Source organism: Bacillus sp. SYZHCR11 (assembly GCF_057196865.1).
Window position 1 is genome coordinate 229,131 of sequence record NZ_JBXUND010000003.1, and the last position, 57,671, is coordinate 286,801.

The 57,671-nt window shown below is 47.4% G+C and carries 59 protein-coding genes, 2 tRNA genes and 3 other annotated features (2 of these 64 cut by a window edge); of the genes, 56 read left to right on the plus strand and 5 right to left on the minus strand.

Annotation, left to right across the window (positions count from 1 at the left end):
- The 12 genes from sdhB to AC2CGA_RS12985 form a co-directional block, all read left to right on the plus strand.
- Window positions 1–88, plus strand: partial view of a succinate dehydrogenase iron-sulfur subunit gene (gene sdhB / locus AC2CGA_RS12930; protein ID WP_003152575.1) — the end only. It extends 671 nt beyond the left edge of the window; the window shows 88 of its 759 coding nt (coding positions 672–759); the start codon falls outside the window, past its left edge; its stop codon occupies window positions 86–88.
- Between the two features lie 59 nt (window positions 89–147).
- Entirely contained in the window at window positions 148–585 is a 438-nt protein-coding gene (locus AC2CGA_RS12935) for an acyl-CoA thioesterase (protein WP_003152577.1), read from the plus strand.
- Window positions 586–705: 120 nt separating this feature from the next.
- On the plus strand, window positions 706–930 hold the full coding sequence (gene gerE / locus AC2CGA_RS12940; RefSeq protein WP_003152579.1) for a spore germination transcription factor GerE: 225 nt from the start codon (window positions 706–708) through the stop codon (window positions 928–930).
- Between the two features lie 186 nt (window positions 931–1,116).
- On the plus strand, window positions 1,117–1,557 hold the full coding sequence (locus AC2CGA_RS12945; RefSeq protein WP_003152580.1) for a MarR family winged helix-turn-helix transcriptional regulator: 441 nt from the start codon (window positions 1,117–1,119) through the stop codon (window positions 1,555–1,557).
- 7 nt (window positions 1,558–1,564) lie between these two features.
- Window positions 1,565–2,383, plus strand: a complete 819-nt coding sequence (gene racE, locus AC2CGA_RS12950; RefSeq protein ID WP_012118125.1) for a glutamate racemase — start codon at window positions 1,565–1,567, stop codon at window positions 2,381–2,383.
- Window positions 2,384–2,490: 107 nt separating this feature from the next.
- Window positions 2,491–3,576, plus strand: a complete 1,086-nt coding sequence (locus AC2CGA_RS12955; protein ID WP_139885346.1) for a GerMN domain-containing protein — start codon at window positions 2,491–2,493, stop codon at window positions 3,574–3,576.
- A 109-nt stretch (window positions 3,577–3,685) separates the two neighbouring features.
- Window positions 3,686–4,423 carry a ribonuclease PH gene (gene rph, locus AC2CGA_RS12960; protein ID WP_003152583.1) on the plus strand — a complete coding sequence of 246 codons (738 nt, stop codon included), beginning with the start codon at window positions 3,686–3,688 and terminating at the stop codon, window positions 4,421–4,423.
- An 11-nt stretch (window positions 4,424–4,434) separates the two neighbouring features.
- The gene (locus AC2CGA_RS12965; RefSeq protein WP_095315571.1) at window positions 4,435–5,031 is read left to right on the plus strand and encodes an XTP/dITP diphosphatase; all 597 of its coding nucleotides are present in this window, start codon (window positions 4,435–4,437) and stop codon (window positions 5,029–5,031) included.
- A gap of 15 nt (window positions 5,032–5,046) precedes the next feature.
- Window positions 5,047–5,556, plus strand: coding sequence for a YfcE family phosphodiesterase (locus tag AC2CGA_RS12970; protein WP_003152586.1), 510 nt, complete (start codon window positions 5,047–5,049; stop codon window positions 5,554–5,556).
- A 113-nt stretch (window positions 5,557–5,669) separates the two neighbouring features.
- Window positions 5,670–5,743: transfer RNA gene (locus AC2CGA_RS12975), tRNA-Arg, on the plus strand.
- A gap of 122 nt (window positions 5,744–5,865) precedes the next feature.
- A tRNA-Arg gene (locus tag AC2CGA_RS12980) sits at window positions 5,866–5,939 on the plus strand.
- A gap of 250 nt (window positions 5,940–6,189) precedes the next feature.
- The gene (locus tag AC2CGA_RS12985; protein ID WP_003152588.1) at window positions 6,190–6,375 is read left to right on the plus strand and encodes a hypothetical protein; all 186 of its coding nucleotides are present in this window, start codon (window positions 6,190–6,192) and stop codon (window positions 6,373–6,375) included.
- Between the two features lie 39 nt (window positions 6,376–6,414).
- On the opposite strand, the gene AC2CGA_RS12990 is transcribed toward AC2CGA_RS12985, so the two are convergent.
- Window positions 6,415–6,765: a hypothetical protein gene (locus AC2CGA_RS12990; protein WP_014305527.1), complete on the minus strand. Its 351-nt coding sequence runs from the start codon at window positions 6,763–6,765 to the stop codon at window positions 6,415–6,417.
- A 422-nt stretch (window positions 6,766–7,187) separates the two neighbouring features.
- Window positions 7,188–7,439, plus strand: a binding site (T-box leader).
- 119 nt (window positions 7,440–7,558) lie between these two features.
- On the opposite strand from AC2CGA_RS12990, the gene ilvB reads away from it, so the two are divergent.
- The 13 genes from ilvB to yihA all read left to right on the plus strand — a co-directional run bounded on the left by ilvB (window position 7,559) and on the right by yihA (window position 24,657).
- Complete coding sequence (gene ilvB, locus AC2CGA_RS12995) at window positions 7,559–9,283, plus strand: acetolactate synthase large subunit (RefSeq protein ID WP_024085665.1); 1,725 nt, start codon at window positions 7,559–7,561, stop codon at window positions 9,281–9,283.
- Window positions 9,280–9,798 carry an acetolactate synthase small subunit gene (gene ilvN / locus AC2CGA_RS13000; RefSeq protein WP_003152598.1) on the plus strand — a complete coding sequence of 173 codons (519 nt, stop codon included), beginning with the start codon at window positions 9,280–9,282 and terminating at the stop codon, window positions 9,796–9,798. The genes ilvB and ilvN overlap by 4 nt, the downstream gene beginning before the upstream one ends.
- Before the next feature lie 22 nt (window positions 9,799–9,820).
- Entirely contained in the window at window positions 9,821–10,849 is a 1,029-nt protein-coding gene (gene ilvC / locus AC2CGA_RS13005; protein ID WP_003152600.1) for a ketol-acid reductoisomerase, read from the plus strand.
- Window positions 10,836–12,392, plus strand: a complete 1,557-nt coding sequence (locus AC2CGA_RS13010; protein ID WP_043867325.1) for a 2-isopropylmalate synthase — start codon at window positions 10,836–10,838, stop codon at window positions 12,390–12,392. Before ilvC ends, AC2CGA_RS13010 begins: the two co-directional genes overlap by 14 nt.
- 20 nt (window positions 12,393–12,412) lie before the next feature.
- A complete protein-coding gene (gene leuB / locus AC2CGA_RS13015; RefSeq protein ID WP_003152604.1) occupies window positions 12,413–13,510 on the plus strand; it encodes a 3-isopropylmalate dehydrogenase in 1,098 nt (365 codons plus the stop codon).
- Window positions 13,511–13,559: 49 nt separating this feature from the next.
- Entirely contained in the window at window positions 13,560–14,978 is a 1,419-nt protein-coding gene (gene leuC / locus AC2CGA_RS13020; RefSeq protein WP_003152606.1) for a 3-isopropylmalate dehydratase large subunit, read from the plus strand.
- A 15-nt stretch (window positions 14,979–14,993) separates the two neighbouring features.
- The gene (gene leuD, locus AC2CGA_RS13025; RefSeq protein WP_003152608.1) at window positions 14,994–15,593 is read left to right on the plus strand and encodes a 3-isopropylmalate dehydratase small subunit; all 600 of its coding nucleotides are present in this window, start codon (window positions 14,994–14,996) and stop codon (window positions 15,591–15,593) included.
- Window positions 15,594–15,711: 118 nt separating this feature from the next.
- Window positions 15,712–16,716: a DNA damage checkpoint antagonist DdcA gene (gene ddcA, locus AC2CGA_RS13030; protein ID WP_003152614.1), complete on the plus strand. Its 1,005-nt coding sequence runs from the start codon at window positions 15,712–15,714 to the stop codon at window positions 16,714–16,716.
- Between the two features lie 216 nt (window positions 16,717–16,932).
- On the plus strand, window positions 16,933–18,207 hold the full coding sequence (gene tig / locus AC2CGA_RS13035) for a trigger factor (RefSeq protein WP_003152618.1): 1,275 nt from the start codon (window positions 16,933–16,935) through the stop codon (window positions 18,205–18,207).
- A 271-nt stretch (window positions 18,208–18,478) separates the two neighbouring features.
- Complete coding sequence (clpX, locus tag AC2CGA_RS13040) at window positions 18,479–19,741, plus strand: ATP-dependent protease ATP-binding subunit ClpX (RefSeq protein ID WP_003152620.1); 1,263 nt, start codon at window positions 18,479–18,481, stop codon at window positions 19,739–19,741.
- A gap of 149 nt (window positions 19,742–19,890) precedes the next feature.
- On the plus strand, window positions 19,891–21,549 hold the full coding sequence (lonB, locus tag AC2CGA_RS13045; RefSeq protein WP_003152622.1) for an ATP-dependent protease LonB: 1,659 nt from the start codon (window positions 19,891–19,893) through the stop codon (window positions 21,547–21,549).
- Window positions 21,550–21,748: 199 nt separating this feature from the next.
- Window positions 21,749–24,073, plus strand: coding sequence for an endopeptidase La (gene lon / locus AC2CGA_RS13050; RefSeq protein ID WP_139885343.1), 2,325 nt, complete (start codon window positions 21,749–21,751; stop codon window positions 24,071–24,073).
- Complete coding sequence (gene yihA, locus AC2CGA_RS13055; RefSeq protein ID WP_003152626.1) at window positions 24,070–24,657, plus strand: ribosome biogenesis GTP-binding protein YihA/YsxC; 588 nt, start codon at window positions 24,070–24,072, stop codon at window positions 24,655–24,657. Before lon ends, yihA begins: the two co-directional genes overlap by 4 nt.
- A gap of 32 nt (window positions 24,658–24,689) precedes the next feature.
- On the opposite strand, the gene AC2CGA_RS13060 is transcribed toward yihA, so the two are convergent.
- Complete coding sequence (locus AC2CGA_RS13060; RefSeq protein ID WP_014305520.1) at window positions 24,690–25,181, minus strand: hypothetical protein; 492 nt, start codon at window positions 25,179–25,181, stop codon at window positions 24,690–24,692.
- A gap of 194 nt (window positions 25,182–25,375) precedes the next feature.
- Between AC2CGA_RS13060 and hemA the strand changes: the two genes are divergently transcribed.
- The 8 genes from hemA to ysxE all read left to right on the plus strand — a co-directional run bounded on the left by hemA (window position 25,376) and on the right by ysxE (window position 34,609).
- Window positions 25,376–26,743, plus strand: a complete 1,368-nt coding sequence (hemA, locus tag AC2CGA_RS13065; RefSeq protein ID WP_015387890.1) for a glutamyl-tRNA reductase — start codon at window positions 25,376–25,378, stop codon at window positions 26,741–26,743.
- Window positions 26,744–26,750: 7 nt separating this feature from the next.
- Window positions 26,751–27,581: a cytochrome c biogenesis protein gene (locus AC2CGA_RS13070; protein ID WP_003152629.1), complete on the plus strand. Its 831-nt coding sequence runs from the start codon at window positions 26,751–26,753 to the stop codon at window positions 27,579–27,581.
- 34 nt (window positions 27,582–27,615) lie between these two features.
- Window positions 27,616–28,557 carry a hydroxymethylbilane synthase gene (gene hemC / locus AC2CGA_RS13075; RefSeq protein WP_003152630.1) on the plus strand — a complete coding sequence of 314 codons (942 nt, stop codon included), beginning with the start codon at window positions 27,616–27,618 and terminating at the stop codon, window positions 28,555–28,557.
- A complete protein-coding gene (locus AC2CGA_RS13080; RefSeq protein WP_014305519.1) occupies window positions 28,547–29,329 on the plus strand; it encodes a uroporphyrinogen-III synthase in 783 nt (260 codons plus the stop codon). Before hemC ends, AC2CGA_RS13080 begins: the two co-directional genes overlap by 11 nt.
- Before the next feature lie 2 nt (window positions 29,330–29,331).
- The gene (gene hemB, locus AC2CGA_RS13085; RefSeq protein WP_003152632.1) at window positions 29,332–30,306 is read left to right on the plus strand and encodes a porphobilinogen synthase; all 975 of its coding nucleotides are present in this window, start codon (window positions 29,332–29,334) and stop codon (window positions 30,304–30,306) included.
- A gap of 28 nt (window positions 30,307–30,334) precedes the next feature.
- Complete coding sequence (gene hemL / locus AC2CGA_RS13090; protein ID WP_003152633.1) at window positions 30,335–31,624, plus strand: glutamate-1-semialdehyde 2,1-aminomutase; 1,290 nt, start codon at window positions 30,335–30,337, stop codon at window positions 31,622–31,624.
- 132 nt (window positions 31,625–31,756) lie between these two features.
- Window positions 31,757–33,553 (plus strand): LysM peptidoglycan-binding domain-containing protein, encoded by a 1,797-nt coding sequence (locus tag AC2CGA_RS13095; RefSeq protein ID WP_484480215.1) that lies wholly within the window; start codon window positions 31,757–31,759, stop codon window positions 33,551–33,553.
- 33 nt (window positions 33,554–33,586) lie between these two features.
- Entirely contained in the window at window positions 33,587–34,609 is a 1,023-nt protein-coding gene (ysxE, locus tag AC2CGA_RS13100) for a spore coat protein YsxE (protein WP_138093663.1), read from the plus strand.
- 14 nt (window positions 34,610–34,623) lie between these two features.
- On the opposite strand, the gene AC2CGA_RS13105 is transcribed toward ysxE, so the two are convergent.
- Complete coding sequence (locus AC2CGA_RS13105) at window positions 34,624–34,815, minus strand: hypothetical protein (RefSeq protein WP_003152639.1); 192 nt, start codon at window positions 34,813–34,815, stop codon at window positions 34,624–34,626.
- Window positions 34,816–34,987: 172 nt separating this feature from the next.
- Window positions 34,988–35,209: a binding site (T-box leader), on the plus strand.
- 58 nt (window positions 35,210–35,267) lie between these two features.
- On the opposite strand from AC2CGA_RS13105, the gene AC2CGA_RS13110 reads away from it, so the two are divergent.
- From AC2CGA_RS13110 to pheA, 20 genes are all read left to right on the plus strand, one after another.
- Window positions 35,268–37,910: a valine--tRNA ligase gene (locus tag AC2CGA_RS13110; protein ID WP_003152640.1), complete on the plus strand. Its 2,643-nt coding sequence runs from the start codon at window positions 35,268–35,270 to the stop codon at window positions 37,908–37,910.
- Window positions 37,911–37,968: 58 nt separating this feature from the next.
- A complete protein-coding gene (locus tag AC2CGA_RS13115) occupies window positions 37,969–39,261 on the plus strand; it encodes a bifunctional folylpolyglutamate synthase/dihydrofolate synthase (RefSeq protein ID WP_058906256.1) in 1,293 nt (430 codons plus the stop codon).
- A gap of 139 nt (window positions 39,262–39,400) precedes the next feature.
- Complete coding sequence (locus AC2CGA_RS13120) at window positions 39,401–40,153, plus strand: prepilin peptidase (RefSeq protein ID WP_003152643.1); 753 nt, start codon at window positions 39,401–39,403, stop codon at window positions 40,151–40,153.
- A 126-nt stretch (window positions 40,154–40,279) separates the two neighbouring features.
- On the plus strand, window positions 40,280–41,281 hold the full coding sequence (locus AC2CGA_RS13125; RefSeq protein ID WP_052586396.1) for an SPOR domain-containing protein: 1,002 nt from the start codon (window positions 40,280–40,282) through the stop codon (window positions 41,279–41,281).
- 141 nt (window positions 41,282–41,422) lie between these two features.
- Window positions 41,423–41,992, plus strand: a complete 570-nt coding sequence (locus AC2CGA_RS13130) for a Maf family protein (RefSeq protein ID WP_032856929.1) — start codon at window positions 41,423–41,425, stop codon at window positions 41,990–41,992.
- Between the two features lie 31 nt (window positions 41,993–42,023).
- Window positions 42,024–42,719 carry a RadC family protein gene (gene radC, locus AC2CGA_RS13135; protein WP_032856927.1) on the plus strand — a complete coding sequence of 232 codons (696 nt, stop codon included), beginning with the start codon at window positions 42,024–42,026 and terminating at the stop codon, window positions 42,717–42,719.
- Between the two features lie 91 nt (window positions 42,720–42,810).
- A complete protein-coding gene (gene mreB, locus AC2CGA_RS13140) occupies window positions 42,811–43,824 on the plus strand; it encodes a cell shape-determining protein MreB (RefSeq protein WP_003152647.1) in 1,014 nt (337 codons plus the stop codon).
- Between the two features lie 30 nt (window positions 43,825–43,854).
- On the plus strand, window positions 43,855–44,718 hold the full coding sequence (gene mreC / locus AC2CGA_RS13145; RefSeq protein WP_003152649.1) for a rod shape-determining protein MreC: 864 nt from the start codon (window positions 43,855–43,857) through the stop codon (window positions 44,716–44,718).
- Window positions 44,715–45,233, plus strand: coding sequence for a rod shape-determining protein MreD (gene mreD, locus AC2CGA_RS13150; RefSeq protein ID WP_003152650.1), 519 nt, complete (start codon window positions 44,715–44,717; stop codon window positions 45,231–45,233). The genes mreC and mreD overlap by 4 nt, the downstream gene beginning before the upstream one ends.
- A gap of 53 nt (window positions 45,234–45,286) precedes the next feature.
- Complete coding sequence (gene minC, locus AC2CGA_RS13155; RefSeq protein WP_003152653.1) at window positions 45,287–45,967, plus strand: septum site-determining protein MinC; 681 nt, start codon at window positions 45,287–45,289, stop codon at window positions 45,965–45,967.
- A gap of 2 nt (window positions 45,968–45,969) precedes the next feature.
- The gene (gene minD / locus AC2CGA_RS13160; RefSeq protein ID WP_003152655.1) at window positions 45,970–46,773 is read left to right on the plus strand and encodes a septum site-determining protein MinD; all 804 of its coding nucleotides are present in this window, start codon (window positions 45,970–45,972) and stop codon (window positions 46,771–46,773) included.
- Between the two features lie 127 nt (window positions 46,774–46,900).
- On the plus strand, window positions 46,901–47,704 hold the full coding sequence (locus AC2CGA_RS13165; protein ID WP_007408168.1) for a M23 family metallopeptidase: 804 nt from the start codon (window positions 46,901–46,903) through the stop codon (window positions 47,702–47,704).
- The gene (locus tag AC2CGA_RS13170) at window positions 47,697–48,563 is read left to right on the plus strand and encodes a M50 family metallopeptidase (protein WP_032856920.1); all 867 of its coding nucleotides are present in this window, start codon (window positions 47,697–47,699) and stop codon (window positions 48,561–48,563) included. Before AC2CGA_RS13165 ends, AC2CGA_RS13170 begins: the two co-directional genes overlap by 8 nt.
- 58 nt (window positions 48,564–48,621) lie before the next feature.
- Window positions 48,622–48,695, plus strand: a sequence feature (ribosomal protein L21 leader region).
- Window positions 48,696–48,708: 13 nt separating this feature from the next.
- Window positions 48,709–49,017, plus strand: a complete 309-nt coding sequence (gene rplU, locus AC2CGA_RS13175) for a 50S ribosomal protein L21 (protein ID WP_003152660.1) — start codon at window positions 48,709–48,711, stop codon at window positions 49,015–49,017.
- 2 nt (window positions 49,018–49,019) lie between these two features.
- A complete protein-coding gene (locus tag AC2CGA_RS13180) occupies window positions 49,020–49,361 on the plus strand; it encodes a ribosomal-processing cysteine protease Prp (protein WP_012118103.1) in 342 nt (113 codons plus the stop codon).
- A 12-nt stretch (window positions 49,362–49,373) separates the two neighbouring features.
- Window positions 49,374–49,658: a 50S ribosomal protein L27 gene (gene rpmA / locus AC2CGA_RS13185; RefSeq protein ID WP_003152662.1), complete on the plus strand. Its 285-nt coding sequence runs from the start codon at window positions 49,374–49,376 to the stop codon at window positions 49,656–49,658.
- Window positions 49,659–49,975: 317 nt separating this feature from the next.
- Entirely contained in the window at window positions 49,976–50,554 is a 579-nt protein-coding gene (locus AC2CGA_RS13190) for a sporulation initiation phosphotransferase B (RefSeq protein WP_003152664.1), read from the plus strand.
- Between the two features lie 31 nt (window positions 50,555–50,585).
- Window positions 50,586–51,872, plus strand: coding sequence for a GTPase ObgE (gene obgE, locus AC2CGA_RS13195; RefSeq protein ID WP_003152665.1), 1,287 nt, complete (start codon window positions 50,586–50,588; stop codon window positions 51,870–51,872).
- 53 nt (window positions 51,873–51,925) lie between these two features.
- On the plus strand, window positions 51,926–52,369 hold the full coding sequence (thrR, locus tag AC2CGA_RS13200) for a transcriptional regulator ThrR (RefSeq protein WP_007408173.1): 444 nt from the start codon (window positions 51,926–51,928) through the stop codon (window positions 52,367–52,369).
- A 13-nt stretch (window positions 52,370–52,382) separates the two neighbouring features.
- Window positions 52,383–53,240, plus strand: coding sequence for a prephenate dehydratase (pheA, locus tag AC2CGA_RS13205; protein WP_003152668.1), 858 nt, complete (start codon window positions 52,383–52,385; stop codon window positions 53,238–53,240).
- 29 nt (window positions 53,241–53,269) lie between these two features.
- Here the strand turns inward: pheA and AC2CGA_RS13210 are convergent, their stop codons facing one another.
- Window positions 53,270–53,812 (minus strand): transcription repressor NadR, encoded by a 543-nt coding sequence (locus AC2CGA_RS13210; protein WP_032856916.1) that lies wholly within the window; start codon window positions 53,810–53,812, stop codon window positions 53,270–53,272.
- Entirely contained in the window at window positions 53,809–54,960 is a 1,152-nt protein-coding gene (locus tag AC2CGA_RS13215) for an IscS subfamily cysteine desulfurase (RefSeq protein WP_072588432.1), read from the minus strand. Before AC2CGA_RS13215 ends, AC2CGA_RS13210 begins: the two co-directional genes overlap by 4 nt.
- Before the next feature lie 105 nt (window positions 54,961–55,065).
- Between AC2CGA_RS13215 and nadB the strand changes: the two genes are divergently transcribed.
- The 3 genes in view from nadB to nadA are tightly spaced (at most 1 nt apart) and all read left to right on the plus strand, a layout consistent with a single transcriptional unit that may run on beyond the window.
- Entirely contained in the window at window positions 55,066–56,631 is a 1,566-nt protein-coding gene (gene nadB / locus AC2CGA_RS13220) for an L-aspartate oxidase (protein ID WP_300949291.1), read from the plus strand.
- Window positions 56,613–57,461 carry a carboxylating nicotinate-nucleotide diphosphorylase gene (gene nadC, locus AC2CGA_RS13225; protein WP_060657406.1) on the plus strand — a complete coding sequence of 283 codons (849 nt, stop codon included), beginning with the start codon at window positions 56,613–56,615 and terminating at the stop codon, window positions 57,459–57,461. The genes nadB and nadC overlap by 19 nt, the downstream gene beginning before the upstream one ends.
- A gap of 1 nt (window position 57,462) precedes the next feature.
- Window positions 57,463–57,671: the 5' end (the start) of a quinolinate synthase NadA gene (gene nadA, locus AC2CGA_RS13230; RefSeq protein ID WP_024085652.1), read on the plus strand. Its footprint extends 895 nt past the window's final position; only the first 209 of its 1,104 coding nucleotides appear in the window; it begins with the start codon at window positions 57,463–57,465; its stop codon lies beyond the right edge, outside the window.

The following is a 57,671-nucleotide window of genomic DNA, read 5'->3' on the forward strand; positions in this document are numbered from 1 at the left end:
CATTCCGCTTACGACTTCAATCGCTGCTTTGAACAGAGATACCAATTTACAAGCATTCCGTAATTTCTTCGGAAGCGACAGAGTATAAGAAAGAGAAAAAGAGCCTCTTCCGCACGGGAGAGGTTTTTTTATAAGGAGCTGAAGGTGATGAAACAACCGCAATATATTGATATCCCGTTTGAAGAATGGAGACAGTCGTTTTCTTTCTTTACTGAAGTATCGGTTCGTTTTTCAGAAACGGATATGTTCGGCCATATGAATAATGTAACCCCTTTCATCTATTTTGAAGAAGCACGGATCGCTTATTTTAAACAGCGGGGCATGACGGCGCAAAACTCGGAAACGATGACGGTCGTCGCAAGCCAGCAGTGCGACTATATGCGTCAGGTGATGCCGTATGAAAATCTGCGGATTTATGTGAAAGCAAGCGCTGCCGGAAATGCGTCCGTCACCCTTCATTACCTTGGAGAAAATGAGTCGGGCCTGCCGTGCTTTACAGGTTCCGTCGTTATGGTTCAAGTGTCGAAAAAAAGCGGCAAAGCGGTCAGCTGGACGGAGCGGGAGAAAGGCATTCTGCTCGCCTGAACGGATAACTATTTCTCTAAGAGACGTCACCTCCGAAGCGCCCTTTACATATGATATCTTGACTATATAAACCCATTCGTTTCAGATTCGCTCTCACCTTAGCAAGGAGGGTTACAATACTTGAAGGAGAAAGATTTTCAATCAAAGCCGCTGCTGACCAAAAGAGAAAGAGAAGTATTCGAATTGCTCGTTCAAGACAAGACAACAAAGGAAATTGCAAGCGAGCTATTTATCAGTGAAAAAACTGTACGGAATCACATTTCAAATGCCATGCAGAAGTTAGGTGTGAAAGGGCGTTCGCAAGCTGTTGTCGAGCTTCTTAGAATGGGTGAGCTAGAGCTCTGATTCTTGCCGGTTTTCCTTCTTTACGAGAAGGAGCCGGTTATTTGCGTTGGCGCCCGGGCTGATGGGCATGCGGTGAAAATCCCGGTTTTTCCTTTTTCTCCGTCAGTCTTGCATTTTCTTAAAAAAAGAAGGAAAATAGACACGGAGCGCATAGCCCAGAAAGATCCTTGAGTGAGGGATGGACAAATGACATCAAAATCTGTAGAGCATGTTGCGGATATCGAAAAATCACTCCGCCATATCGCTGCGATCATTAAACAAAAAGGAAGAGAAATCCTTAACCAATATGCAATTACACCGCCGCAATTCGTGGGGCTTCAATGGCTTTATGAATTGGGGGATATGACAATAGGCGAATTATCAGGCAAAATGTATTTGGCTTGCAGCACGACGACGGATCTGATAGACCGCATGGAAAAAAATAAGCTTGTCGAGCGGGTCAAAGACCCGGCTGACAGACGGGTCGTCAGAATTCATCTTCTCGCTGAAGGAGAGCGCATTATCCAAGAAGTGATTTTGAAAAGACAGGCTTATTTGCGGGATATGTTTGCGACATTTTCCGAAGAAGAAACAGCCGCTTTCGAAAAATCATTATTGAAACTGCAGCATGAAATGAAAAGAAAATGAGGCGATTTTGTTGGAACAGCCGATAGGAGTCATTGATTCCGGGGTTGGCGGGTTAACCGTTGCTAAGGAAATCATGAGACAGCTACCGAAGGAAAATATCATCTATGTGGGAGATACAAAACGCTGCCCGTACGGCCCGCGTCCTGAAGAAGAAGTTCTTCAATACACGTGGGAAATGACCGATTACCTGCTGGAAAACCACCATATCAAAATGCTCGTGATCGCCTGTAATACGGCCACGGCCATTGCCTTGGAGGATATTCAGCGCAAAACGGATATTCCGGTTGTCGGCGTCATTCAGCCGGGTGCGAGAACGGCGATAAAGGTCACGAAAAACCAGCATATCGGCGTCATCGGCACGGTCAATACCATTAAAAGCAGAGCGTATGAGCAGGCGCTGCTCGGGTTAAACGCAGAACTTCAAGTTGAGAACACGGCTTGTCCGCTGCTCGTGCCGTTTGTGGAAAGCGGACGGTTTCTTCAGGAATCAGCGGAGGAAGCGGTTGAAGCATCGCTTGAACCTTTAAAAGGTACATCAATTGACACCTTGATTTTAGGATGTACGCATTATCCGATTTTAAAAGACCCGATTCAGAATTATATGGGAGAGCATGTGAAAATCATTTCCTCCGGAGACGAGACGGCGAGAGAAGTGAGCACCATCTTGTCTTATAAAGGTTTGTTAAACCAATCGAAACATGCACCGGAGCATCAATTTCTTACAACGGGAGAGCGGAACGGCTTCGCAAAAATTGCCGAAGACTGGTTCGGTCACGAAATCGGCCATGTCGAGTGCATCTCCCTTCAAGAGCCGGTCAGAAAATAAATCAAAAAAACCCCGCTGTTTACAGCGGGTTTTTTTGCGCTTCCCGGTCTATTTCCCGGACAGGGCTCGTATACATCATAGTACAAACAGCCTTAGGAGGGAAAAGTATGCTGAAAAAAGGACCTGCAGTCATTGCTGCAACATGTCTTACTTCGGCTTTTGTATTATCTGGATGCGGTTTATTTCAATCCGATAAAACAGCCGGGGAAATTGACCCGCCTCAAGACATTTCATATGTAAAGGATGAAGCGGGAATTCAGGCAAAACCAAAGCAGTCAGAGAAAAACGGCACTTCTCAAGCCGACCAGCCGGCCAATACAGTCATGCGAGAACTGTATCTGATTGATAAAAACGGCTATGTCGCAGCACAGACACTGCCTCTTCCGAACAGTGAGGGAACCGCAAAGCAGGCCCTTGAGTACTTGGTTCAGGGAGGGCCTGTATCAGAAATCCTGCCGAACGGCTTCAGAGCGGTGCTCCCTGCGGATACGACGGTAAATGTCGATATTAAAAAAGACGGCACTGCCGTCGCTGATTTTTCGAAGGAATTTAAAAACTATAAAAAAGAAGACGAACAAAAAATCCTGCAATCGATTACATGGACGCTTACCCAATTCAGCTCAATAGATAAAGTCAAAATCAGAATCAACGGGCACGAACTGAAAGAAATGCCTGTGGGCGGCACGCCGATTACGGGCGACTTAAGCAGAAAAGACGGGATTAATATTGAAACGGCCGGAGTGAATGATCTGACAGACACCCATCCGCTGACTGTATATTATCTGGCGGAAACAGAGACAAGCGAATACTACGTGCCTGTTACAAAGCGGATTGACAATTCGGAAACAAATGACATCACCGCTGCCGTTGAACAGCTCACCGACGGACCGGGCAAAGCAAGCGGGCTTTTGACGGACTTTAATAACGATGTTAAGCTTCTCAGCAAGCCGAAAGTGAAAGACGGCCAGGTTACACTGGACTTTAACAGCTCTATTTACGGAAGCGCCGACGAAAAAACAAAAATGGTGTCATCGGGCGTACTGGACAGCATCGTTCTCACGTTAACCGAACAGCCGTCGATTAAAAGTGTTTCTATAAAAGTAAACGGAAAATCAGAACTGGTGAATGAAAAAGGAGAATCCCTTTCAAAACCAGTTTCGAGGCCGGCACAAGTGAATACGGGTAGTTTTTAATTTGCGATTTTTGATATACTAGTAAAAAAGAGGTTAGCGTTCCGGCTGCCTCTTTCTTTATTCACAATCCGGAACAAAAGGTTTATGTACATATAATCGGAGGTAAAATATGAGACACGACGGAAGACAGCACGATGAGCTGCGCCCTATCACATTTGATTTGGATTTTATCACTCACCCGGAAGGCTCTGTTTTAATTACAGCGGGAAATACAAAGGTCATTTGTAATGCATCTGTGGAAGACCGGGTGCCGCCATTTTTACGCGGCGGAGGAAAAGGCTGGATCACAGCGGAATACAGCATGCTTCCCCGCGCGACGAATCAAAGAACGATAAGAGAATCTTCAAAAGGAAAGGTCTCCGGCAGAACGATGGAAATTCAGCGGCTGATCGGGCGCGCGCTCCGGGCCGTCGTTGATTTGGAGAAGCTCGGCGAACGGACGATTTGGATCGACTGTGACGTCATTCAAGCTGACGGCGGAACAAGAACGGCTTCCATTACCGGCGCATTCTTGGCAATGGCCATTGCGACCGGCAAACTCGTAAAAAGCGGCGTTATCAAAACCTCTCCCGTGACAGATTATCTCGCGGCCATTTCTGTCGGGATGGATAAAGAAGAAGGCCTTCTTTTAGATCTGAATTATGAAGAGGATTCGGCGGCTGAAGTCGACATGAATATCATCATGACGGGAAGCGGACGTTTTGTAGAGCTTCAAGGGACGGGCGAAGAAGCCACATTCTCCCGTGAAGATTTAAACGGACTGTTAAGCCTTGCCGAAAAAGGAATCCAGACGCTTATTCAAAAGCAAAAAGAAGTGCTGGGAGAAACATTGCCTGAACTGAAATAAGAAAGAGAGGCCTGATCAGCGTGAAAGAAGTCATTATTGCGACACACAATCAGGGAAAAGTGAAAGAATTCAAGGAAATACTCGAACCGAAAGGCTACAGCGTCTCTTCTTTGGCGGAAATCGGATTTACGGAAGAAATTGAGGAAACCGGACATACCTTTGAAGAAAACGCCATCTTAAAAGCGGAAGCCGTGGCAAAAGCCGTCAACAAAATGGTCATTGCAGACGACTCCGGTTTATCAGTGGACAACCTTGGAGGCAGACCGGGCGTTTATTCAGCCCGTTATGCCGGAGAAGCAAAAGATGATAAGGCGAATATGGACAAGGTGCTGTCAGAATTAAAAGGCATCGAAAAAGAGCAGCGCACGGCCCGTTTCCGCTGCGCCCTTGCCGTCAGCATGCCGGGGCAGGAAACAAAAACGGTCGAAGGTCATGTTGAAGGGTATATTGCAGAAGGACCCGAAGGAGATAACGGGTTCGGCTATGATCCCATTTTTATTGTAAAAGATAAAGATAAAACCATGGCCCAGCTGACAAGCGCTGAGAAAAACAAAATCAGCCACAGGGCTGAGGCGCTCAAGAAACTGTCAAAGCTGCTTGATTCATAAGGGGGAGCGTATGCAATGAAAGTGCTGATAATAAGTGACAGTCACGGCCTTGAAGACGAGCTGGAGACGATTGCAAAGCGGCACGAAGACGAAGCGGATCTGATGATTCATTGCGGTGATTCAGAGCTTGACGCCGCACATCCGGCACTCACGCCGTATCACAAGGTGAAAGGCAATTGCGACTTTGGCGGCGGGTTTCAGGATGAACTCCTTCTGGATGCCGGTTCAAAGAAAATTCTGGCCGTTCACGGGCATCTTCACGGCATTAAACAGTCACTTTTAACTGTTTTTTACCGGGCGGAAGAGCTTGGGGCGGATATCGTCTGCTTCGGCCATTCACATATTGCGGGGAGTGAAGTGCTTCGGGGCAAGCTTTTGATTAATCCGGGCAGCATCCGTCTTCCGAGAGTCCGCAATGTGAAAAGCTATGCCATTCTTACTCTTACAGAAAGAGAAGGCGCCGTGACATTTTACGACGAAACGGGTCGGGAATTGAAGGACTTGGGGAATACAATCAGTTTTTAACAAGTGATGGGGGAGATTTCATTCTTCCCCATCAAAAGTTTTTAAAAAAATATTGACTTATGATTTGAACCTGTATATAATAAATCTTGTCGCTGATACATAAAGCAAAAGCTGTCCCAGTAGCTCAGCTGGATAGAGCAACGGCCTTCTAAGCCGTCGGTCGGGAGTTCGAATCTCTCCTGGGACGTACAAAAAAAGAGCTGGTGACATCAGAGTGAAAACTGATGCCGCTGGCCTTTTTTATCGGATGACTATATTGTCAATTCACTGATATCATGGTAAAATAATCAGCAGATATTTGTTTTTCATGTCCCAGTAGCTCAGCCGGATAGAGCAACGGCCTTCTAAGCCGTCGGTCGGGAGTTCGAATCTCTCCTGGGACGTATAAAAAACCTCAAGCCCTGACAATGGGTTTGAGGTTTTTTTGTATTTTATTTTTAGTTTTACGAAACAAAAGTTCCGTATTTGATGAAAATTGTAAAGTAATTTTAATGTAAATGAAACTTAATGTAATATTTACCGTAATAAATATATGTATAAAGATACTTAAGGCGCCCTTGAGTGATAAATTATCTGATTTCTATCATACGTTTTGTTGATGATTGATAGAAAGACAGCAGGAGGAATTAGCTTTTGAAGTACGCATTTGCATATAAAAATCACAATATAGAAACGATCTTTTGCGGAAAAGACGAGCTGTTTGAGGAACTGAAACAATTTTTAATCACTCAATGCGGTTTAATCATTGTTGAGGTTTCAAGGGCTGATTACTATACGGAGCAGGAAATGAATCAGTGGAATGAACGTTATACTCTGTGAATAAGAAAAGAAACCGGCCGTGTGAGACCGGTTTTTGTATCATCTGAATCCGCTCGGAGCGCTGAAGCCCCCGGCATGGCCGCTGAAACCGCCACCGAGCGCGCCGGGATGTGCCCCGGCGCCGAGGCTTCCGCCGACGTCACTGAAGGTTTGGCCGTAGTACCCGGATGTATAAGGGTACGGAACGAATTGCTGTCCGGCGAATGACAGTGTGCTTTGCGGGGTCTGCTGTCCGTATCCGGATGGCGGAAATCCCTGCTGAAAAGAAGGGCCGCCTTGATATGGTGCTGTATGCATCGGGGCCGGAGGATAGTAAGACTGCGGCGGTAAGACCGGTAAAGGCGGAAATCCAGGAGGCAGGCCCTGCATGCCTGATAACATCTTATTCATGACATCACTCATTTCTTACGAGATAAGAACAGTGTATGCGTATGTCTGTATAAAGAGCCTGTTCAATCGAACGGAATATCTGACAAGCATGCCGGAAGGACAGAGAAAAATCGCGTAATAAAATGTGACATATTCGTATATGAACGGAAAAATTTCATGTAATCTTGAGAGATTAATAAAAAAAATATAAAAACTTTTAACATTTGCCGATCCTTTTATATCAGTAATGAAAGCGTATACAAAATAGATTGATTAATCTAAATTGTCTAATAATTATAAAAATGCTGTTGACACTGTCTGCAAACGGGCGTAATATGAGTTCAAACAAAAATAAATAAATGATTCACGCTAAAAAGAAAAATCATAAAACACTGAAAAAACAAACAAATGAAGGTTCTTTTTTAATAAAAGAGCTGCCATAATAAAAAGCGCAGAAGAGGATAAGTAGCTTTGCTGAAGTTTTTCACAGAGAGCCGGTAACGCTGAGAGCCGGTAAAACAAATCAAAGTGAACTCCCCTCAGAGTGCCGGTCTGAAATGTAAAGAGTAGGACTCGGCCGAGTGAACGCAATGTTTACTCGTTATCAAAACGGATAATCATTATCCATGAGACGGTCTGCATATGACCGTAAACAAGGGTGGTACCGCGGAGAGCAAAGCCTTTTCGCCCCTTTTGGCTATCGCATGAAATGCTTGGCTGAATGTGGGTGGGAAGGCTTTTTTATTTGCGTCAGCCGGCGCTGCGTTTTATGAATTGGATTTTAGAAGGGAACATTGAAAAGGAGGAACTGAAAATGGGCACAAATGTACAGGCGGATTCTTTGTCTGCCGATTGTACAAAAACAATGAACGGGGCTCTGATGCTGATTGAATCATTAAAGAAAGAAAATGTCGAGATGATCTTCGGCTATCCGGGGGGAGCCGTCCTTCCGATTTACGATAAACTGTATCAATCAGGATTGGTTCACATCCTGCCCCGCCACGAGCAAGGCGCGATTCATGCGGCAGAAGGGTATGCGAGAGTCTCCGGAAAGCCGGGGGTTGTGATTGCTACCTCCGGACCCGGAGCGACAAATTTAGTTACCGGTCTTGCGGATGCGATGATTGATTCACTGCCGCTCGTAGTGTTTACCGGTCAGGTCGCCACTTCGGTCATCGGCAGCGACGCTTTCCAGGAAGCCGACATTTTAGGAATTACGATGCCGATTACGAAACACAGCTACCAAGTCCGCCGTCCGGAAGATCTCCCCCGTGTGATTAAAGAGGCGTTCCATATTGCCACGACGGGAAGACCGGGCCCGGTATTAATTGATATACCGAAGGATGTCGCAGCATTTGAAGGAGAATTCAGATATGATCACGAGATCAATCTTCCGGGTTATCAGCCGGTAAAAGAGCCTAACTATCTGCAGATCCGAAAGCTCGTGGAAGCTGTCAGCAGTGCGAAAAAGCCGATTATTTTAGCCGGAGCGGGTGTTTTGCACGGTAAAGCTTCAGAAGATTTAAAAAATTATGCTGAACAGCAGCAAATTCCGGTAGCGCACACGCTTCTCGGTCTGGGCGGTTTCCCGGCAGACCATCCTCTTTTTCTGGGAATGGCGGGGATGCACGGCACATACACAGCGAATATGGCGCTTTACCACTGTGACTTGCTGATCAGCATCGGAGCGCGGTTCGATGATCGCGTGACCGGAAATCTGAAGCATTTTGCAAAATCGGCCAAAGTAGCGCATATCGATATTGATCCTGCTGAAATCGGAAAAATTATCGAAACGCAGATTCCGGTGGTCGGCGACAGTAAAATCGTCCTTCAGGAATTATTGAAGCAAAACGGAAAACAGGGACAGACAGAGGAATGGAAACAGCAGCTTTCAGAATGGAAAGAAGAATATCCGCTTTGGTATACAGACGACAGAGAAGAGGGCTTGAAACCCCAAAAGCTGATTGAGTATATTCACCAATTCACAAACGGTGAGGCGATTGTGGCGACGGATGTCGGCCAGCACCAGATGTGGGCGGCTCAGTTTTATCCTTTCCGAAAGGCTGATAAGTGGGTGACCTCGGGGGGGCTCGGCACAATGGGCTTCGGCCTTCCGGCGGCCATCGGAGCGCAGCTGGCCGATCGTAACGCCACGGTCGTTGCCATCCTCGGAGACGGCGGTTTTCAGATGACCCTTCAGGAATTAGATGTCATCCGGCAGCTGAATCTTCCTGTCAAAGTGGTTATCTTGAACAACGAATGTCTGGGCATGGTCAGACAGTGGCAGGAAATCTTCTATGAAGAACGCTATTCTGAATCCAAATTCTCGGCGCAGCCTGACTTTGTCAAATTGTCAGAAGCCTACGGCATTAAAGGCGTTCGGATTTCATCGGAAGAAGAGGCGGAAGAAGAGCTTAAAAAGGCGCTTTCATCAAAAGAACCGGCCGTTATTGACGTCCGGGTCGCCAAAAGCGAGAAAGTATTCCCGATGATCGCGCCGGGTAAAGGACTTCATGAAATGGTGGGGGTGAAACCTTGAAACGCATTATCACATTAACGGTGGTCAACCGCTCGGGGGTATTAAACCGGATCACCGGCCTGTTTACAAAAAGACACTATAATATCGAAAGCATCACTGTAGGCCACACGGAAACAAGCGGTGTTTCAAGGATTACATTTGTCGTCCATGTGGAAGGCGAAAATGACGTAGAGCAGCTGACAAAGCAGCTTAACAAACAAATTGACGTCCTGAAAGTGACGGATATTACAAACCAATCGATTGTACAGCGTGAGCTGGCATTAATCAAAGTTGTTTCCGCACCGTCGGCCAGAACGGAAATCAATGGAATCATTGAGCCGTTCAGAGCTTCCGTCGTTGATGTCTCAAGAGACAGCATCGTCGTTCAGGTTACCGGTGAATCTAATAAAATCGAAGCGCTCATAGAGCTTCTCAAACCTTACGGAATTAAAGAAATCGCGAGAACGGGCACAACGGCTTTTGCGAGGGGAACCCAGCAGAAGGCGTCATCCAATAAAACAATTTCAATTGTATAACACAAAAAAGGGAGAGATTAAAATGGTAAAAGTATATTATAACGGTGATATCAAAGAGAACGTATTGGCAGGTAAAAAAGTAGCGATTATCGGTTACGGTTCACAAGGTCATGCACACGCGCTGAACTTAAAAGAAAGCGGAATTGATGTCATTGTCGGCGTCAGACAAGGCAAATCATTTACACAGGCCCAAGAAGACGGTCATAAAGTCTTTTCGGTAAGAGAAGCGGCTGCCCAGGCTGATATCATTATGGTTCTTCTTCCGGATGAGCAGCAGCAAAAAGTATATGAAGCTGAAATCAAAGATGAATTGACGGCGGGCAAGTCATTGGTATTCGCACACGGATTTAACGTCCATTTCCATCAGATCGTGCCTCCTGCTGATGTGGATGTATTCCTTGTCGCCCCTAAAGGACCTGGACACCTTGTCAGAAGAACATATGAACAAGGCGCGGGCGTACCGGCATTGTTTGCCATCTACCAGGATGTATCAGGCGAAGCGAAAGATACGGCTCTTGCTTATGCAAAAGGAATCGGCGGAGCGCGTGCGGGGGTTCTTGAAACAACATTTAAGGAAGAAACGGAAACGGATTTGTTCGGTGAGCAGGCTGTTCTGTGCGGAGGTTTAACGGCGCTTGTCAAAGCGGGTTTTGAAACGCTGACAGAAGCCGGCTACCAGCCTGAACTCGCATACTTCGAGTGTCTGCACGAACTGAAGCTGATCGTAGACTTGATGTATGAAGAAGGATTGGCGGGCATGAGATACTCTATCTCCGATACGGCTCAATGGGGAGACTTTGTATCAGGACCGCGCGTAGTCGATGCGAAGGTAAAAGAATCGATGAAACAAGTATTAACGGATATTCAAAACGGTACATTCGCAAAAGAATGGATCGTGGAAAACCAAGTGAACCGTCCTCGTTTCAATGCGATCAATGCAAGCGAAAACGAGCATCAGATTGAAAAGGTCGGCAGACAGCTTCGTGAAATGATGCCGTTTGTCAAACAAGGCAAAAAGAAGGAAGCGGTGGTCTCCGTTGCGCAAAATTAATGTTTTCGACACGACCCTTCGTGACGGTGAACAATCTCCCGGGGTCAACCTCAATTCCCGGGAGAAACTGGCGATAGCCAAGCAGCTTGAAAGACTCGGGGTTGACATTATTGAAGCGGGATTTCCCGCTTCATCCCGAGGTGATTTTTTAGCCGTGCAGGAAATCGCAAGAACGATTAAAAATTGTTCGGTAACAGGGCTTGCCCGATCTGTCAAAGGTGACATTGACGCAGCCTGGGAAGCGCTGAAAGACGGGGTCAGCCCGCGCATTCACATCTTTATCGCCACCTCTGACATTCATCTGAAGCATAAGCTGAAAATGACGCGGGACGAGGTTAAGGAAAAAGCGGTTGAAATGGTGAAGTATGCAAAAGAACGCTTTCCGATCGTTCAGTGGTCGGCAGAAGACGCATGCCGCACCGAACTTCCGTTTCTGGCTGAAATCGTAGAAAAAGTGATTGATGCCGGCGCGAGCGTCATCAACCTGCCGGACACTGTAGGTTACCTGACGCCTGCTGAATACGGAAACATCTTTAAATATATGAAGGAACACGTTCCGAATATCAGCCGGGTAAAGCTCTCTGCCCATTGCCACGATGATCTCGGAATGGCGGTTGCCAACTCACTTTCGGCAATTGAGAACGGCGCTGATCAAATTGAATGCGCCATTAACGGCATAGGAGAAAGAGCCGGGAACGCCGCGCTAGAGGAAATCGCCGTTGCGCTTCATGTCAGAAATGACGCGCATCAAGCCGATTCATCTCTCAATCTTCATGAATTGAAGCGGACGAGTGATCTTGTCAGCAAACTGACGGGCATGGCCGTTCCCCGCAATAAAGCAATCGTCGGAGATAACGCTTTCGCACATGAATCCGGCATTCACCAAGACGGTTTCCTGAAAGAAAAATCAACATATGAAATCATTTCACCGGAACTTGTCGGCGTGACTGCTGATGCGCTCGTACTCGGAAAGCATTCCGGACGCCATGCGTTCAAAGACCGCCTGAATGCGCTTGGATTCCAGTTTGATAGTGAGGAAATCAATAAATTTTTTACGATGTTTAAAGAACTGACCGAAAAGAAAAAAGAAATCACCGATGATGACTTGATTTCTCTTATTTTAGAAGAAAAAGTGACGGACAAAAAAATCGGCTATGAATTTCTGTCTCTGCAAGTGCATTACGGAACGTCTCAGGTGCCGACTGCAACAGTCTCTTTGAAAAACCAGGAAAACGAACAGCTGATTCAAGAGGCGGCAACGGGGGCGGGCAGCGTAGAAGCCGTTTATAATACGCTCGGGCGCTGCATCGATAAAAATATTGAACTGACAGACTACCGCATCCAATCCAACCGGAAAGGCGAAGACGCGCTGGCTCAAGTTTATGTCAGAGTGACCGTGAACGGAAAAGAAACATCAGGGCGGGGAATCGCGCAGGATGTTCTGGAAGCTTCTGCTAAAGCTTATCTGAACGCCGTGAACCGGCAGTTGGTGCTGGATTGCAATTTAGACGGATTAAAGAGACGGACTGCGGTCGGCTCGTAATAGAAAGGAGAACGTTTGATTTGAAAAAACGCATTGCTTTGCTTCCAGGTGACGGAATCGGACCGGAAGTGGCGGAATCAGCGGCAGATGTATTGAAAAGCGTTGCCGAACAATTCGGACATGAATTTGAATTTGAAAACGGGCTGATCGGGGGAGCGGCGATTGACGCCCATCAAAACCCCCTTCCTGAGGAGACGGTGGCTCTTTGTGAAAGATCCGACGCCATTCTGCTCGGGGCAGTCGGCGGGCCGAAATGGGACCAAAATCCTCCGGAGCTCAGACCGGAAAAAGGCCTGCTCGGCATCAGAAAAAAGCTCGGCCTGTTTGCCAATCTGCGTCCCGTGACCGTATTTGAAAGCTTGTCTGAGGCGTCTCCGCTGAAAAAAGAATATATCAGCGGCGTCGACTTTGTAATCGTCAGGGAACTGACGGGCGGCCTCTACTTCGGAGAACCGAGCAGACAGTATGTCAATGAAGCGGGAGAAAAGGAAGCGGTCGATACCCTTTTTTATAAGAAAGAAGAAATCGCACGCGTTGTCAGAGAAGCCTTTAAGATGGCTGCCGGCAGAAAAGGAAAAGTGACGTCCGTTGATAAGGCGAATGTGCTTTCTTCAAGCAGACTGTGGCGTGAAACGGCGGATGAAATCGCAAAAGAATTTCCTGATGTGACGCTTGAACATATGCTTGTCGATAATGCCGCGATGCAGCTCATCTACGCTCCGAGCCAGTTTGACGTCATCGTAACTGAGAATATGTTCGGCGATATTTTAAGCGATGAAGCCTCCATGCTGACAGGCTCGCTCGGCATGCTGCCGTCAGCCAGTTTATCAAGTTCAGGTCTTCACTTGTTTGAACCCGTGCATGGATCTGCGCCTGATATCGCCGGTAAAGGGATGGCCAATCCGTTTGCGGCGATTTTATCAGCGGCGATGCTTTTGAGAACATCTTTCGGACTTGAAAACGAAGCGCAGGCGGTGGAAAAAGCGGTCGCAAAGGTGCTTGCAGACGGCAGCCGTACACGTGATATCGCCCGGGACGGCCAATATGCCGGAACGCATGACATTACTGAAAAAGTAAAAGCCGCATTAGCCGGCTCGAATACAAAATCTATAGTGTGACGCTTTAAAGAAAGCGGTCTTAGTTCATAGGTAGAGGGAGGAAACAAAGATGATGCCTCGAACAATCATCGAAAAGATTTGGGATCGGCATGTTGTAAAAAGCGGTGAAGGAAAACCCGACCTTCTCTATATTGATCTGCACCTCATTCATGAGGTGACGTCTCCTCAGGCGTTTGAAGGGTTAAGGCAGAAGGGAAGAAAGGTCAGACGGCCGCAGAACACGTTCGCGACGATGGACCACAATATTCCGACCGTCAACCGTTTTGACATTAAAGATGAAGTCGCAAAGCGCCAAGTAACCGCGCTTGAACGGAATTGCGAGGAGTTCGGCGTCCGTCTTGCGGATCTTCACAGCGCAGACCAGGGAATCGTTCATGTGGTCGGGCCTGAGCTTGGTCTGACACTTCCGGGAAAAACGATCGTTTGCGGAGACAGCCATACATCGACTCACGGCGCGTTCGGAGCGCTTGCCTTCGGTATCGGCACAAGTGAGGTGGAACATGTTCTTTCCACACAGACATTATGGCAGCAGCGGCCGAAAACGCTTGAAATCCGCGTTGACGGAACGCTCCAAAAAGGAGTGACAGCGAAGGATGTCATCTTGTCGGTCATCGGAAAATACGGGGTGAAATTCGGTACCGGATATGTCATTGAATACACCGGGGAAGTATTCAGAAACATGTCTATGGACGAACGCATGACTGTCTGCAATATGTCAATAGAAGCGGGAGCCCGTGCGGGACTGATCGCTCCTGATGACACGACGATTGAATACTGTAAAAACCGTAAATACGCGCCAAAAGGCGAGGAATTTGAAAAAGCCGCCGCAGAATGGAAAGCGTTAAAAACCGATCCGGGCGCCGTATACGATCATTCCATCGTGTTAGACGGCAGCGAAATTTCTCCAATGGTAACATGGGGTGTCAATCCCGGCATGGTTCTTCCGGTCGATGCCCAAATACCTGCGCCGGAAACGATTGATTCTGAAGACGGTAAAAAAGAAGCCATCCGCGCTTACGAATACATGGGGATCGCGCCGAATCAAAAAATTGAAGATATTAAAGTCGAGCATGTGTTTATCGGCTCCTGTACAAATTCACGGATGACCGATCTTCGCCAGGCTGCGGATATGATCAAAGGCCGAAAAGTCGCCGACAGCGTCAGAGCCATTGTGGTGCCGGGTTCTCAAAGCGTGAAACAGCAGGCCGAGGAAGAAGGGCTGCACCGCGTGTTTCTCGAGGCCGGCTTTGAATGGAGGGAATCAGGCTGCAGCATGTGCCTCAGTATGAACAATGATGTCGTGCCTGAAGGGGAACGATGCGCTTCCACCTCCAACCGCAATTTCGAAGGCAGACAGGGAAAAGGCGCGAGAACACACCTTGTCAGTCCGGCGATGGCGGCAATGGCGGCCATTCACGGGCATTTCGTCGATGTAAGAAAGTTTTATCAAGAAAAAACAGTTGTGTAAGGAGTGCGCGAAAAGATGGAACCTTTAAAAATGCATACGGGAAAAGCGGCCGTCTTAAACCGGATCAACGTCGATACGGACCAGATTATTCCGAAACAGTTTTTGAAAAGAATTGAAAGAACCGGATACGGCAGATTCGCGTTTTTTGATTGGAGATACCTTGAGAACGGTGAGCCTGATCCTGAATTTGAATTAAACCGCAAAGTCTATGAAGGCGCGTCCATATTAATTGCCGGAGAGAATTTCGGCTGCGGATCATCCCGTGAGCACGCTCCTTGGGCGCTGGATGATTACGGCTTCAAAATCATCATTGCTCCGTCATTTGCCGATATTTTTCATCAGAACTGTTTTAAAAACGGTATGCTTCCCATCCGTATGCCGTATGATCAGTGGAAAAAACTCGCCGGTCAATATGAAAATCAGTCTCTAAATATGACGGTTGATTTGGAAAACCAGCTCATTCACGACAGTGAAGGAAAAGAGATTTCATTTGAAGTCGATCCGCACTGGAAGGAAATGCTGATTAACGGTTATGATGAAATTTCATTAACGCTTCTGCTGGAGGACGACATTCAGCAGTTTGAATCGAAAAGAAGTTCATGGCTTCAAGCCTGAAAAAAGCCGCCCGGCATCTGTCCGGCGGCTTTTTTTACCGTGTGCATCATCCTTTCTTGTGTTTCATGACGCGTGTTGATACACTTGAACAAAATAAGCGCCTGAAAGGAAATAAAGTATGACGCATGACAAGAAAAAAGCTGATATCATTCCTTTCCCCCGTCTGAAAGAACGCTTGGTTGATAAAGGGATGGCCGCCATGAAGGATAAACAGTATGAGGAGGCCCTCGAACTGTTTTCAGAGGCGGTAAGCCACGGCGATACCGAGTCCGACGTACATTTAGGCATGGCGATTTGTTTTCTGGAACTCGGGGAATTGGAAGAAGCAAAACAAGTTTGCGAGAAAATGCTGAATGAAGGGTACGGCCATTATTTCACCGTATTGCAGGTGTACATGACCATTTTAATTCAGCTGAAACAATATGAAGAAGTCAAAAGCACAATTGAAGCTGTGCTGGAAGAAAACCAGCTGCCCGCAGAAAGTGCGGAGCAATTCTACCGGCTGCTCGAATTCAGCCGCAAAATGACCGATCCCGATCAGCAGGAGGAGGCGTGGGAGGAGGAATACGAGGACATTCTTGATACGGAAAAAGTGCTGAACAGCCCCGCTGAACAAATGAATCTGATTCATTCTCTTAAAGACCGCAATATTGCAAAATACACGGGTCTCTTAAAAACGATTCTTCAAGATCCGGGCGCGCATCCTCTTATTAAGACAATGATTTTGACGCTGATGGCCGAGCACGACTACAGTAAACCGGTCCATATTACAAAATTCGGCGATTCAATGACCGCGATACCGAGTGAAACGGTCCAGCCTGATGCGGCTCCGATTTTGCACCGCGTTCTCCGGGTGCTTGATGAAACGCTGGGCAATGAAAACCCTACATTATATGCTGCCGTCGAGGAGCTGTGGAGAAGACATCTGTACGTCCTGCACCCTTTTATGCCGAAGTTTTTGAACGCGGATTTATGGGCGGCGGCGCTTCATAAGGTCGGTTACGAGATGCACGGCATTGACATTGAGCCGGAGGAACTTCATCTGATGTACGAGTTTGACAGCCGCGAACTCGAAGAAGCCTGCACGATGATTAAGGATATTGAAGAAATTTCTTATTTGTAAATCACACCATATAGTTGAAAGCAGTAGGCGTTATGTTATAATATAGTGGTTGTATTTATGTATAGCGGTTTAACTGAAATGAGAATTACGGTTGGACAGGCTGCCAGTTCATTACATAATGATTCTGATTCAAAGCGGTTTTTTCTTTGACAAAGCCGCGGATTGCTTTAGAATGGAAGACCGACACAACCTGAATAGATTTTTGGAGGGAAACACATGTCTGTAAAATGGGAAAAACAAGAAGGCAACGAAGGCGTATTAACGGTTGAAGTTGATGCGGATACGTTCAAAACAGCTCTTGATGATGCATTTAAAAAAGTAGTAAAACAGGTTTCTATTCCTGGATTCCGCAAAGGGAAAGTTCCCCGCGGTTTATTCGAACAGCGTTTCGGCGTTGAAGCTCTTTACCAGGATGCTTTAGATATTTTACTTCCTGTAGAATACCCTAAAGCGGTTGAAGAAGCCGGCATTGAGCCTGTAGACCGCCCTGAAATCGATGTTGAAAAAATCGAAAAAGGCGAAAGCTTAATTTTCACTGCAAAAGTGACTGTAAAACCGGAAGTGAAACTTGGCGATTACAAAGGCTTAGGAATCGAAAAAGATGACACTGCCGTTACTGACGAAGATGTACAAAACGAACTTAAAGCGCTTCAAGAGCGTCAGGCTGAGCTTGTCGTGAAAGAAGAAGGCGCTGTTGAAAACGGCGATACAGTCGTTCTTGACTTCGAAGGTTTCGTTGACGGCGAAGCGTTTGAAGGCGGAAAAGCTGAGAACTACTCACTTGAAGTAGGATCAGGTTCATTCATCCCGGGCTTCGAAGAGCAGTTAACAGGCCTTGAAGCAGGCGCTGAAAAGGATGTTGAAGTAACATTCCCTGAAGAGTACCACGCTGAAGAGCTTGCCGGAAAACCAGCTGTTTTCAAAGTGAAAATTCATGAAATCAAAGCGAAAGAGCTTCCTGAGCTTAACGACGAATTCGCAAAAGACATTGACGAAGAAGTTGAAACGCTTGCTGAATTAACCGAGAAAACAAAAAAACGCCTTGAAGAAGCAAAAGAAAACGAAGCTGACGCTAAATTGCGTGAAGAGCTTGTTCTGAAAGCATCTGAAAACGCTGAAGCTGATGTTCCTCAAGCGATGATCGACACTGAGCTTGACCGCATGCTGAAAGAATTCGAACAGCGTCTGCAAATGCAAGGCATGAACCTTGAGCTTTACACTCAATTCTCAGGCCAAGACGAAAACGCGTTAAAAGAGCAAATGAAAGAAGATGCCGCAAAACGCGTAAAATCAAACCTGACTCTTGAAGCGATCGCTCAAGCAGAAAACCTTGAAGTAACGGACGAAGAAGTTGAAGCTGAGCTGACTAAAATGGCTGAAGCTTACAACATGCCGGTTGAAAACATCAAGCAGGCAATCGGTTCAACTGACGCGATGAAAGAAGACTTAAAAGTTCGAAAAGCAATTGATTTTCTTGTAGAAAACCGTTAATATGGTTCATAATAATAGACATAATAAAACAGGGCGCGATTAATTCGTGCCTTGTTTTGTACAATTATGATATAACTCTTTTTCTTGGGGCAAGATAGTCATTGCCGGGCTGTTTTTCGTCATACATATAGAATGTGCAAGTGCGAAACACATTGTTACCGTCTTACTGGAAAGTATGGTAAAATGCAATACATACTCGATCGTAGCAAGAACCGTTTTCTTTTGCCCTTCAGGTAAAAGAAAAAGTGAGACAAGATTAAGGGGTGAAAGAATGTTTAAATTCAACGAGGAAAAAGGACAATTGAAATGCTCGTTCTGCGGAAAAACGCAAGATCAGGTTCGTAAGCTGGTTGCAGGACCGGGTGTATATATATGCGACGAATGTATTGAGCTCTGTACAGAAATCGTAGAGGAAGAGCTTGGTACGGAAGAAGAAGTCGAATTTAAAGACGTTCCGAAGCCGCAGGAAATCCGTGAGATTCTGAATGAATATGTCATCGGACAGGATCAGGCGAAGAAATCACTTGCGGTTGCGGTATACAACCATTACAAACGCATCAATTCCAACAGTAAAGTGGATGATGTTGAGCTTTCTAAAAGTAATATTTCTTTAATCGGACCGACTGGAAGCGGGAAAACACTTCTTGCCCAGACGCTTGCGCGTATTCTGAACGTTCCGTTTGCGATCGCGGACGCTACATCTCTGACTGAAGCCGGATATGTCGGTGAGGACGTAGAAAACATCCTCCTCAAGCTGATTCAGGCAGCAGACTATGATGTGGAAAAAGCAGAAAAAGGCATTATCTATATCGATGAAATCGATAAAGTAGCGCGAAAATCTGAAAACCCGTCCATTACACGCGATGTATCAGGCGAAGGCGTTCAGCAGGCGCTGCTGAAAATTCTTGAAGGAACGGTTGCAAGCGTGCCGCCTCAAGGAGGACGCAAACATCCTCATCAGGAATTCATCCAGATCGATACGACGAACATTCTGTTCATTTGCGGCGGTGCATTTGACGGCATCGAACAAATCATCAAACGCCGTCTCGGACAAAAAGTCATCGGCTTCGGCTCTGATAATAAAGCGGCAGACCTGGAAAAAGAAGAACTGCTTTCTAAAGTTCTTCCGGAAGACCTGCTCCGTTTCGGTCTGATTCCTGAATTCATCGGCCGTCTTCCTGTCATTGCAAGCCTTGAGCAGCTTGACGAAACGGCACTGGTTGAAATTCTGACTAAACCGAAAAACGCACTCGTCAAACAATACAAGAAAATGTTAGAACTTGATGATGTCGAGCTTGAATTTGAAGGCGAGGCATTATCTGAAATTGCGAAAAAAGCGATCGAGCGTAAAACAGGCGCACGCGGCCTGCGTTCTATCATTGAAGGCATCATGCTTGACGTCATGTTTGATCTGCCGTCCCGCGATGATATTGAAAAATGTGTCATTACCGGAGCGACAGTCGCAGACGGTGAAGCGCCGCGTCTTGTATTAAAAGACGGCACTGTTGTCGGCCAAGATAAAACATCAGCATAACACGACAAAACCTCCTGACCCGAATTAATCAGGAGGTTTTTTTCTTGTCCTGACCCTTCTGAAAATGTTTATTCCGGGCTTTGCTGGGAGATACTAGCGGACAGAGGAATGAATTGGATACATAAATCGTTTTTTCAGGAGGGACCAGCATGAGTTGGACAGGGATCGCATTATTTGTACAGCTGTTTTTCGGGATAGTCATCGGACTATATTTTTGGAATCTGCTCAAAAACCAGCGAACACAAAAAGTGACGATAGATAAAGAATCAAAAAAGGAAATGGAACAGCTGCGCAAAATGCGCGCCATCAGTTTATCAGAACCTTTATCAGAAAAGGTGCGGCCGAAAAGCTTTCAGGACATTGTCGGCCAGGAAGACGGAATTAAAGCGTTAAAAGCAGCGCTTTGCGGACCGAACCCGCAGCACGTCATTATTTACGGTCCTCCGGGAGTCGGTAAAACGGCTGCGGCGCGGTTGGTATTGGAAGAAGCGAAAAAGCATAAACAGTCACCGTTTCAAAAGCAGGCTGTTTTTGTTGAACTTGATGCGACGACCGCGCGATTTGATGAACGGGGGATTGCCGATCCGCTTATCGGTTCAGTGCATGATCCGATTTATCAGGGAGCGGGTGCGATGGGCCAAGCAGGCATTCCGCAGCCGAAACAGGGGGCTGTGACCCATGCTCACGGCGGGGTATTGTTTATTGATGAAATCGGCGAGCTTCACCCGATTCAGATGAATAAAATGCTGAAGGTGCTTGAAGACCGAAAAGTATTTTTAGACAGTGCGTATTACAGTGAAGAAAATACGCAAATACCGAATCATATCCATGATATTTTTCAAAATGGGCTTCCGGCGGATTTCCGTTTGATCGGTGCGACAACGAGAATGCCGACTGAAATTCCTCCGGCCATCCGTTCGCGCTGTCTTGAAGTATTTTTCCGCGAGCTGGAAAAGGATGAACTTAAAATCGTTGCGAAAAAAGCAGCCGACAAAATTCAGAAAGAGATTTCTGACGAAGCTCTCAGCGTGCTGACCGCATATACGAGAAACGGACGTGAAGCCGTCAATATGATCCAGATCGCCGCCGGCATGGCGGTGACTGAGGACAGAAAAGAAATCACGACAGAAGATATAGAATGGGTTGTTCATTCCAGTCAGCTCACACCTAAAAATGAGCAGAAAATCGCCGATGAACCGCAAGTCGGCATCGTGAACGGACTTGCCGTCTACGGGCCGAACAGCGGCGCATTGCTGGAAATCGAAGTGAATGTCACACCTGCGCAGGACAAAGGAAGCCTGAATATCACGGGAATTGCAGAGGAAGAAAGCATCGGCAGCCAATCGAAGTCGATCCGCCGCAAAAGCATGGCGAAGGGATCTGTGGAAAATGTGCTGACGGTTCTCCGCACAATGGGCATCAAACCTTCAGACTATGACATTCACGTCAATTTTCCGGGCGGAGGCCCGATTGACGGACCTTCAGCAGGTATCGCGATGGCCGCGGGGATTTTTTCCGCGATTCACCGCATCCCGATCGACCATACGGTGGCGATGACGGGAGAAATCAGCCTGACGGGGCTTGTCAAACCGATCGGCGGCGTCATTCCGAAAATTAAAGCCGCAAAACAGGCTGGAGCAAAAACGGTCATTATCCCTTATGAAAATCAGCAGTCCATTCTGAAACGAATAGACGGAATCACCATTAAAGCGGTAAAAACGTTCCAGGAAGTGCTTGACGTCATATTGGTTGACCCTCCTTCAGAACAAAAACCGTTTGATATCCAAATGAATAAAGAATCCGTATAAACCCCATTTTTATAATGGGGTTTTTTTATGGAGGACATCTTTTCCTTTTTCAGAACAGAAAGAAAGGGTATACTACGAAGAGACTGTTTTATATACAGGGCAGGCGGATAAGCCGATTTAAGCCCGATCCCGGAATTGTACAACGATGAAAAAGTTGTATTATAATGGTTCATACTAAAGTCACGGAGGTGTCAGTCACATGGCAGAAGATACAAAACGCAGCATCCCGCTCCTCCCTTTAAGAGGCTTATTGGTATACCCGACAATGGTTTTACATTTAGATGTAGGCCGTGACAAGTCGGTTCAGGCTCTTGAACAGGCAATGATGCATGATCATATGATTTTTTTAGCCACTCAGCAGGATATTTCGATAGACGAACCGGGTGAAGAGGATATTTTCGCCGTCGGCACTTATACAAAAATTAAACAGATGCTGAAGCTGCCCAACGGTACGATCAGAGTGCTTGTAGAAGGAATTCAGCGGGCGCAGATCCTTGAATACACCGAACTCGAAGATTATACTTCGGTCGATATACAGCTGATGCATGAGGATGATTCAAAAGACGTGGAAGACGAAGCGCTTATGCGGACGCTGCTGGACCATTTTGACCAGTACATAAAAATTTCTAAAAAAATTTCCGCAGAAACGTATGCGGCTGTGACTGATATTGAAGAGCCCGGCAGAATGGCGGATATCGTCGCTTCTCATCTCCCGCTGAAATTAAAGGACAAGCAGGACATTCTAGAAACGGCGGATATTAAAGAACGTCTGAATAAGGTCATTCGTTCCATTCATAATGAAAAAGAAGTGCTGGAGATTGAGAAAAAAATCGGTCAGCGCGTCAAACGTTCGATGGAACGCACTCAAAAGGAATATTATTTGCGCGAACAGATGAAAGCCATTCAGAAGGAGCTTGGCGACAAAGAAGGAAAAACCGGCGAAGTTCAGTCGCTCACGGGAAAGATAGAAGAAGCAGGCATGCCTGAGCGTGTCAAAGAAACGGCGCTTAAGGAATTAAGCCGTTACGAAAAAGTGCCGTCAAGCTCAGCGGAAAGCTCTGTTATCCGCAATTATATTGACTGGCTCATTGCCCTTCCGTGGTCGGATGAAACAGAAGATAAACTTGATATAAAAAAAGCCGGGGAAATCTTAGATAAAGAGCATCACGGCTTAGAGAAAGTGAAAGAGCGGATTTTGGAGTATTTGGCCGTGAAACAGCTGACGAAAACGCTGAAAGGGCCGATTCTTTGTCTGGCCGGACCTCCGGGAGTCGGTAAAACATCTCTTGCAAAATCAATCAGTACGAGCATGGGACGCACTTTTGTGAGAATTTCACTGGGCGGAGTGCGCGATGAGTCTGAAATCCGCGGGCACCGGCGCACATACGTCGGGGCGATGCCCGGCCGTATTATACAGGGGATGAAAAAAGCCGGCAAACAAAATCCGGTCTTTCTCCTCGACGAGATCGACAAAATGTCGTCTGATTTCAGAGGCGATCCGTCTTCGGCGATGCTTGAGGTGCTGGATCCGGAACAAAACAGCACATTCAGCGACCACTATATTGAAGAGACGTTCGATTTATCGAAAGTACTGTTTATCGCGACTGCGAATAACCTTGCTTCCATCCCTGGCCCTCTCAGAGACAGAATGGAGATTATCAGCCTGTCAGGCTACACTGAAAACGAAAAGCTGGAGATCGTGAAAGATCACCTGCTGCCGAAACAAATCAAAGAGCACGGGCTCACAAAGAGCAACCTGCAGATTCGGGATCAGGCGATTACGGACATCATCCGCTACTATACGAGGGAAGCCGGCGTGAGAACGCTTGAACGCCAGATTGCCGCCATTTGCCGAAAGGCTGCGAAAGCCATTGTGTCTGAGGAGAGAAAACGCATTACCGTTACAGAGAAAAATCTGGCCGACTATCTCGGAAAACGGATATTCAGATACGGACAGGCGGAAACCGAAGATCAAATCGGGGTTGTCACGGGGCTCGCGTATACGACGGTCGGCGGAGATACGCTGTCAATCGAAGTGTCATTGTCACCGGGAAAAGGAAAGCTGGTTCTGACAGGGAAGCTTGGAGATGTCATGCGGGAATCAGCGCAGGCCGCTTTCAGTTATGTCCGTTCGAAAGCGGAACAGTTCGGAATCGACCCGAAATTCCATGAGAAGTATGACATTCATATCCATGTCCCTGAAGGAGCGGTGCCGAAAGACGGCCCTTCTGCCGGAATTACGATGGCCACGGCGCTCGTTTCAGCATTAACGGACCGTGCGGTAAAACGCGAAGTCGGTATGACGGGAGAAATCACGCTGCGGGGGCGCGTGCTTCCGATCGGCGGACTGAAAGAAAAGGCGCTCGGCGCGCACAGAGCGGGCCTGACCACTATTATTGCGCCTAAAGATAACGAAAAAGATATAGAGGATATTCCAGAAAGCGTCAGAGAAGGACTGAAGTTTATATTCGTTTCTCACCTGGATGACGTTTTGGAACATGCCTTAGTAGGAGAGAAGAAATGAAAGTCACAAAGTCAGAAATCGTGATCAGCGCGGTCAAACCCGAACAGTACCCTGATGGGGGGCTTCCGGAAATCGCGCTGGCGGGCAGATCAAATGTAGGAAAGTCATCTTTTATCAATTCATTAATCAATCGGAAAAACTTGGCCAGAACGTCATCAAAACCGGGGAAAACACAGACTTTAAACTTTTACATCATCAATGATGAATTGCATTTTGTCGACGTTCCCGGGTACGGATTTGCGAAAGTTTCCAAAAGCGAGCGGGAAGCATGGGGGAGAATGATTGAAACCTATATGACGACCCGCGAAGAGCTGAAAGCCTGCGTGCAGATTGTCGACCTCAGACACGCGCCGTCTGCTGAAGACGTGAACATGTATGAATTCCTGAAGTATTACGGCATTCCCGTCATCGTCATTGCGACAAAAGCGGATAAGATTCCAAAAGGAAAATGGGACAAGCACTTAAAGGTTGTCAAACAGACGCTTGATATGGATCCTGAAGATGAGCTGATTTTATTTTCCTCTGAAACGAAAAAAGGCAAAGATGAAGCATGGGGAGCCATTAAAAAAATGATCAGCCGGTAATGAAAAACCCAAAACGCAGTGCGTTTTGGGTTTTATCGTATAGTTTTGTTCCGCTTGATAAACAATAATAAAAGGCTGATTCCGATGAAAACATACGGCCAGTATGTTTTGAAGTGTTCCGTCGGAATATGGACGGATTCCAGCCACGCCGTAATTTGTTTAAAGAAGTATAAAAAGAGGGAAAAACCAATCATGGCAGCCGCTTCGTATACATATTCTTTTCTGGCAGCCGCAAATAAGGAGAATCCGAAGACGAAGAGAATCATTTCAAAATCTCCCGGCCACCATGAGAGCTCAGGTTTGGCGAAAAAGTGTAAACCTATGCCGAAAAGAAGCATGCCGATCAGGACGTGAGGCCCGGCCGCTTCCTTTTTGCCCTGATACAAGAGCACGGCCCCCAAGAGCATAAGGAGCACCGGCCATTCCCCCTGATTCGCAAACAGGTGAACCTGTCCGCTCTGAAGCCATGCGAATAATGAAGCGGCAAGCAGAAGTCCCGGTAATAAAATTGATGTTTTTTTCATCCTGTCACCTACCCGCAGTAAAGGATTTTTAGTATGATGATTACAGTGGGAACGAGCTTTTTATACTATAGCATAACATTTTTGAAATCTGTTCACATTTTCCCGAAGAAACTATGTTATAATTATTATAAATAATAAATTCTATGTTAGAATGATTATAAATAAATTGCGATGTACGGGGGTGCATGAAAGCGATGCATATTCTTGTTGTGGGAGTAGATTATAAATCCGCCCCTATTGAAATACGCGAAAAAATAAGTTTTCAGCCGGATGAGCTTGCAGAAGCGATGCTCCGCTTAAAAGAAGAAAAAAGCGTTCTAGAAAACATTATCGTGTCAACCTGCAACCGCACCGAAATATATGCGGTGGTCGACCAGCTTCATACCGGCCGTTATTATATAAAGACATTTTTATCCGAATGGTTCTCGCTGCCGAAAGAAGAGCTGTCTCCGTTTCTGAAATTTTATGAGAGCGACGCGGCGATCGAGCATTTATTCCGTGTGGCGTGCGGTTTGGATTCCATGGTCATCGGAGAGACGCAAATACTCGGCCAGGTACGCTCGAGCTTTAAAACGGCGCAGGCAGAAAAGACGATCGGCACCATTTTCAATGAGCTGTTTAAACAGGCGGTGACCGTCGGCAAACGCACGCATGCCGAAACCGATATCGGCTCCAATGCCGTTTCCGTCAGTTACGCCGCTGTTGAACTCGCGAAAAAAATCTTCGGCTCATTGTCAAATAAGCACATTTTGATTCTCGGTGCGGGAAAAATGGGCGAGCTCGCCGCAGAAAACCTGCACGGTCAGGGTATCGGCAAAGTAACGGTCATCAACAGAACGTTTTTGAAGGCAAAAGCGCTTGCTGACCGTTTCTCCGGAGAAGCGCGCAGCTTAAACCAGCTTGAACATGCACTTGCTGAAGCTGATATTTTAATCAGTTCGACAGGCGCAAGTGATTTCGTCGTGTCTAAAGAAATGATGGAGAGAGCGGGCAGACAGCGGAAAGGCCGTCCGTTATTTATGGTGGATATCGCTGTGCCGAGAGACCTCGATCCGGCGCTTAACGATCTTGAAGGTGTTTTTCTGTACGATATTGATGACCTTGAAGGAATCGTTGAAGCCAACTTACAAGAACGCCGCGAAACCGCTGAAAAAGTCGAGCTGTTTATTGAAGCGGCAATTGTTGAGTTTAAGCAGTGGCTTAATACGCTCGGCGTCGTGCCGGTCATTTCGGCGCTGCGTGAAAAGGCGCTGTCCATCCAGTCCGATACGATGCAGAGCATTGAGCGCAAGCTGCCTCATCTGACGGTAAGAGAGAAAAAACTTCTCAGCAAACATACGAAAAGCATCATTAACCAAATGCTGCGCGACCCGATTCTGAAAGCGAAAGAGCTTGCGGCTGAAGCGGATTCAGATGAAAAGCTGAAGCTGTTTATGCAGATTTTCGATATTGAGGAAGAGGCCGGCCGCCAGCTGGACAAAAGCCTGGATAACCGCCAGACGGTTCATTCGTTTCAAAAGGCAGAAGCAAAAACGGGCTTACGTCCGCTTGTAAGTGAGTGAGGGCTGTATGATTGATACAGCAATGGCAAGACTTAATGAAGCGACAATTGTTATTTATGCAGTAAGCGTCCTTTTTTACTTTATAGATTTTCTTCAACACAACCGGAAGGCTGGAAAAATAGCCTTCTGGTTGCTTTCTATTGTCTGGACTCTGCAAACCGTCTATCTTTCTTATTTCATGTGGCAGACGGGCAGATTTCCGGTCTTGAATATTACAGAGGCCCTTTACTTTTATGCGTGGGTGCTTGTCACGCTTTCACTTGTGGTCACGCAGATTCTGCGGGTTGATTTTATCGTGTTTTTCACGAATGTCATCGGTTTCTCGATGATTGCGATCCATACGTTTTCACCGACGGATCAGCATTCGGCCGCCTTTTCCGGCCAGCTGGTCTCAGAGCTTTTGGTCATTCATATTACAATGGCGATTCTGTCTTACGGCGCTTTTTCCCTTTCTTTTGTCTTTTCGCTTCTTTATCAGTTTCAATATTCTTTATTAAAGAAGAAAAAATGGGGAAAATGGCTGTTGAGAATTGAAGATTTGTCAAAACTTGATTATATGGCTTACGTTTTAAATGTCATCGGGGTTCCGATGCTGCTGTTGAGCCTGATATTAGGCGTGATCTGGGCATATGTGTCGCTGGAAACGCTGTACTGGTTTGATTCAAAAGTGCTCGGCTCGTTTATTGTGCTGCTTTTATACAGCTACTATTTATATATCAGAATGATTAAGGAACTGCAGGGGAAAGTGGCGGCGTTATGGAATTCAGCATGTTTTCTCGTGCTGATGATTAATTACTTCCTGCTCGGAAGCCTGTCACAATTCCATTGGTTCAGTTAACGCACGCGCCCAAACAGATTCGGGAGGAAAGAAAATGAGAACGATTAAGGTAGGTTCCAGACGGAGCAAACTGGCTATGACCCAGACAAAATGGGTGATTAACAAACTGAAGGAATTGAATCCTTCCTATGACTTTGAAATCCGGGAGATTGTCACAAAAGGCGACCGCATCCTCGATGTTACACTGTCAAAAGTGGGCGGTAAAGGTTTGTTTGTCAAAGAGATTGAACAGGCGCTGCTGCATCAGGAGATTGATATGGCGGTTCACAGCATGAAAGACATGCCCGCCGTTTTGCCTGAGGGTCTTGTCATAGGCTGCATACCGAAACGTGAGGATCCGCGTGATGCGCTCATTTCAAAAGGGCATCAAAAGCTGGACGGCATAAAAGAAGGGGGCATCATCGGCACCAGCAGTTTAAGAAGAAGCGCCCAGATTCTTGCTGAACGCCCTGATCTTACAATTAAGTGGATCAGAGGCAATATCGATACGAGACTTCAAAAGCTTGAAACGGAAGATTACGATGCTATTATTTTAGCGGCTGCGGGGCTTTCGAGAATGGGCTGGAAAGATGATGTCGTATCGGAATTCCTCGAACCGGACCGCTGTCTGCCTGCGGTCGGCCAAGGCGCTCTTGCCATTGAATGCAGAGAGTCGGATGAAGAGCTTTTGAAGCTGTTTGCGCAATTTACCGATGAGTATACGCAGCGCACGGTGGCAGCCGAACGGGCTTTCTTACACGCGATGGAAGGCGGCTGCCAAGTGCCGATAGCCGGGTATGCGTCCGTCAATGACCGGGATGAGGTTGAATTGGTCGGTCTTGTCGCGTCTCCGGACGGAAAGACGATTTATAAAGAAACAGCGGCGGGACATGATCCGGAAGAAATCGGGAAACGCTGTGCGGCGATGATGTCTGAAAAAGGAGCCAAAGCACTAATCGACAGCGTGAAACAGGAGCTCGAACAGGATGGCAAATGACCTTCCTTTACAAGGAAAGACCGTGCTCGTCACCCGGAACAAAAGACAGGCAGCACCGTTCCGAAAAAAAGTGGAGGCGCTCGGCGGAACGGCTGTTTCCGCCTCTCTGATCGCTTTTCAGGAAGCGCTCCCGGATGAATGTGCGGACAGTCTGCGGGAAGACCTTTCTGAACCGGGCTGGCTTGTGTTTACAAGCGTAAACGGTGTCCGGTTCTTTTTTTCCTACCTTGATCAGCATGGCCTTGCGCTTCCGGAACGGAAAAAAATCGCAGCCGTCGGTGAAAAGACAGCGCGCGCCCTGAAAGAGCGGGGAGCCCGGACGGATGCGATGCCTGACGAGTATGTGGCGGAATGTCTGGCTGATACTTTAAAACGGCACGCATCAGCTGCCGAACCCGTTTCATTGATAAAGGGCAATTTATCACGCGATGTCATAAAAGCGGAGCTTGAGCCGCTTGGCTATCAAATAAGGGAATGGGTGTTATACAATACCATTCAGGATGAAAAAGGCATGGACGAGCTGAGACGGGCTGCATCCCGCTCTCATTTTGATTTTATTACGTTTACCAGTTCATCGGCGGTGCATACGTTTATGCACGCGGTCGGAGACGGAGAAAAAGCGTGGGAAAACAGCGGTGCGAGCTATATCAGCATCGGCCCTTTGACAGAGAAAGCGCTCTTGGAATACGGGATCTCATCCCATGTGCCTGACACCTATACGATTGAAGGCATGCTGGACGTCATGTGCAGCATGTCGGGAAAGGATAGATAATGATGAATCAAACATTTAACAGACACCGCCGTTTGCGCGCGAACGCTGCGATGAGAGATCTAGTAAAAGAAACACGTCTTCACCCTTCAGATTTTATTTACCCGTTATTTGTCGTTGAAGGACTCGAAGGAAAAAAAGAAGTTCCTTCCATGCCGGGGGTTTATCATGTATCACTCGATTTGTTAAAGGATGAAATGGCTGAGCTGATATCGCTCGGCATTAAGTCGGTCATCGTTTTCGGCGTGCCGGAAGAAAAAGACGCCTGCGGAACCCAGGCTTTTCACGATCATGGCATTGTGCAGAAAGGGATTGCTGAAATTAAAAAGCATTATCCTGAAATGATCGTCATCGCTGATACATGTCTCTGTGAATACACGGATCACGGCCATTGCGGGGTCGTGAAAGACGGAGTAATCCTCAATGACGAGTCGCTTGAGCTGCTGGCGCAGACAGCCGTCAGCCAGGCTAAAGCCGGCGCTGACATCATCGCTCCTTCAAATATGATGGACGGTTTTGTCACAGTGATCAGGGAAGCGCTCGACAAAGAAGGATTCACGAATATTCCGATTATGTCTTATGCCGTGAAATATTCAAGTGAATTCTACGGCCCGTTCCGCGACGCGGCTGACAGCACGCCGCAGTTCGGTGACCGAAAAACATACCAGATGGATCCGGCCAACCGCCTGGAAGCGCTACGTGAGGCTGAATCAGACGCGGCAGAAGGCGCTGACTTTTTAATCGTCAAACCGTCTATGTCATACTTAGATATTATGCGTGATGTGAAAAACCGCCATCACCTGCCGCTGGTCGCATATAATGTGAGCGGGGAGTATTCCATGGTGAAAGCGGCAGCCCAAAACGGCTGGATTAAAGAAAAAGAAATGGTGCTGGAAATTTTAACGGGCATGAAACGTGCAGGAGCCGATCTGATTATGACGTATCATGCAAAAGACGCAGCGAAATGGCTTGCTGAGTAACGATTTCATTTGACGGGAGCTGAGGCAGATGAGAAGCTATGAAAAATCAAAAGCCGCTTTTAAAGAAGCGCAGAAACTGATGCCGGGCGGAGTGAACAGCCCGGTGCGCGCGTTTAAATCAGTTGATATGGATCCGATCTTTATGCAGCGCGGAAAAGGATCGAAAATTTTTGATATTGACGGCAATGAATATATCGACTACGTCCTGAGCTGGGGGCCGCTCATTTTGGGCCACACGAACGACAGGGTCGTTGAAAGCCTGAAAAAAGTAGCCGAGAACGGGACAAGTTTCGGGGCATCTACTGAAGTGGAAAACGAACTGGCCAAATTGGTCATTGACCGTGTGCCGTCTGTTGAAATCGTACGGATGGTCAGCTCCGGCACAGAGGCGACAATGAGCGCCCTGCGTCTGGCAAGAGGATACACCGGCCGCAACAAAATTTTAAAATTTGAAGGCTGTTACCACGGCCATGGTGATTCGCTGCTGATCAAAGCGGGATCCGGAGTGGCGACACTCGGGCTGCCGGACAGCCCGGGCGTGCCGGAAGGAATAGCAATGAATACGATTACCGTTCCATACAACGACTTGGAAAGCGTTGCACTCGCATTCCGGGAGTACGGTGAAGATATTGCCGGGGTCATTGTTGAACCGGTAGCAGGCAATATGGGCGTTGTTCCGCCGCAGGAAGGCTTTTTACAAGGACTTCGCGACATTACGGAACAGTATGGCGCGCTGCTCATTTTTGATGAGGTCATGACCGGTTTTCGCGTGGATTATAACTGTGCGCAAGGGTATTTCGGCGTGACGCCTGACTTAACGTGTCTCGGCAAAGTCATCGGCGGAGGTCTTCCTGTCGGTGCGTATGGCGGCAAAGCTGACATTATGGAACGAATCGCGCCGAGCGGTCCGATCTACCAGGCGGGAACATTGTCTGGAAATCCGCTTGCCATGACAGCGGGACTTGAGACGTTACAGCAGCTCACACCTGAATCATACCAAGAATTTGTGAAAAAAGGCGATATGCTTGAAGAAGGCATTTCAAAAGCAGCTGCAGCACATGGCATTCCGCACACGTTTAACCGGGCGGGGTCAATGATCGGCTTCTTTTTCACCAATGAGCCTGTCATTAACTATGAAGCAGCCAAATCTTCTGATTTAAAGCTGTTCGCCAAGTATTATAAAGGGATGGCCGACGCAGGCGTATTTCTGCCGCCGTCTCAATTTGAAGGATTGTTTCTCTCCACTGCGCATACAATGGAGGATATTGAAAATACCATTCAAGCCGCTGAGAAAGTGTTCCAGGCGATCAGCCGCTGATACCGAAAAGCCGATGCAAGCAAGACTTGTATCGGCTTTTTTCAATGCCTCCATTATCATATTTTCCCGGATTGCGGCATACACCTTTAGTGACATCTAATTGTATGGATTAGATGAAAGGAGGATATGAACTTGCCGCATAATCACCGATTGCAATTTTCTGTTGAAGAATCAATCTGTTTCCAAAAAGGACAGGAAGTTTCTGAATTACTTTCGATTTCATTAGACCCTGACATCAGGGTGCAGGAAGTAAATGATTATGTCTCAATTAAAGGATCATTAGAACTTACTGGCGAGTACAACATAGATCACAGCAGTCATTTTGAAGAGCTTGATAGGGAGCTGAGGCATGTAGAGGAAGTGAGGGCGAGGGAGGATGGCACGGCCGAGCTCATTCATTGTTTCCCGGTGGACATCACGATTCCGAAAAATAAAGTGAGCCACCTCAATGATGTTTTCGTATTTATTGATGCCTTTGATTATCAGCTGACGGATTCAAGGATCTTAACCATTCAAGCTGATTTGGCAATTGAAGGGCTGCTTGAGGAATCCGAGCCGAAAGAGCCGGAGATCCCTTTGTACGTGGCGCCTGAATTTGCCAGAGAAGAAATGATCAATCTTGCCGGACATCATTCTGAGGACGAAAATGAACCAGAATTAATGATACGCCATGAGCCTGAAATACCTTTGACTGTATCAGAAGAAGCAGCACAAGAAACAGAGAAGAACGAGGAAGAAATCCCGCCTTTACTCAGGCAAGAGGAAGAAGAGCAGGAAGCAGCCCCGATTCTGAGGGAGCGGGAAGAAGAAAAGCAGGAAACAGCCCCGATTCTGAGGGAGCGGGAAGAAGAAGAGCAGGAAGCAGCCCCGATTTTGAGGGAGCAGGAAGAAGAGCAGGAAGCAGCTCCGATTTTGAGGGAGCGGGAAGAAGAAGAGCAGGAAGCAGCCCCGGTTTTGAGGGAGCAAGAAGAAGAAGAGCAGGAAGCAGCCCCGATTTTGAGGGAGCGGGAAGAAGAGCAGGAAGCAGCCCCGGTTTTGAGGGAGCAAGAAGAAGAAGAGCAGGAAGCAGCCCCGATTCTGAGGGAGCAAGAAGAGGTGCCTAAACCTGTTTCCTTTACTGAGCCTCCTCCTCCCGTTTCCTTCCAGCACGAAGAAGAGCCGGAAGAAGCTGAGGAGCCTGCAATCATGTCAGCTGTGAGGAATGAACCCGTATTTGAGGATGATTCAGCAGAAGTGCAGGAAGAGCCGAAAGATGATATCGAACCGGTTTTCCCTGCTTTCACTCTGACTCCGCATGCAGAAAAACCAAAAATTGCGGAACAGCCCTTCCTTCAAAAAGAAGAGCAGCCAGAGGCCGAGCCGCTTCTCCGTCAGAGCGATCATAAGGCGGCAGAAGACGAAGATGAGCCTGCGGTTTTTCAAGAGGAGCAGGCGCCCGTTTATCGCGAGTTCGTTCCGGAACGGCAGGAAGAGGAGTTTTACAGCGCTCCTAAGCTGCTTGAAGAAGAGGCTCATGATGAAGAAGGGTTTGAAATTGAGGTAAGGAAGATGGCGCCGCCGGAGGAGGAAACCGGGAAGCCTCTCGATTTGTCTTTTCAGTTTTCCAAACTGCCGCCTGAGGAGCCGGCGAAAGCTGAACAGCCTGAGCCGCTTAAGCCTGAAAGAAAGAATGAAGAAGCGGCACCGGGAACCGAGCAGAAGGAAAATGACAACTCTCATTACTTGACAAAATTATTTACAAGGGAAGAAGAAAAGTTTTCAAGAATGAAAATTTGTATCGTGCAGCAGCAAGATACAATCGACCGGGTGTGTGAACGATATGACATTACATCCCAGCAGCTCATCCGAACGAATGCTTTATCGTTTGATGACGAGCTTGAGGAAGGTCAGCTTCTGTATATACCTGAATATAATAACAGCCATGTGTAAGCACAAAGAGGCCGTAAAAATGTGGTGAATGGAATGGAAGCAGTCCAATCAGTGCTTCAGGAATACGGGCTGACGGCTGAGTATATTGAGCCTGTCAGCCCGCATGTTTGGAAGGTCTACTCAAACTACGGCATTTTTGCTTTGAAACAGCTCAAGCCGGCCCGCAGCAGTGAATTTACGGATCTTATGATTGAGATTGAGGAGAAAGGCTACCGATCATTTGTGCCGATCTGCCGCACGTATGCCGGCGATTTTTTTGCGGGGAGACAGACGGAGAATTCTTATTATTTAATGCCTTGGCTTCAGTACGATCAGGAGGAAGAACGGGATCAAAAACATGTTTACCTTTTTAAAGAGGTCGCGAAGCTCCATTCTGCGACTGTGCGGGACATCCAAATCCGGACTGAAGATATCAGCGGCTTTTATGAAGCAACGAAAAGAGATTGGGAAAATGATAAGCTTGTCTATGAACAATTCGCCGACCGGGCGGAAAAAGAGTGGTACCTTTCACCTTTTGAACTGCAGGCCGTTACGTATCTTACAGAAACGGTTTCCGCCGTCAATTTTGCTCTGGAACGTCTGGAAGAATGGTTTGACGCGGCAAAGGATCATGACAAGACGAGAGCGGTGATCAACCACGGCAGTTTATCGAGCCGCCACTTTCTGTATAATGATGCGGGATCGGGCTTTTTCACGAATTTCGAGAAAGCTGCGCTGGGCCCTCCGCAAAATGACCTGCTCGGCTTTTACTCCAGAATGTTCAGAAGCTATCCGAAAGCATGTCCGGAATGTCTGGACTGGTTTTATACGTATCACAAATCATTCCCGCTCCGTGAAGCGGAAATCAGTCTGTTTCTCAGCTATATGGCTTATCCGTCCGCCATGTACAAAGTGCTGAAACGGTATCAGACCGGCCAAAGGGGCTCTGAAAAAGAAGAGTGCACGCAATTATTAAGAGCGTTTTGGCAGATGAAAAATGTTGAGCCTTTTCTCATGAAGGTTCATCAGATTGAGCGGGAGAAAAAAATAAAAGCGGAAAACGAGTCCTCTTCATAACGGGACTCGTTTTTTTATATCCATTCCAAATGCAGGGCGCACGCTAAAAACAGCAGGATGGCAAGCAGCAGGACATCAAAAGTCGTCGGAAAGAAAATCGTCCTGATCCCCTGAAAGATCGTAATCGGGATAATGACTTGCACGGATACAAGGCGGACCTGTCTGGCCCACTGGGGGAGCGAATAAGAATTGAATTTTTTTCTCACGGGCAATTCCTCCTCACATTCGCCTTTCTATGTATCGTATGTAAGGGGAAGAGCGGGGTGCATGCTCATTTATGTATGACGGCAGCGGTTTTTGGAAAAGATGATTGACGAATCAAAAACACTTTTACTATAATAAAGAACATACTAAATAAGATCATGAGCTGATATAAATACACCTGCTTTGAACGGGAAGAGTACAAGAAAGACGCATGAAGAGAGAGAAGCTACTGTGCTGAAAGGCTTCTTATGCCGTCTCATTGGAAGGTCGCCCGGGAGCATAATTTCTTGAACATACAGTAGAGAAATTCGGGCCGCACCCGTTATCCGTTTAAGTGCATGAACAAATCTGTTCATGAAAAAAGGTGGTACCGCGAAAGAGCTTTTCGTCCTTTATCAGGATGAAGGCTCTTTTTTAGTTGCTCAGCCATTTCTAAACATGCTGGAGGGTTATCATGGATACAAACGAACAAACAATGCCGACAAAATATGATCCGTCTGCGATTGAAAAAGGCCGCTATGATTTTTGGCTGAAAGGAAAATATTTTGAAGCGGGCGGCGATCAAACGAAACAGCCGTATTCTGTCGTCATTCCGCCGCCGAACGTGACGGGCAGGCTGCACCTCGGACATGCGTGGGATACGACGCTGCAAGATATCGTTACGCGTATGAAACGCATGCAGGGCTATGACGTGCTCTGGCTTCCGGGCATGGACCACGCCGGCATCGCCACTCAGGCAAAAGTCGAAGCGAAACTCCGCGAACAGGGCACAAGCCGTTATGACCTCGGCCGTGAAAAGTTTTTAGAAGAAACGTGGAAGTGGAAAGAAGAGTATGCTGATTTCATCCGCAGCCAATGGGCCAAGATGGGACTCGGACTCGATTATTCACGTGAACGTTTTACTCTTGATGAAGGGCTGAACAAAGCCGTGCGTGAAGTCTTCGTCAAGTTGTATGAGAAAGGCTTGATTTACAGGGGCGAATATATCATCAACTGGGACCCTGCCACAAAAACGGCTTTATCCGATATTGAAGTGATTTACAAAGACGTACAGGGCGCGTTTTATCATTTGCGCTACCCGTTAGCAGACGGTTCAGGCTCAATTGAAATCGCGACCACCCGTCCGGAAACGATGCTTGGCGACACGGCTGTCGCGGTTCATCCTGAAGATGAGCGCTACAAGCACTTAATCGGCAAAACGGTGATTCTGCCGATTACAAACCGCGAAATTCCGATTGTCGGCGATGATTATGTTGATATGGAATTCGGATCAGGCGCCGTTAAAATCACGCCTGCCCATGACCCGAATGACTTTGAACTCGGAAACCGCCATAATTTAGAGCGGATTCTCGTCATGAATGAAGACGGAACAATGAATGAAAAAGCGCTGCAATATAACGGCATGGACCGGTTTGAATGCCGCAAAAAACTCGTCAAAGATCTTCAGGAATCCGGCGTTCTCTTTAAAATCGAAGACCATATGCATTCTGTCGGCCACAGTGAGAGAAGCGGCGCCGTTGTTGAGCCGTACCTGTCCACACAATGGTTTGTCAAAATGCAGCCGCTGGCCGATGCTGCGGTTGACCTTCAGGCAAAAGAAGAGAAGGTTCACTTCGTTCCTGACCGTTTCGAGAAAACGTACCTGCACTGGATGGAAAACATCCGTGATTGGTGTATTTCCCGTCAGCTGTGGTGGGGCCACCGCATCCCGGCTTGGTATCATAAAGAAACAAAAGAAGTGTACGTCGGCCTTGAGGCGCCTGAGGACAGCGAAAATTGGGAGCAGGATTCAGACGTGCTTGATACATGGTTCAGCTCCGCGCTTTGGCCGTTTTCTACAATGGGCTGGCCTGATGAAAACGCTGAAGACTTTAAGCGGTATTACTCAACCGATGTACTTGTAACGGGATATGACATCATTTTCTTCTGGGTATCCCGGATGATTTTCCAAGGTCTTGAGTTTACCGGCGAGCGTCCGTTCAAAGACGTGCTGATTCACGGCTTAATCCGTGACGAGCAGGGCAGAAAAATGAGTAAATCCCTTGGGAACGGCGTGGACCCGATGGATGTCATCGACAAGTACGGAGCGGATTCCCTGCGCTATTTCCTGGCAACCGGAAGTTCACCGGGACAGGATCTCCGTTTCAGCTATGAAAAAGTGGAATCCACATGGAACTTCGCAAATAAAATTTGGAACGCCTCCCGTTTTGCATTAATGAACATGGACGGCATGACGTATGACGAGCTTGATCTGTCCGGTGAAAAATCAGTTGCTGATAAGTGGATCCTCACAAGACTGAATGAAACGATAGAAGACGTAACACAGCTTGCGGATCGTTATGAATTCGGTGAAGTCGGACGCCACCTGTACAACTTTATCTGGGACGATGTGTGCGACTGGTATATCGAAATGGCGAAGCTTCCGCTGTACGGGGAAGATGAAGCGGCGAAGAAAACAACCCGGTCTGTTCTGGCATACGTGCTTGACCAGACGATGCGTCTTCTTCACCCGTTTATGCCATTCTTAACGGAAGAAATCTGGCAGCACCTTCCTCATGAAGGTGAGTCAATCACGATCAGCTCTTGGCCGGTTCCGGTGCCGGAACATACGGATAAAGAGGCAGCGGCGGATATGAAACTGCTCGTTGAATTAATCCGTTCTGTCCGCAATATCCGGAGCGAAGTCAACACGCCGATGAGCAAGCAGGTTGAACTTTACATTAAAACATCTACCGAAGACATTGCCGGCCGCCTTGAGAAGAACCGTTCTTACGTTGAACGCTTTACGAATCCGAGCACGCTGAAAATCGGGACGGATATCGCTGCGGCAGACAAAGCGATGACAGCGGTCGTCACCGGAGCGGAAGTCATTCTGCCGCTTGAAGGGCTGATTAACATTGATGAGGAGATCGCCCGTCTGCAAAAAGAATTCGACAAGCTGACAAAAGAAGTCGAACGCGTTCAGAAAAAACTCGGCAACGAAGGATTCATTAAAAAAGCTCCTGAGCATGTCATTGAAGAAGAACGCGGAAAAGAGAAAGACTACACGGCAAAACGCGAAGCTGTCCGGCAGCGGATTGCAGAGCTGAAAGGCTGATAAAACAGCGGGGCGGTTTCCTAAGAAACCGCCTTGTCGTATAAAAGAGGGGATTTCATTGTTTAATACGTACAAAGAAGCGATCAGCTGGATTCACGGCAGACTCAAGTTCGGCGTTAAGCCGGGCCTTCTCCGTATGGAAAAGCTGATGGAAAAACTGGAACACCCGGAAAAGAACATTCGCGCCATTCATGTGGCGGGCACAAACGGCAAAGGATCAACCGTTTCTTTTATCCGTTCCGTCCTTCAAGAAGCCGGTTATACGGTCGGCACGTTCACATCGCCTTACATGATTACGTTTAATGAGCGAATCAGCGTCAACGGCACGCCGATTACCGATGAGGAATGGAGAACGCTCGTTACTGACATAAAACCGATAGTCGATGAGCTTGATAAGACCGATGCCGGAACGGTGACGGAATTTGAAATCATTACAGCGTGTGCATTTTTATATTTTGCGAAGCGGGCTGATATCGATTTTGTCATTTTTGAAGCGGGGCTCGGCGGCACATTTGATTCAACCAATATTGTGAAACCGCTTCTGTCGGTCATTACAAGTATCGGACATGACCATATGGCCATTTTAGGCAATACCATCGAGGAGATCGCCGGGCAGAAAGCCGGTATTATTAAAAATTCCATTCCGGTCATTACGGGCGTCAATCAGCCGGAAGCACTCGGCGTTATTGAAGCGGAAGCCGAAAAAAAGCAGGCTCCGTATCAGTCACTTTATAAAACATGCAGACTGTTTAATGAAGCGGCGCTTCCGTCCGGCGAAAGCTTTTCGCTGGAAACAGAAACGAAATGCTATGAAGACATTCAAACGTCGCTGATCGGCATTCACCAAAGGCAGAATGCGGCATTGGCGATATTGGCCGCTGAATGGCTGAATCGCCTGGAGGCCGCAGTCATTTCAGAAGAAGCGATGCGAAACGGCCTGAAAAAAGCTTCCTGGCCGGGCCGATTTGAACGTCTTCAAAGCCGCCCTTTAGTGTTTGCGGACGGCGCCCATAACGAAGAGGGTGTTGAAACGCTGACAGAAACGATCCGGCAGCGCTTTGCCGGTAAAAACGTCCATGTCGTATTCAGCGCATTAAAAGACAAACCGTATCAGGAAATGATTAAAAAGCTTGAAACCGAAGCGGATTCCATTCACTTTGTATCATTTGACTTTCCGCGTGCTTCAAGCGCCGAAGCCCTTTACAATGCAAGCAGTCTTGCATCTAAGAGCTTCGATGAGAACCCGGACAGTGTGAAAGAATGGATAGAACAAAAAGACGGGGCGGATGATGTCATCATCATTACCGGCTCCTTATATTTTATTTCAGAGATGAGAAAGCGGCTTATCTGACAGCCCCTCGGATGCCCGGCAGACCATTTTCCGGTTTTGCCGGGTGTTTTTATGCTGAAAATATATTTTCAGCCATTTCAGTCATGGTGTTTTTCTTTGCTATAATCTGAGCCAGATTGATAGTAAAGGTGTGGTCTGAGTGCTTTTGATTCTGTTTTTTCTCGGCTTGATTTTCGGTTCTTTTTTTTATACAGCAGCGTGCCGTATCCCGCTGCGAATCTCGGTTATTTCGCCGCGTTCATCCTGTTCGTTTTGCCGCTTGCCGCTCTCCTGGGGGGAGCTTGTGCCCGTCGTCTCCTATATTCTGCAAAGAGGCAGATGCAGAAACTGCCGTGCGAAGCTGTCGGTTATGTATCCGGCGGCGGAATGCTGGACGGCGTGTTTATTCACGGCTGCAGGCATTCATTTCGGTTTCTCAAAAGAACTGTTAGTCGCGCTGTTATTTCTGTCTCTCCTCATGATTGTTACTATGACGGATCTGCAATATATGCTGATTCCTGACAAAGTTCTGCTGTTTTTTCTTCCGCTTTTCATCGCCGGCCGAATGTTTTCTCCGCTGGATTCATGGTATGCAGGGTTTGCCGGAGCCGTTTGCGGATTTTTTCTGCTTGTTTTTATCATGTTTGTCAGTAAAGGAGGCATCGGCGCAGGTGATGTGAAACTGTTTGGGGTGATCGGCCTGACGCTCGGCGTGAAGCTCGTGCTCATTGCATTCTTTCTTTCCGTTATGATCGGAGCGGTATACGGTATGTGCGCTGCAGCCCGGGGCAGTCTTGGTAAAAAGCAGCCATTTCCGTTTGCGCCGGCCATCTCAGCCGGGAGCGCTTTGAGTTATTTATACGGTGATGAGCTGTTTTCGTTTTACATCAAGCTCGCTTCAGGCGGGGCTTGAAAAATTTGGCGAACGTTTTTTGGACAAGACGACAAAAGTCTTGTTCTTTTTTTTTTCGCCTATGCTAAAGTGTGAACCATGATCAGTTCAAGGTACGGCCAAGACGAATGCAAGGGGGAAGAGACGTTGAAAAAAAGGAAGAGCAAAAAGCACAGCAAAGCTAAAAACAATGCCCTTAAAGTAACCATTAACGGACAAGAAGAAACGATGTATGGACAAGAAGATGTGAATGAAGGCGGGGAGAAGACCGTCACATTTTCCAATTGGGAAGAAACAAAAAAGGCGGAACAGGAGACTGCCGCATCCCATGAAGATCCGAAAGAAGAAGATTTCAATTGGGATCATGAGAAGAATTCTGAGGTATTTGAAGATGACCCGAAAGTCGTTCCGCCATACCAGAAGAAAAAAAACGGCCCTCATTTTCCGAAAAAAAAGCAGCCGTCTTCTCCAGTTAAAAAGGCGGTCACGACAATTGCCGTTGCGGCTGTTTTAGGCACCGGGCTCGGCCTTGTCGCCTTAAATATGTCGGGAAGTAAAGAAGCCTCCGCTCCGGCATCAGCTGACAAAGGTTCACAAGGGCAGACGGTGAAAGCGGGAGATGTTTCTAAAGACAAATCTGAAACAGCCGGCACAGGAGATGCGGAATCTTCAGCGGGAAACTATAAAACATATGCGGTGCAGGCCGGAAAATTTTCATCAGAAAAAGGAGCGCAAACGCTTGTTGACCAGCTGACTGAAAAAGGATACTCGGCCGTCTCTCTGGCAAAAGAAGACGGATACACATACGTGATCGCCGGGCTTGCAGCGGAAAAAAGCTTATCACAGCAATTGGGTCAGACACTGATAGACCATGATTTTGAGGCTTGGGGCGGAAAGGAGCTCAGCTTTGCGGTCGATTCAGGGCTGGAAGACTCTTTTAAACAGGCATCTGAGCTCTCCGCCAAAGCGATTACCGGCAAAAATCTTTCAAAAACGGAAGTGGCTGAAGCGGCAAAAGCGGCAGACGGCGCAGACGCCGCTGACAAAAAGCAGAAAGAGGCCGTGCTTCAAGCGCTGAAAGAACTGGAAACGTCGGGTTCGGAATCCGGCTGGAAAGCCCAAAAAGAGCTTTTAAGTGTTGTAAAATAGTATCTCAATTTCCCGTCATCCGGCGGGATTTTTTATTTTGTCATCAAAAAGTTATTTTTCTGAAATTGTGGTTGCCCGTTTGATTTGGTAGGATAGACAAGTATCTTTTTTTCTTAAGCAAACCCTGAAAGGATGACAACCATGACAAAACGCTTAATACTCGCATCACAATCTCCGCGAAGAAAAGAACTCCTTAATCTTCTTCAGATTCCTTACAGCATTATTGCGAGCCGCACAGAAGAAAAATTAAATCGAAACCTTTCGCCGGAAGAAAACGTCCAATGTTTGGCCGAGCAAAAAGCTAGTGCTGTATTGGCCGAAAATCCCGATGCAGTCGTTATCGGGGCTGACACGATGGTGTGCATAGACGGCGAGTGCCTCGGCAAACCGCGTGACAGGGAAGAAGCGGCACAGATGCTGCGGAGGCTTTCCGGCCGAAGCCATCAAGTCATTACGGCGGTCAGCATTCAGACGCATGACCGGAAAGAAACATTCTGTGACACAACGGAAGTGACGTTTTGGCCGCTCAGTGAAGACGACATACAGCTCTACATTGAAACAAAAGAACCGATGGATAAAGCAGGTGCATACGGCATCCAAGGAAAAGGCGCGCTTTTAGTGAAAAAAATAGACGGTGATTTTTATTCTGTCGTCGGGCTTCCTGTCGCTAAAACAATGAGAGCCTTGAAAGAATTTAATATAAAAGCTTGATGTTCAAACCGGGAAGGGGAACAAGGAGGGGTTGATCATCCGTGATCTGCCGTTAAAATTAAGAGATTTCCCCGAAAAAGAAAAACCGAGAGAGCGGCTTCTGCACTTCGGAGCCGAACATCTCTCTAACAATGAATTGCTCGCCATCCTGCTGCGGACGGGAACGAAACATGAATCCGTCATGAACCTCGCTCACCGGCTGCTGCGGACGTTTGACGGGCTGCGCCTGTTAAAAGGCGCCTCTGCCCAGGAGCTTTCCAGCATTCCGGGAATCGGAACGGTGAAGGCCGTTCAGATTCTTGCCGCAATTGAGCTGGGGAGCCGCATTCATAAGACATCCGCCGGGGAGCATTGCGTCATCCGCTCTCCGGAAGACGGGGCGAAGTATGTGATGGAGGATATGCGCTTTTTAACCCAGGAGCATTTTGTCTGTTTATATTTAAATACCAAAAATCAAGTCATTCATAAACGCACCGTTTTTATCGGAAGTCTGAATTCATCTATTGTCCACCCGCGGGAGGTGTTTAAAGAAGCTTTCAAACGATCCGCCGCGTCCTTCATTTGCGTTCATAATCATCCTTCAGGAGATCCTACACCGAGCAGGGAAGATATAGAGGTAACCAGGCGGCTTTTTGAGTGCGGAAATTTAATCGGCATCGGGCTGCTGGATCATTTGGTCATTGGTGATAAAAAATTTGTGAGTTTAAAGGAAAAAGGATATTTGTAACACTTTTTTTTTCGTTGATTTAAGATATAATAGATTTTATGAGTTTTTCCCTTTAGGGTATTTTTGCTTTAAGAAAGGAAGATACATACATATGTTCGGAATTGGTACAAGAGACCTTGGTATAGATTTGGGAACCGCGAATACGCTTGTGTTTGTTAAAGGTAAAGGAATCGTAGTGAGAGAGCCGTCTGTCGTTGCTCTGCAAACGGATACGAAGTCAATCGTTGCGGTCGGTAACGATGCGAAAAACATGATCGGAAGAACTCCGGGCAACGTGGTTGCGCTCCGTCCGATGAAAGACGGCGTTATCGCTGACTATGAAACAACTGCGACAATGATGAAATACTACATTAATCAGGCTGTGAAAAATAAAGGATTGTTTGCGAGAAAGCCGTACGTTATGGTGTGTGTGCCGTCAGGTATTACGGCCGTTGAAGAACGGGCGGTCATCGACGCGACAAGACAAGCGGGCGCACGTGACGCTTATCCGATTGAAGAACCGTTTGCGGCAGCAATCGGCGCGAATCTTCCGGTATGGGAGCCGACGGGCAGCATGGTCGTTGATATCGGCGGCGGAACAACTGAAGTGGCGATCATTTCTTTAGGCGGCATTGTCACGTCCCAGTCAATCCGTGTAGCCGGTGACGAAATGGACGACTCAATCATCAGCTATATCAGAAAAACATATAATCTGATGATCGGTGACCGTACGGCGGAAGCCATTAAAATGGAAATCGGTTCAGCAGAAACCGGTGAAGAAAATGCGTCAATGGAAATCCGCGGCCGCGACCTTCTGACAGGTCTGCCGAAAACGATCGAAATCACGGGAACGGAAATTGCAAATGCACTGCGTGATACAGTTCTCTCAATCGTTGATGCGGTGAAGAGCACGCTTGAAAAAACACCGCCTGAGCTGGCCGCTGACATTATGGACAGAGGTATTGTATTAACAGGGGGAGGCGCCCTGCTCCGCAATCTCGACAAAGTCATCAGCGACGAAACGAAAATGCCTGTTCTTATCGCTGAAGATCCGCTGGATTGTGTTGCGATCGGCACTGGAAAAGCACTGGAGCACATCCATCTTTTCAAAGGAAAAACAAGATAATCAGGAGTTAAATAGAAGAGGTGTATCACGATGCCGAACAAACGGTTAATGCTATTACTTCTGTGTATTATCATATTGGTGGCTATGATTGGATTCTCGCTGAAGAACGGCCGTAATACCACCTGGCCTGAAAAGCTGATCGGTGATACGACGGGAGTATTTCAAAACATTTTTCACACGCCTGCCGAATATTTTGCAGGGTTCTTCGGGGACATAAAAGACCTGAAAAACACGTACAAAGAAAACGAACGCTTAAGACAAAAGCTGGACGGACAGACACAATATGAAGCGAAGCTCCAAGAACTCAAAGATGAAAACAAGAAGCTGCGTGATGAACTCGGGCATGTCAAATCAATTTCCGACTATGATCCGATTTTAGCGACCGTTATCGCCAGAAACCCTGATCAATGGTACAAGCAGATCATGATCAATAAGGGAACGAAGCACAAAGTGGCCAAAGACATGGCTGTCACGAACGAAAAGGGTGCGCTGGTCGGGAAGATCAAAAGCAGCGGACTCAACAGTTTCACATCCGCCGTTCAGCTGCTGAGCGATGTTGACCGCAATAACAGAGTGGCCACCAAAATCTCCGGCAAAAAGGGAAGCAAAGGCTACGGTTTAATTGAAGGGTATGATAAAAAGAAACAGACCCTGAAAATGACCATCCTTGAACCGGATGAAAAACGTGAAGTGAAAAAAGGCGACCTCGTGGAGACCTCCGGAACGGGCGGCGTATTTCCTCAAGGGCTGACGGTCGGCGAAGTGACCGATGTAGAATCAGATGCTTACGGCCTGACGAAAATCGCTTATGTGAAACCGGCTGCCGACTTGTACGATCTTGACCATGTCATCGTCGTGAACCGAAGCGTAGCAACAGGGGAGGAAGGATCGTGAAACGTTTCCTTCTCCCTTTGATTATGATTTTGGTCTTTTGTGCGGAAAGCATCTATACCGATCTGGTGCGTTTTCCTTTCGTTTCCGTCGAGCAGCAGGTCGTTCCGCATTTTCTTTTGCTTGCGCTGATTTTTATGTCGGCTTATATCAACCAAAAGCATGCGGTGATCTACGGTTTCATTTTCGGATTTCTTTATGACATCAATTATACGGGTGTTTTAGGCGTTTATATGTTTGGTTTTGCCGGATTATGCTATCTGGCGGCCAAAGCGTTTAAAGTGCTGCAGACAAACGCCCTGATGGTCATTCTGGTCGCGGTGCTGAGCGTATGTGTGCTTGAATTTTACGTCTACGGCATTCAGACGTTAATCCGCAGCGGCACTATGACGTTTAACGATTTTGTCATTCAGCGGTTCTTGCCGACCGCTTTGCTGAATATCGCGGGAGCCGTTATATTAGTCCTGCCCTTCAGGCTGTTTTATATAAGTCTGAAGAAAGAATTAAGAGATGAGTAAAAAGGATTTTATCTTTTTTTGACGAAAAGAGTATGTTGTTGAGGTGAACATTGATGAAGACCAAAAAGCAGCAATATGTAACAATAAAAGGAACAAAAAACGGCTTAACATTGCATCTGGATGATGCGTGTTCTTTTGATGAGCTCCTCGATGGTCTTCAAAACATGCTGTCGATTGAACAATATACTGATGGCAAAGGCCAAAAAATCAGTGTTCATATTAAACTCGGGCATCGGTATCTGTATCAGGAACAGGCAGAGCAGCTGACTGATCTGATCGCGTCAAAGAAAGATTTAGTCGTGCATTCAATTGACAGTGAAGTCATCGCCAAAGAAGAAGCGCAGCGGATGAAAGAGGAGCAGGAAATTGTTTCGGTTTCCAAAATCGTCCGTTCGGGCCAGGTGCTTCACGTGACGGGAGATTTGCTTTTAATCGGAGATGTGAATCCCGGCGGTACGATCAGAGCCGGAGGAAATATATTTGTTCTCGGTTCATTAAAAGGGATTGCCCACGCGGGTTATAACGGAAATAACCGGGCTGTGATCGCCGCATCCGAAATGATGCCGACACAATTGAGGATCAATCACGTGTTAAATCGCTCCCCAGACCACATTCAAAAAGGGAACGACATGGAATGTGCTTATTTAGATACTGACGGAAATATGGTCATTGAACGCCTTCAGCAATTGGCTCATTTAAGACCTGATCTAACAAGGCTTGAGGGAGGAATGTGAAATTGGGTGAGGCTATCGTAATAACTTCGGGAAAAGGCGGAGTAGGTAAAACAACAACATCTGCAAACCTCGGTACCGCCTTAGCCATTTTAGGGAAGCGCGTCTGTTTGGTAGACACAGATATCGGACTGCGCAACCTTGATGTCGTAATGGGTCTTGAAAACAGAATTATTTACGACTTAGTAGATGTAATTGAAGGCAGATGCAAGACGCATCAGGCGCTTGTCAAAGACAAACGTTTTGATGATCTGCTTCATTTAATGCCGGCTGCCCAGACAAGCGACAAGACGGCTGTTGTCCCTGAGCAGATCAAATCGCTTGTGCAGGAGCTTAAGCAGGAATTTGATTATGTCATTATTGATTGTCCGGCCGGAATTGAACAAGGCTATAAAAATGCCGTCTCCGGAGCTGATAAGGCGATTGTTGTGACGACGCCGGAAATATCAGCGGTGCGGGACGCTGACCGCATTATCGGACTTTTGGAGCAGGAAGATATCGAACCGCCGCGCCTTATCGTGAACCGTATCAGAAATCACCTGGTGAAAAACGGTGACACGATGGATGTGGATGAAGTTGTTCATCATCTGTCTATTGATCTCCTCGGAATCGTTGCTGACGATGATGAAGTGATCAGGGCTTCAAATATCGGCGAACCGATTGCCATGAATTCCAAAAACCGCGCCAGCATTGCGTACCGCAATATCGCCCGGCGCATTTTAGGAGAATCCGTTCCTTTGCAGGTGCTTGAAGAGCAGCAAAAAGGGATGATGGCGAAAATCAAGTCATTTTTCGGCGTGCGTTCATAATATATACCAGAATACAAAGATCTGATGAAGCCCAGCTTATCAGGTCTTTTTTGTTTTTTAAGAGCGCATATTTGCAATGGACAAGACATAGGATGTACAAACCCAACGATTGCAAAGGATGATGGCGATGAGTCACAGAGCTGATGAAATTAGAAAAAGACTGGCCAAAAGAAGAAAACAGCGGCCTGAATCAAAACGGACTTTCGTTCAAAACGCTCAAACGCAGAATTTTCCCGCGTGGCAGACGGTCAAGGAGCAGGAAAAGCACAAGCTTCTTCCGGACTACGAATATCAAACGGAACACCCGCCCGAATTTAACGGGCGGCATCCATTGATCAGCGCTCATTCTATTATTTTAAAATGCCTGCTGGCCGCCTGTCTCGTACTGATCTCCGCTATTGCCTATAAAACTGACAAACAGCCGCTGAGTCAGATCAAACCGGCAATCGCACAAACCTTTCAAAAAGAATTTCAGTTTGCTGCCGTAAGCAATTGGTTCGTATCTTCCTTCGGAAACCCGCTCGCTTTTCTTACGCCGGGAACGAAAAAGAAGGACGGTCAGGTGGCGGTCAGTCAGGATATGGCCGTTCCTGCCGCGGGGAAAATCCAGCAGGACTTTCAAAATAACGGAGAGGGCGTCGTCGTCGAAACCGCCAGTGAAGCCATTGACAGCGTAAAAGAAGGCTACATTATGGAAGTGAGCAAAGATAAAAAAACAGGGCTGACGGTGAAGGTGCAGCACGCCGACAATACAAGCAGCATTTACGGCCGGCTGAAAGATGTTAACGTTTCATTGTACGATTTTGTCGATAAAGGGAAAAAGATCGGTTCGATCAAGCTCAACGATAAAAGTAAAGGCCAGTACTATTTCGCGATCCAGGATGGCGATAAATTCATAGATCCGATCCAGGTGATCACATTTGATGAATAAATGGCTCATCCTCCTTTTTAAAATTCATGTCCATCCTTTTCTTTGGATTATCATGGGGCTCGGTCTTATGACGGGGCACATCAAAGCGCTGCTGTGTCTTTTGCTGGTCGTATCCGTTCATGAGCTGGGGCATGCTGCTCTGGCTGTGTTTTTTTCGTGGCGCATTAAACGCATCTTTCTGCTCCCTTTCGGCGGGACGGTTGAGGTGGAGGAGCACGGAAACCGGCCGCTTAAAGAGGAATTCGCGGTCATTTTGGCGGGCCCGCTTCAGCATGTGTGGCTTCAGGCGGCAGCCTGGCTCTTTTTCACGTCAGGTTTTGCAAGTGAGCAGACATTTGAGATGTTTACCTTTTATAACCTCTCCATTCTTTTCATCAATCTTTTGCCGATCTGGCCGCTTGACGGCGGCAAGTTCGTGTTTTTATACTTCTCTAAACAAATGGCTTTTCAAAAAGCGCATCTCCTCAGCCTGCAGACATCGGCCGTTTCCTCGCTTTTGCTCTGCTGCTGGATTGTGCTGGCCGTCCCCCTTCAGGTCAGCGCATGGGTGCTGTTCGTCTTTCTCGCCGCTTCTTTATGGGATGAATACCGGAAGCGGCATTATATTCAGCTGAGGTTTCTTTTGGAGAGATACTACGGCAAAAACCGCGATGTCGCCATGCTGCATCCTTTGACGGTCGCGGCCGATGCCAAAGTAAAGCATGTCATGGCCGAATTCAAACGGGGATGCAAGCACCCCATTATCATTGAAAAAGCCGGCGAAAAGCTCAGCCAGCTCGATGAAAATGAAGTGCTTCATGCGTATTTTGCCGATAAACGGACAGATTCCTCTATGGAAGACCTGCTGCTGCCTTACTAGAAATAGATTGACATATCCTTTTGGTTCTGATATATTTTTTAATGTTATGGATGTAGCACCAATGCTACAACCGCTCGGGACAGGTGATAAGAGCTTTAAAGCCCCCTGTTGCTGGCGAGTCTTAGTCTAATAGGAGGTGCAGAGAATGTACGCAATCATTAAAACAGGCGGAAAACAAATCAAAGTTGAAGAAGGTCAAACTGTTTACATCGAAAAACTTGCTGCTGAAGCAGGTGAAACAGTGACGTTTGAAGACGTATTGTTTGTTGGCGGAGACAGCGTGAAAGTCGGCAACCCAACAGTTGCAGGCGCGACAGTTACAGCTAAAGTTGAAAAACAAGGCCGTGCGAAAAAAATCACTGTTTTCCGTTACAAGCCAAAGAAAAATGTTCATAAAAAACAAGGTCATCGTCAGCCTTATACTAAATTGACAATCGAAAAAATCAACGCGTAAGCATGATTGAGGCAACAATTCGAAGATCCCGGAATGACGGGGGCATTTTGTCCTTTGAAATGACGGGACATGCCGATTTTGCTGAACATGGACGAGATCTCGTTTGCGCCGGGGTCACGGCTGTCGTTTTCGGAGCGGTCAATGCGGTTATCGCGCTGGCCCCTCTCGAACCGATTCTTGATATAGGCGAGGACGGGGGTTATTTCTACTTTGAATTCCCTGAAGCCGCTGATCAGGAAGCTTTGCAAAAAGCGCAGCTGCTGATTGAAGGCATGATTGTTTCTCTTGAAACGATCGAGCGGGATTACAGTGAACACTTACGGTTGACTGCAAACCAAATATAGGAGGTGAGTTACATGCTTAGATTAGATCTTCAGTTTTTCGCTTCTAAAAAAGGTGTAGGTTCTACAAAGAACGGACGTGACTCTGAATCTAAACGTTTAGGCGCTAAACGTGCAGACGGTCAATTCGTAACAGGCGGATCTATCCTTTACCGTCAACGCGGAACGAAAATCTACCCAGGTGAAAACGTGGGCCGCGGAGGAGATGACACTCTTTTTGCTAAAATCGACGGAACTGTTAAATTCGAACGTTTCGGCCGTGACCGCAAAAAAGTGAGCGTATATCCTGTAGCTCAATAATGACACAAAAAACTCCGGTCGTTGACTGGAGTTTTTTTTGCAGTAAGCGGAGTAACATCAAGAATGAAAAGCAGAGGATGCGTGAGTGAACCCCGCCTTGAATGAGGACATCAGCTTCTCATACCCACTGGATATGTTCCCCAAGCAGTGATACCAAAAATGTTTCTGCCTGGCATCCGCATTGTATGCGATCCGAAAAAGGAACATGATGAACCAGGAAAAACAAGTGTTTTTTTAACAAAGCCTTCTCTGTTATAATTCATAGTACACACTTATCAAGACTCCTAAAAAGAAATTAAACGATTGGGAGTGCGAAAATGAAGGATGTATCGAAGAAACAAGAAGAACCTGTAAGCGATGCGGCTCTGATCAATGAACTGATCCAATTAATGGGCCATTTCCGTCATGATTGGATGAATAAGCTGCAGCTGATAAAAGGAAACTTAAGTTTGCAGAAGTATGACAGGGTCGTTGAAATAATCGACGAAATGGTCATAGATGCAAAGCACGAGTCAAAGCTCTCAAACCTGAAAACCCCGCACTTGGCGTTTGACTTTCTCACATTTAATTGGAAGTCCCGTTATATGAGGCTCGAATACGAAGTGCTCGGAGAAATTAAAGATTTATCGGCATATGATCAAAAGCTGTCGAACCTGATGAGAAAACTGTTTCATCTGTTCGGTCTGGCGGTAAGCAATGAAAGTGAAAATCATCTGACCGTATCGCTGCAGACGGATCACCCTGACAGACAGCTTATTGTATATCTCGATTTTCATGGAACGATTGCAAATGCAGATGTGTTTGATGAATTTCGCAAATCGCGGTATGAGGACTTTGATGTCATGCAATTTGAGCTGACCGGCCATGAATGTGTGGCCGAAATTGGAATGAACTAGCGGTTTTTTACGGTTTAGAACGGAGGATATTATGTTTGTAGATCAGGTGAAAGTATATGTAAAAGGCGGCGACGGCGGTAACGGAATGGTTGCGTTCCGCCGTGAAAAATATGTGCCGAAAGGCGGGCCTGCCGGCGGTGACGGAGGTAATGGAGGCGACGTCGTTTTTGAGGTTGATGAAGGACTGCGCACGCTCATGGACTTCCGGTACCAGCGCCATTTCAAAGCGATACGCGGCGAGCACGGCATGTCTAAAAACCAGCACGGCAGAAATGCGGACGATATGGTTGTTAAAGTTCCGCCCGGCACAGTCGTAACGGATGACGATACAAAACAGGTCATTGCCGATCTGACAGAGCACGGGCAGCGCGCCGTCATCGCAAAAGGCGGACGCGGCGGACGCGGAAATACCCGCTTTGCGACCCCGGCCAACCCGGCGCCGCAGCTGTCAGAGCACGGAGAGCCCGGAAAAGAGCGCTATATCGTGCTTGAACTGAAAGTGCTTGCAGACGTAGGTCTCGTCGGCTTCCCGAGCGTCGGAAAATCTACGCTTCTGTCTGTCGTTTCATCAGCAAAGCCGAAAATCGCCGATTATCATTTTACGACGCTTGTTCCGAATCTGGGCATGGTGGAAACGGATGACGGAAGAAGCTTCGTCATGGCGGACCTGCCCGGTTTGATTGAAGGAGCGCACGAAGGAGTCGGCTTAGGCCACCAATTTCTCCGCCATATCGAACGGACGCGTGTCATCGTTCACGTCATTGACATGTCAGCGATGGAAGGCCGTGATCCGTATGAGGATTATGTGACCATTAATCAGGAGCTCAGTGAATATAATCTGCGGCTGACGGAGCGTCCGCAAATTATCGTTGCGAATAAAATGGACATGCCCGAAGCGGCTGAAAATCTTAAAGCGTTTAAAGAAAAGCTTCAGGATGACCATCCTGTCTTCCCGATCAGCGCGGTGACGAGAGAAGGGCTCCGTGATCTTCTGTTTGAAGTCGCCAACCAGCTGGAAACAACGCCTGAATTCCCGCTGTATGATGAAGAAGAACTGGCGGAAAACCGTGTAATGTACACGATGGAAGATGAAGAAATTCCATTTGACATTACCCGTGATCCGGACGGCGCGTTTGTGCTTTCAGGTGACAGTCTGGAACGTCTCTTTAAAATGACTGACTTCTCCCGTGACGAATCCGTCAAGCGTTTTGCAAGACAGATGCGCGGTATGGGCGTTGATGAAGCGCTCAGAGAACGCGGTGCTAAAGACGGCGATATCATCCGGCTGCTGGAATTTGAATTTGAATTTATTGATTAAAAAGACGGAGAGCTTGCAATGCAGGCTCTCTGATGTAAAAGGGAGGGGTGCAGGTGAAAGAAGAGACATTTTATTTAGTGCGTGAAGACGTTCTGCCTGATGCGATGCGGAAAACCCTTGAAGTCAAAAAGCTGCTCGACAGAAAAAAGGCTGAATCGGTTGCAGATGCCGTGCAGAAAGTTGATTTAAGCAGAAGCGCTTTTTACAAATACCGAGATGCGGTTTTCCCTTTTTACACGATGGTTAAAGAACAAATAATCACACTTTTCTTTCATTTGGAGGATCGGTCAGGCGCGTTATCCCAGCTTTTGCAGGCGGTGGCTGACTCAGGAAGCAACGTGCTTTCCATTCACCAGACGATTCCGCTTCAGGGCAGGGCGAATGTCACGCTCTCAATCAGTACGTCCGCAATGGAAGAAAACATTCATACGTTAATGAATAAACTGAGAAAATTTGATTTTATAGAAAAAGTTGAGATCTTAGGGTCAGGCGCGTAAGGAGAGAAGAGACATGAAAGTCGGTTATTTAGGGCCAGAAGCCACATTTACACATCTAGCAGTCAGTTCCTGCTTTCAAAACAGCGTGACACAAGCACCTTATCAAACAATACCGGCATGCATGGATGCGGCGGTTGCGGGAGAAGTTGATCTTGCATTTGTTCCTTTGGAAAACGCGCTGGAAGGCTCGGTTAACTTAACGATTGACTACTTGATTCATGAGCAGCCTCTTGCGATCGTGGGGGAAATGACGCTGCCGATTCACCAGCATCTGCTCGTTCACCCTTCGAGAGAAAATGAGTGGAAAAAGCTTGAGAAAATTTATTCTCATTCCCATGCGATTGCGCAATGCCACAAATTTCTTCACCGGCATTTTTCGTCCGTTCCTTATGAGTATGCGAAGTCAACAGGTGCGGCTGCCAAGTATGTCAGTGAGCATTCGGACCTTCCGATCGGCGTGATTGCAAATGAAATGGCGGCCGCTACATACGGATTGAGCATCGTGAAGCGGGATATTCAGGATTATCAGGACAACCACACGAGATTTGTCATTCTTTCGCCTGAAAAAGACGTCTCATTCGAAGTGAATGCGAAACTGTCTTCACGGCCGAAAACGACGATGATGGTAACGCTTCCCCAAGATGACCAATCAGGCGCGCTGCACAGGGTGCTGTCCGCTTTTTCATGGAGAAACCTGAATTTATCAAAGATCGAATCGCGCCCGACCAAAACGGGTCTCGGCAACTATTTCTTTATTATTGATATTGAACAGGCGATGGATCAGGTTCTCATTCCCGGTGCCGTTCAAGAGATGGAAGCCCTCGGCTGCCGGGTCAAGCTTCTGGGAACATATCAATCCTATTCGATATAAAAAAAGCTCCCCTTCAGGGGGCTTTTTTTTTAATCTTTTATTAAAATACCCGCGTCGTCCAGCGCTTGGCAGGCTTGGTCAATCCGCTCTTTTGTCGGGGCGCTTAACGTATGGAGATGCACGCCTCCGGTCAGCTGTGAAAGGTAAGCGGCATTTGTCGAGTTAATGTGATCCATGAATTGTTTGACTTCTTTCCGTGTGCTGACTCTTATGGCGGCGGTTAAATCGCCGTATACGGGGTGTTCAATAATGACGTCCTTTATGGTGACGCCTTCATCGACAATGAGTTCAAGCTCTTCTTCCGTCCGCTCCGGGCCGTGCAGACAGGCGACAATCCGTTCGGCGTTTTTTTCGCCGCCGGTATTCATGCTGATGTATAAATAGCCTTGGCTCGTCGCGATAATCGGTTCGCTTTTTGCTTTCAAGAGCGATATGTCCTGCACGATCACCTGTCTTGAAACATTTGCTTTTTTGGCCAATTCGCCTCCTGTTAATGGCGAGCCGGCTTCTTTCAGCCAATGAAGCAGCATGTCGCGTCTTTTCGCCCCAGTAAGCTTCGTTCCTTCTGTCAAATTGCTGATTCTCCTTTCTTTTGCTCCCACAGCGCCGTAAATGTATGTATCAGCATATCGAGCTGTTCACATTTTGTTTCGTTTCCGAATGAGATCCGGAAAAACTGCCGTGCTTCCCGTTCGGTTTTTCTCAGCGCCTTCATAGCTGAAGAAGGGCCGTGGCTGCCGGCGGAACATGCGCTCCCGGTTGAGATGCAAATATCGTTACGATTACATTCTAACATAATATATTGTCCTTCAAAGGAGTGAAAAAAACACCCGACAATGTGGGGCAGGCATTCACCGCCGGTTTCTTCCTCTGAAAATGAAATGGGGAGGCCTTGACGCCGAATTTGGTCATACAAATAATTCCTCAGCCTGTCAGCATGCTCACGGTGTTCCTCCATATGTTTCACTGCATACTCCGCAGCAGCGGTAAAAGCGCCGATGGCCGGCACATTCACCGTACCGGGCCTGAACCCGTTTTCATGCACGGTATGCGGATAAACCGGATTCCAGCTGACACCGGGCCGAATGTAAACAGCCCCGGTGCCTTTCGGGCCGTATACTTTATGACCGGAGACGGAAAGGGCGTCGATTCCCGCCTGATCCGCATCAATCGGCAGTTTGCCGAAACTTTGAACACAATCGCAATGCAGTAAAATGTTTCTCTGGTGAAGAAAAGCGGCCAGACGATTCACAGGCTGGATGAGGCCGGTTTCTGAATTGGCGTGCTGTATGGAAACGAGCCCCGTGTCAGGACGGATATGAGCCGCCAGTATGTCCTCGGTTATAAGGCCGTTTTCGTCGGGATATATGATGGTGACATCAATTCCCCGGTCAGCTAAAAACGCCGCGGCATTATGGATCGAGTGGTGTTCCATTGCGGTCGTAATAAAATGTTTTTTATGATCGGGCAGACCGTACAGCAATGATTGGACGGCCAAGATGTTCGATTCCGTTCCGCCGCTTGTAAAGTGAATGCCGTCTGCCGCTCCGCCGATCAATTTTCCTGCAGAATGTCTGCAATATTCAAGCACGTCCGCCGCTCTTCCTCCGGCGTCATGAAGGCTGCTAGCATTGCCGTATACCTCTGTGCTGAGATGCTGAAAGACTTTCGCGGCTTCTTTGCTTAAAGGCGTTCCCGCCGCGTAATCAAGATAAATCATACAGCCCGTCTCCTATCCGTTTATGTTAAAAAAAGCTTGAGTTTATTTTATCGTTGTGTAAATATAGGTGTCAAGACAGGTGTAAATATAATGGGAGGGTGATGTATGTCTGAAAAAACAATTATCGTCATTGGTACGGGGACGGCGGCCCTTGCCTGTGCTTCCTCATTTCCTCCGTCATACCAAGTAACCGTCATCACAAAGAGAAACGTAACGAACAGCAATTCGTATTATGCTCAAGGCGGGATTGCTGTTTCATACGCAAAAGATGACTCGATAGAATCCCATGTGAACGATACACTGTATGCGGGATGCGGACACAATGACGTGACAGCCGTGCGGCATTTGCTGCAAAGCGGACAGAGCATGATAAACAGTCTGATAGAAGGCCATTTCCCTTTTGATACGAAGTCGGACGGAACGTTTTGTCTCGGCAGGGAAGGCGCTCATTCCAAAAGGAGGATTCTGCACGCCGGGGGAGATGCGACCGGACGGATGCTGGTTGAGTTTCTGGTTCGGCAGCTGAGGGACGGCATTCGGATCATTGAACACGAGACGGTTGTTGATCTGCTGATTGAACACGGGCGATGCGCAGGCGTTGCCGTAAAGGATGCTTCAGGCGCCGTTTCTTACAGAAGAGCGGATTGTGTAGTGCTTGCTTCAGGCGGCTGCGGCAGTCTGTACCAATATCACACAAATGATTCCGCCATAACGGGAGACGGGATCGCTCTTGCCTTCCGCGCGGGAGCTGAGATCACGGATATGGAGTTCACCCAGTTCCACCCGACCCTCCTTGTGAAAAACGGGACTGTTTACGGTCTGATTTCTGAAGCAGTGAGAGGAGAAGGCGGATATTTAGCGGATCGCTTCGGGCGCAGGATCATGGCTGGCAGACACGCGCTTGAAGATTTGGCGCCCCGGGATGTGGTTTCACGGGCGATTTATGAAGAAATGATGAAAGAAAATCCTGTTTTTATAAATTGCAGCCGAATAGCCGATTTTAACAAACGTTTTCCGACCATAACAGAAATTTGTCAAACAGCCGGCGTTGATCTTGAAAGCGGGATCCCCATAGCACCCGGAATGCATTTTTTAATGGGCGGAGTAAAAGCCGATACATGGGGGAAAACGTCCGTGCCTGATTTGTACGCCATAGGCGAGACCGCCTGCACAGGCTTGCACGGGGCGAACCGCCTTGCGAGCAACTCACTGCTGGAAGCGCTGGCAAGCGGGCAACGATGTGCTGAACATATCATTCAAACACCGTTAAACGGAAGATATAAAAAAACCCCGAAGAAAACTGATGTCATCTTACAAGTGCCGGACACAACGCTTCATGTGCTTCAAGCCAAAATGACAACCGGAGCGGGCATCGTCAGGGAAAAAGAAAACCTGCAGGCGCTGGCATCCTGGCTTAACAACGTATCTGTGCGTCATATAAATGTGAAGGATATCACAATGGAACAAGCCGAGCTATCCTGCCTATGGAAGACTGCGCAATTTGTTGTCACCTCAGCCCTTATTCGGGAAGAAAGCAGAGGCGCTCATTTTCGCACTGATTTTCCCGGGACGGAGAAAGATTGGCACGGAAAACAAATCATTCATTCAACATCTGGAACGGTTATCAGAAAAAACGAAAGGATTGGGGAACTATGGACATTCTGCAGCTGAAACAAATGCTGACTCATTTTTTTCAGGAAGATATCGGAACGGGTGATGCGACGTCACAAGCGATTTTTTCTGATCAGCAATGTAAAGCGCGGATCATCGCAAAAACAGACGGCGTGTTTGCCGGAGAAGACGTTATCCGTGAAGGATGGAAGCTTTTACACGATGATATCCGCATCCGCCCTCTGAAAAAAGACGGAGAACGGATGAAAAAAGGAGACGTGCTCGCTGAAATGGAAGGCCGGGCGGCAGCTCTTCTTACTGGGGAGCGGGTCATTCTGAATCTCATACAAAGAATGTCAGGCATTGCGACAATGACGGACGAGGCTAAAAGGCGTCTTGATGATCCGTCCATTAAGCTTTGTGATACGAGAAAAACGACACCGGGGCTCAGAATGCTGGAAAAATACGCCGTTCGGGTCGGAGGCGGCTTTAATCATCGCTTCGGCTTATATGACGGCATCATGATTAAAGATAATCATATTGCCGCCTGCGGATCGATAAAGGCGGCCGTGGAGCGGGCAAGAGAAACGGCAGGGCAGATGCTTGCGGTGGAAGTCGAGATCGAATCCGAACAGCAGCTGCTCGAGGCAATAGAAGCGGGCGCAGACATTATTATGTTTGACAACTGTCCGCCTGAGTCCGTCCGGCGTTTTGCAGGCATGACACCGGGCCATATCAAAACGGAAGCATCCGGAGGCATAACGCTCGACACATTGCCCGCTTATAAAGGAACGGGCGTCCAATATATTTCACTCGGATTTCTGACTCATTCAGTAAAAAGCGCCGACATCAGCATGGATGTTGAGGCTGCGGAACAGGGGGATTTTTAAGATGTCTATTTTTGACGTGTTAACTGCATCAGCCGAAATGATGCCGAGCCATTATAAAGACATGAGCACCGGAGAAATGGAAAAGCGTGTCGCCGCCATAAAACGGGATTTCGGAAAGCGCCTGTTCATTCCGGGGCATCACTATCAAAAAGACGAAGTGATACAATTCGCCGATACGGCAGGTGACTCCCTGCAGCTTGCTCAAGTGGC

What these genes read in the sequence shown, in the direction of transcription:
- AC2CGA_RS12935 (WP_003152577.1), top strand. Translation starts at nt 148, where the DNA reads ATGAAACAACCGCAATATATTGATATCCCGTTTGAAGAATGGAGACAG.
- AC2CGA_RS12945 (WP_003152580.1), top strand. Translation starts at nt 1,117, where the DNA reads ATGACATCAAAATCTGTAGAGCATGTTGCGGATATCGAAAAATCACTC.
- AC2CGA_RS12955 (WP_139885346.1), top strand. Translation starts at nt 2,491, where the DNA reads ATGCTGAAAAAAGGACCTGCAGTCATTGCTGCAACATGTCTTACTTCG.
- rph (WP_003152583.1), top strand. Translation starts at nt 3,686, where the DNA reads ATGAGACACGACGGAAGACAGCACGATGAGCTGCGCCCTATCACATTT.
- AC2CGA_RS12970 (WP_003152586.1), top strand. Translation starts at nt 5,047, where the DNA reads ATGAAAGTGCTGATAATAAGTGACAGTCACGGCCTTGAAGACGAGCTG.
- AC2CGA_RS12990 (WP_014305527.1), bottom strand. Translation starts at nt 6,765, where the DNA reads ATGAATAAGATGTTATCAGGCATGCAGGGCCTGCCTCCTGGATTTCCG.
- ilvB (WP_024085665.1), top strand. Translation starts at nt 7,559, where the DNA reads ATGGGCACAAATGTACAGGCGGATTCTTTGTCTGCCGATTGTACAAAA.
- ilvC (WP_003152600.1), top strand. Translation starts at nt 9,821, where the DNA reads ATGGTAAAAGTATATTATAACGGTGATATCAAAGAGAACGTATTGGCA.
- leuC (WP_003152606.1), top strand. Translation starts at nt 13,560, where the DNA reads ATGATGCCTCGAACAATCATCGAAAAGATTTGGGATCGGCATGTTGTA.
- leuD (WP_003152608.1), top strand. Translation starts at nt 14,994, where the DNA reads ATGGAACCTTTAAAAATGCATACGGGAAAAGCGGCCGTCTTAAACCGG.
- ddcA (WP_003152614.1), top strand. Translation starts at nt 15,712, where the DNA reads ATGACGCATGACAAGAAAAAAGCTGATATCATTCCTTTCCCCCGTCTG.
- tig (WP_003152618.1), top strand. Translation starts at nt 16,933, where the DNA reads ATGTCTGTAAAATGGGAAAAACAAGAAGGCAACGAAGGCGTATTAACG.
- clpX (WP_003152620.1), top strand. Translation starts at nt 18,479, where the DNA reads ATGTTTAAATTCAACGAGGAAAAAGGACAATTGAAATGCTCGTTCTGC.
- lonB (WP_003152622.1), top strand. Translation starts at nt 19,891, where the DNA reads ATGAGTTGGACAGGGATCGCATTATTTGTACAGCTGTTTTTCGGGATA.
- lon (WP_139885343.1), top strand. Translation starts at nt 21,749, where the DNA reads ATGGCAGAAGATACAAAACGCAGCATCCCGCTCCTCCCTTTAAGAGGC.
- yihA (WP_003152626.1), top strand. Translation starts at nt 24,070, where the DNA reads ATGAAAGTCACAAAGTCAGAAATCGTGATCAGCGCGGTCAAACCCGAA.
- AC2CGA_RS13060 (WP_014305520.1), bottom strand. Translation starts at nt 25,181, where the DNA reads ATGAAAAAAACATCAATTTTATTACCGGGACTTCTGCTTGCCGCTTCA.
- hemA (WP_015387890.1), top strand. Translation starts at nt 25,376, where the DNA reads ATGCATATTCTTGTTGTGGGAGTAGATTATAAATCCGCCCCTATTGAA.
- AC2CGA_RS13070 (WP_003152629.1), top strand. Translation starts at nt 26,751, where the DNA reads ATGATTGATACAGCAATGGCAAGACTTAATGAAGCGACAATTGTTATT.
- hemC (WP_003152630.1), top strand. Translation starts at nt 27,616, where the DNA reads ATGAGAACGATTAAGGTAGGTTCCAGACGGAGCAAACTGGCTATGACC.
- AC2CGA_RS13080 (WP_014305519.1), top strand. Translation starts at nt 28,547, where the DNA reads ATGGCAAATGACCTTCCTTTACAAGGAAAGACCGTGCTCGTCACCCGG.
- hemB (WP_003152632.1), top strand. Translation starts at nt 29,332, where the DNA reads ATGAATCAAACATTTAACAGACACCGCCGTTTGCGCGCGAACGCTGCG.
- hemL (WP_003152633.1), top strand. Translation starts at nt 30,335, where the DNA reads ATGAGAAGCTATGAAAAATCAAAAGCCGCTTTTAAAGAAGCGCAGAAA.
- ysxE (WP_138093663.1), top strand. Translation starts at nt 33,587, where the DNA reads ATGGAAGCAGTCCAATCAGTGCTTCAGGAATACGGGCTGACGGCTGAG.
- AC2CGA_RS13110 (WP_003152640.1), top strand. Translation starts at nt 35,268, where the DNA reads ATGGATACAAACGAACAAACAATGCCGACAAAATATGATCCGTCTGCG.
- AC2CGA_RS13130 (WP_032856929.1), top strand. Translation starts at nt 41,423, where the DNA reads ATGACAAAACGCTTAATACTCGCATCACAATCTCCGCGAAGAAAAGAA.
- mreB (WP_003152647.1), top strand. Translation starts at nt 42,811, where the DNA reads ATGTTCGGAATTGGTACAAGAGACCTTGGTATAGATTTGGGAACCGCG.
- mreC (WP_003152649.1), top strand. Translation starts at nt 43,855, where the DNA reads ATGCCGAACAAACGGTTAATGCTATTACTTCTGTGTATTATCATATTG.
- minC (WP_003152653.1), top strand. Translation starts at nt 45,287, where the DNA reads ATGAAGACCAAAAAGCAGCAATATGTAACAATAAAAGGAACAAAAAAC.
- AC2CGA_RS13165 (WP_007408168.1), top strand. Translation starts at nt 46,901, where the DNA reads ATGAGTCACAGAGCTGATGAAATTAGAAAAAGACTGGCCAAAAGAAGA.
- AC2CGA_RS13170 (WP_032856920.1), top strand. Translation starts at nt 47,697, where the DNA reads ATGAATAAATGGCTCATCCTCCTTTTTAAAATTCATGTCCATCCTTTT.
- rplU (WP_003152660.1), top strand. Translation starts at nt 48,709, where the DNA reads ATGTACGCAATCATTAAAACAGGCGGAAAACAAATCAAAGTTGAAGAA.
- AC2CGA_RS13180 (WP_012118103.1), top strand. Translation starts at nt 49,020, where the DNA reads ATGATTGAGGCAACAATTCGAAGATCCCGGAATGACGGGGGCATTTTG.
- rpmA (WP_003152662.1), top strand. Translation starts at nt 49,374, where the DNA reads ATGCTTAGATTAGATCTTCAGTTTTTCGCTTCTAAAAAAGGTGTAGGT.
- AC2CGA_RS13190 (WP_003152664.1), top strand. Translation starts at nt 49,976, where the DNA reads ATGAAGGATGTATCGAAGAAACAAGAAGAACCTGTAAGCGATGCGGCT.
- obgE (WP_003152665.1), top strand. Translation starts at nt 50,586, where the DNA reads ATGTTTGTAGATCAGGTGAAAGTATATGTAAAAGGCGGCGACGGCGGT.
- pheA (WP_003152668.1), top strand. Translation starts at nt 52,383, where the DNA reads ATGAAAGTCGGTTATTTAGGGCCAGAAGCCACATTTACACATCTAGCA.
- AC2CGA_RS13215 (WP_072588432.1), bottom strand. Translation starts at nt 54,960, where the DNA reads ATGATTTATCTTGATTACGCGGCGGGAACGCCTTTAAGCAAAGAAGCC.
- nadB (WP_300949291.1), top strand. Translation starts at nt 55,066, where the DNA reads ATGTCTGAAAAAACAATTATCGTCATTGGTACGGGGACGGCGGCCCTT.
- nadC (WP_060657406.1), top strand. Translation starts at nt 56,613, where the DNA reads ATGGACATTCTGCAGCTGAAACAAATGCTGACTCATTTTTTTCAGGAA.